Origin of the sequence: Solwaraspora sp. WMMA2101 (assembly GCF_049179175.1) — a bacterium.
In the GTDB taxonomy this organism is placed as follows: Bacteria; Actinomycetota; Actinomycetes; order Mycobacteriales; family Micromonosporaceae; genus Micromonospora_E.
Genome location: NZ_JBMHMA010000006.1, coordinates 4,463,664 through 4,519,333 on the forward strand (window position 1 = coordinate 4,463,664; position 55,670 = coordinate 4,519,333).

The 55,670-nt window shown below is 72.6% G+C and carries 56 protein-coding genes and 2 pseudogenes (2 of these 58 cut by a window edge); 20 read left to right on the forward strand and 38 right to left on the reverse strand.

Annotation, left to right across the window (positions count from 1 at the left end; all coding sequences use genetic code 11):
• Positions 1-1,269, forward strand: partial view of a HelD family protein gene (locus ACN28F_RS21295; protein ID WP_289209682.1) — the 3' portion only. Its footprint begins 894 nt before the window's first position; the window shows 1,269 of its 2,163 coding nt (coding positions 895-2,163); its start codon lies beyond the left edge, outside the window; its stop codon occupies positions 1,267-1,269.
• Positions 1,270-1,272: 3 nt separating this feature from the next.
• On the opposite strand, the gene ACN28F_RS21300 is transcribed toward ACN28F_RS21295, so the two are convergent.
• Both ACN28F_RS21300 and ACN28F_RS21305 read right to left on the reverse strand, forming a co-directional pair.
• Positions 1,273-1,734: a hypothetical protein gene (locus ACN28F_RS21300; RefSeq protein ID WP_289209683.1), complete on the reverse strand. Its 462-nt coding sequence runs from the start codon at positions 1,732-1,734 to the stop codon at positions 1,273-1,275.
• A gap of 9 nt (positions 1,735-1,743) precedes the next feature.
• Entirely contained in the window at positions 1,744-2,655 is a 912-nt protein-coding gene (locus tag ACN28F_RS21305; protein WP_289209684.1) for a ParA family protein, read from the reverse strand.
• A gap of 483 nt (positions 2,656-3,138) precedes the next feature.
• Between ACN28F_RS21305 and ACN28F_RS21310 the strand changes: the two genes are divergently transcribed.
• Complete coding sequence (locus tag ACN28F_RS21310; RefSeq protein ID WP_421361461.1) at positions 3,139-3,732, forward strand: hypothetical protein; 594 nt, start codon at positions 3,139-3,141, stop codon at positions 3,730-3,732.
• Positions 3,733-3,821: 89 nt separating this feature from the next.
• On the opposite strand, the gene ACN28F_RS21315 is transcribed toward ACN28F_RS21310, so the two are convergent.
• Entirely contained in the window at positions 3,822-5,063 is a 1,242-nt protein-coding gene (locus ACN28F_RS21315; protein WP_289209685.1) for a CobW family GTP-binding protein, read from the reverse strand.
• Positions 5,064-5,109: 46 nt separating this feature from the next.
• Here ACN28F_RS21315 and ACN28F_RS21320 point away from each other — a divergent pair, with 46 nt between their 5' ends.
• From ACN28F_RS21320 to ACN28F_RS21350, 7 genes are all read left to right on the forward strand, one after another.
• Positions 5,110-5,565: a winged helix-turn-helix domain-containing protein gene (locus tag ACN28F_RS21320; RefSeq protein ID WP_421359400.1), complete on the forward strand. Its 456-nt coding sequence runs from the start codon at positions 5,110-5,112 to the stop codon at positions 5,563-5,565.
• Entirely contained in the window at positions 5,549-5,785 is a 237-nt protein-coding gene (gene rpmB / locus ACN28F_RS21325) for a 50S ribosomal protein L28 (RefSeq protein ID WP_289209687.1), read from the forward strand. Before ACN28F_RS21320 ends, rpmB begins: the two co-directional genes overlap by 17 nt.
• Positions 5,785-5,952, forward strand: a complete 168-nt coding sequence (gene rpmG / locus ACN28F_RS21330; protein ID WP_282223713.1) for a 50S ribosomal protein L33 — start codon at positions 5,785-5,787, stop codon at positions 5,950-5,952. Before rpmB ends, rpmG begins: the two co-directional genes overlap by 1 nt.
• Before the next feature lie 292 nt (positions 5,953-6,244).
• Positions 6,245-6,529, forward strand: a complete 285-nt coding sequence (locus ACN28F_RS21335) for a HesB/IscA family protein (protein ID WP_289209688.1) — start codon at positions 6,245-6,247, stop codon at positions 6,527-6,529.
• 101 nt (positions 6,530-6,630) lie between these two features.
• The gene (locus tag ACN28F_RS21340; protein WP_289209689.1) at positions 6,631-8,964 is read left to right on the forward strand and encodes a putative bifunctional diguanylate cyclase/phosphodiesterase; all 2,334 of its coding nucleotides are present in this window, start codon (positions 6,631-6,633) and stop codon (positions 8,962-8,964) included.
• 101 nt (positions 8,965-9,065) lie between these two features.
• Positions 9,066-9,875, forward strand: coding sequence for an SAM-dependent methyltransferase (locus tag ACN28F_RS21345; RefSeq protein ID WP_289209690.1), 810 nt, complete (start codon positions 9,066-9,068; stop codon positions 9,873-9,875).
• Positions 9,876-9,883: 8 nt separating this feature from the next.
• A complete protein-coding gene (locus tag ACN28F_RS21350; protein WP_421361463.1) occupies positions 9,884-10,759 on the forward strand; it encodes a helix-turn-helix domain-containing protein in 876 nt (291 codons plus the stop codon).
• 34 nt (positions 10,760-10,793) lie between these two features.
• Here the strand turns inward: ACN28F_RS21350 and ACN28F_RS21355 are convergent, their stop codons facing one another.
• Positions 10,794-12,443 carry a hypothetical protein gene (locus tag ACN28F_RS21355; protein WP_421359403.1) on the reverse strand — a complete coding sequence of 550 codons (1,650 nt, stop codon included), beginning with the start codon at positions 12,441-12,443 and terminating at the stop codon, positions 10,794-10,796.
• Between the two features lie 97 nt (positions 12,444-12,540).
• Entirely contained in the window at positions 12,541-13,293 is a 753-nt protein-coding gene (locus tag ACN28F_RS21360) for a YqjF family protein (RefSeq protein WP_289209693.1), read from the reverse strand.
• 69 nt (positions 13,294-13,362) lie between these two features.
• Between ACN28F_RS21360 and ACN28F_RS21365 the strand changes: the two genes are divergently transcribed.
• Positions 13,363-13,830: a PPOX class F420-dependent oxidoreductase gene (locus ACN28F_RS21365; protein WP_289209694.1), complete on the forward strand. Its 468-nt coding sequence runs from the start codon at positions 13,363-13,365 to the stop codon at positions 13,828-13,830.
• Between the two features lie 30 nt (positions 13,831-13,860).
• Here ACN28F_RS21365 and ACN28F_RS21370 read toward each other — a convergent pair whose 3' ends face one another.
• The 4 genes from ACN28F_RS21370 to ACN28F_RS21385 all read right to left on the reverse strand — a co-directional run bounded on the left by ACN28F_RS21370 (position 13,861) and on the right by ACN28F_RS21385 (position 16,553).
• Positions 13,861-14,067: a hypothetical protein gene (locus tag ACN28F_RS21370; RefSeq protein WP_289209695.1), complete on the reverse strand. Its 207-nt coding sequence runs from the start codon at positions 14,065-14,067 to the stop codon at positions 13,861-13,863.
• 146 nt (positions 14,068-14,213) lie between these two features.
• Positions 14,214-14,927 (reverse strand): YqeB family protein, encoded by a 714-nt coding sequence (locus ACN28F_RS21375; protein WP_289209696.1) that lies wholly within the window; start codon positions 14,925-14,927, stop codon positions 14,214-14,216.
• Positions 14,914-15,657 carry an ABC transporter permease gene (locus ACN28F_RS21380; protein ID WP_421359405.1) on the reverse strand — a complete coding sequence of 248 codons (744 nt, stop codon included), beginning with the start codon at positions 15,655-15,657 and terminating at the stop codon, positions 14,914-14,916. Before ACN28F_RS21380 ends, ACN28F_RS21375 begins: the two co-directional genes overlap by 14 nt.
• Entirely contained in the window at positions 15,654-16,553 is a 900-nt protein-coding gene (locus ACN28F_RS21385) for an ATP-binding cassette domain-containing protein (protein ID WP_421361465.1), read from the reverse strand. The genes ACN28F_RS21380 and ACN28F_RS21385 overlap by 4 nt, the downstream gene beginning before the upstream one ends.
• Positions 16,554-16,706: 153 nt before the next feature.
• Here ACN28F_RS21385 and ACN28F_RS21390 point away from each other — a divergent pair, with 153 nt between their 5' ends.
• Both ACN28F_RS21390 and ACN28F_RS21395 read left to right on the forward strand, forming a co-directional pair.
• Complete coding sequence (locus tag ACN28F_RS21390; protein ID WP_289209698.1) at positions 16,707-17,969, forward strand: sensor histidine kinase; 1,263 nt, start codon at positions 16,707-16,709, stop codon at positions 17,967-17,969.
• Entirely contained in the window at positions 17,948-18,793 is an 846-nt protein-coding gene (locus tag ACN28F_RS21395) for a response regulator (protein WP_421361467.1), read from the forward strand. The genes ACN28F_RS21390 and ACN28F_RS21395 overlap by 22 nt, the downstream gene beginning before the upstream one ends.
• A gap of 43 nt (positions 18,794-18,836) precedes the next feature.
• Here ACN28F_RS21395 and ACN28F_RS21400 read toward each other — a convergent pair whose 3' ends face one another.
• The 5 genes from ACN28F_RS21400 to ACN28F_RS21420 form a co-directional block, all read right to left on the reverse strand.
• Positions 18,837-19,550, reverse strand: a complete 714-nt coding sequence (locus ACN28F_RS21400) for a hypothetical protein (RefSeq protein ID WP_289209700.1) — start codon at positions 19,548-19,550, stop codon at positions 18,837-18,839.
• A complete protein-coding gene (locus ACN28F_RS21405) occupies positions 19,550-21,760 on the reverse strand; it encodes a hypothetical protein (protein WP_421359407.1) in 2,211 nt (736 codons plus the stop codon). The genes ACN28F_RS21400 and ACN28F_RS21405 overlap by 1 nt, the downstream gene beginning before the upstream one ends.
• Positions 21,757-22,635, reverse strand: coding sequence for a hypothetical protein (locus ACN28F_RS21410; RefSeq protein ID WP_289209702.1), 879 nt, complete (start codon positions 22,633-22,635; stop codon positions 21,757-21,759). The genes ACN28F_RS21405 and ACN28F_RS21410 overlap by 4 nt, the downstream gene beginning before the upstream one ends.
• 179 nt (positions 22,636-22,814) lie before the next feature.
• A complete protein-coding gene (locus ACN28F_RS21415; protein WP_289209703.1) occupies positions 22,815-23,555 on the reverse strand; it encodes a Crp/Fnr family transcriptional regulator in 741 nt (246 codons plus the stop codon).
• 110 nt (positions 23,556-23,665) lie between these two features.
• Positions 23,666-24,826 (reverse strand): LCP family protein, encoded by a 1,161-nt coding sequence (locus tag ACN28F_RS21420; RefSeq protein WP_289209704.1) that lies wholly within the window; start codon positions 24,824-24,826, stop codon positions 23,666-23,668.
• Between the two features lie 246 nt (positions 24,827-25,072).
• Between ACN28F_RS21420 and ACN28F_RS21425 the strand changes: the two genes are divergently transcribed.
• Positions 25,073-25,342 carry a GlsB/YeaQ/YmgE family stress response membrane protein gene (locus ACN28F_RS21425; RefSeq protein WP_289209705.1) on the forward strand — a complete coding sequence of 90 codons (270 nt, stop codon included), beginning with the start codon at positions 25,073-25,075 and terminating at the stop codon, positions 25,340-25,342.
• Between the two features lie 60 nt (positions 25,343-25,402).
• On the opposite strand, the gene ACN28F_RS21430 is transcribed toward ACN28F_RS21425, so the two are convergent.
• Positions 25,403-26,560 carry a tetratricopeptide repeat protein gene (locus ACN28F_RS21430; RefSeq protein ID WP_289209706.1) on the reverse strand — a complete coding sequence of 386 codons (1,158 nt, stop codon included), beginning with the start codon at positions 26,558-26,560 and terminating at the stop codon, positions 25,403-25,405.
• A 114-nt stretch (positions 26,561-26,674) separates the two neighbouring features.
• On the opposite strand from ACN28F_RS21430, the gene ACN28F_RS21435 reads away from it, so the two are divergent.
• Positions 26,675-28,303: a PQQ-dependent sugar dehydrogenase gene (locus ACN28F_RS21435; RefSeq protein WP_421359410.1), complete on the forward strand. Its 1,629-nt coding sequence runs from the start codon at positions 26,675-26,677 to the stop codon at positions 28,301-28,303.
• A gap of 25 nt (positions 28,304-28,328) precedes the next feature.
• Here the strand turns inward: ACN28F_RS21435 and ACN28F_RS21440 are convergent, their stop codons facing one another.
• From ACN28F_RS21440 to ACN28F_RS21470, 7 genes are read right to left on the reverse strand one after another with little or no spacing between them, the layout of a single operon-like run.
• Positions 28,329-28,775, reverse strand: coding sequence for a hypothetical protein (locus ACN28F_RS21440; protein WP_289209708.1), 447 nt, complete (start codon positions 28,773-28,775; stop codon positions 28,329-28,331).
• A 41-nt stretch (positions 28,776-28,816) separates the two neighbouring features.
• A complete protein-coding gene (locus tag ACN28F_RS21445; protein ID WP_421359412.1) occupies positions 28,817-29,194 on the reverse strand; it encodes a DUF2470 domain-containing protein in 378 nt (125 codons plus the stop codon).
• Entirely contained in the window at positions 29,191-29,868 is a 678-nt protein-coding gene (locus tag ACN28F_RS21450; RefSeq protein WP_289209710.1) for a heme oxygenase (biliverdin-producing), read from the reverse strand. Before ACN28F_RS21450 ends, ACN28F_RS21445 begins: the two co-directional genes overlap by 4 nt.
• Positions 29,865-30,713 carry a heme ABC transporter ATP-binding protein gene (locus ACN28F_RS21455; protein WP_289209711.1) on the reverse strand — a complete coding sequence of 283 codons (849 nt, stop codon included), beginning with the start codon at positions 30,711-30,713 and terminating at the stop codon, positions 29,865-29,867. The genes ACN28F_RS21450 and ACN28F_RS21455 overlap by 4 nt, the downstream gene beginning before the upstream one ends.
• Positions 30,710-31,759, reverse strand: a complete 1,050-nt coding sequence (locus tag ACN28F_RS21460) for a FecCD family ABC transporter permease (protein ID WP_289209712.1) — start codon at positions 31,757-31,759, stop codon at positions 30,710-30,712. Before ACN28F_RS21460 ends, ACN28F_RS21455 begins: the two co-directional genes overlap by 4 nt.
• Positions 31,760-31,764: 5 nt before the next feature.
• Positions 31,765-32,796, reverse strand: a complete 1,032-nt coding sequence (locus ACN28F_RS21465) for a heme/hemin ABC transporter substrate-binding protein (protein ID WP_289209713.1) — start codon at positions 32,794-32,796, stop codon at positions 31,765-31,767.
• Positions 32,793-33,683 (reverse strand): hypothetical protein, encoded by an 891-nt coding sequence (locus ACN28F_RS21470; protein WP_289209714.1) that lies wholly within the window; start codon positions 33,681-33,683, stop codon positions 32,793-32,795. The genes ACN28F_RS21465 and ACN28F_RS21470 overlap by 4 nt, the downstream gene beginning before the upstream one ends.
• A 217-nt stretch (positions 33,684-33,900) precedes the next feature.
• On the opposite strand from ACN28F_RS21470, the gene ACN28F_RS21475 reads away from it, so the two are divergent.
• From ACN28F_RS21475 to ACN28F_RS21485, 3 genes are all read left to right on the forward strand, one after another.
• A complete protein-coding gene (locus tag ACN28F_RS21475; protein WP_289209715.1) occupies positions 33,901-35,409 on the forward strand; it encodes an HtaA domain-containing protein in 1,509 nt (502 codons plus the stop codon).
• A gap of 214 nt (positions 35,410-35,623) precedes the next feature.
• A complete protein-coding gene (locus ACN28F_RS21480) occupies positions 35,624-36,736 on the forward strand; it encodes a WxL protein peptidoglycan domain-containing protein (RefSeq protein WP_289209716.1) in 1,113 nt (370 codons plus the stop codon).
• Positions 36,733-37,608 carry a hypothetical protein gene (locus ACN28F_RS21485; RefSeq protein WP_421359416.1) on the forward strand — a complete coding sequence of 292 codons (876 nt, stop codon included), beginning with the start codon at positions 36,733-36,735 and terminating at the stop codon, positions 37,606-37,608. Before ACN28F_RS21480 ends, ACN28F_RS21485 begins: the two co-directional genes overlap by 4 nt.
• Before the next feature lie 148 nt (positions 37,609-37,756).
• Here ACN28F_RS21485 and ACN28F_RS21490 read toward each other — a convergent pair whose 3' ends face one another.
• Positions 37,757-39,379, reverse strand: coding sequence for an RICIN domain-containing protein (locus tag ACN28F_RS21490; protein ID WP_421359418.1), 1,623 nt, complete (start codon positions 39,377-39,379; stop codon positions 37,757-37,759).
• A gap of 252 nt (positions 39,380-39,631) precedes the next feature.
• Here ACN28F_RS21490 and ACN28F_RS21495 point away from each other — a divergent pair, with 252 nt between their 5' ends.
• Positions 39,632-40,546 (forward strand): SDR family oxidoreductase, encoded by a 915-nt coding sequence (locus ACN28F_RS21495; protein WP_421359420.1) that lies wholly within the window; start codon positions 39,632-39,634, stop codon positions 40,544-40,546.
• Between the two features lie 12 nt (positions 40,547-40,558).
• Here the strand turns inward: ACN28F_RS21495 and ACN28F_RS21500 are convergent, their stop codons facing one another.
• Both ACN28F_RS21500 and cobF read right to left on the reverse strand, forming a co-directional pair.
• Entirely contained in the window at positions 40,559-41,530 is a 972-nt protein-coding gene (locus ACN28F_RS21500; RefSeq protein WP_289209719.1) for a helix-turn-helix transcriptional regulator, read from the reverse strand.
• Positions 41,512-42,282 (reverse strand): precorrin-6A synthase (deacetylating), encoded by a 771-nt coding sequence (gene cobF / locus ACN28F_RS21505; protein ID WP_289209720.1) that lies wholly within the window; start codon positions 42,280-42,282, stop codon positions 41,512-41,514. The genes ACN28F_RS21500 and cobF overlap by 19 nt, the downstream gene beginning before the upstream one ends.
• A 166-nt stretch (positions 42,283-42,448) precedes the next feature.
• On the opposite strand from cobF, the gene ACN28F_RS21510 reads away from it, so the two are divergent.
• The gene (locus ACN28F_RS21510; RefSeq protein WP_282229254.1) at positions 42,449-42,667 is read left to right on the forward strand and encodes a hypothetical protein; all 219 of its coding nucleotides are present in this window, start codon (positions 42,449-42,451) and stop codon (positions 42,665-42,667) included.
• A 31-nt stretch (positions 42,668-42,698) separates the two neighbouring features.
• Here ACN28F_RS21510 and ACN28F_RS21515 read toward each other — a convergent pair whose 3' ends face one another.
• The 12 genes and pseudogenes from ACN28F_RS21515 to ACN28F_RS21570 form a co-directional block, all read right to left on the reverse strand.
• The gene (locus tag ACN28F_RS21515) at positions 42,699-43,667 is read right to left on the reverse strand and encodes a TIGR03557 family F420-dependent LLM class oxidoreductase (protein WP_289209721.1); all 969 of its coding nucleotides are present in this window, start codon (positions 43,665-43,667) and stop codon (positions 42,699-42,701) included.
• A gap of 79 nt (positions 43,668-43,746) precedes the next feature.
• On the reverse strand, positions 43,747-44,613 hold the full coding sequence (locus ACN28F_RS21520; protein WP_289209722.1) for an ion transporter: 867 nt from the start codon (positions 44,611-44,613) through the stop codon (positions 43,747-43,749).
• Positions 44,614-44,694: 81 nt separating this feature from the next.
• Positions 44,695-45,144, reverse strand: coding sequence for a SitI3 family protein (locus ACN28F_RS21525; RefSeq protein ID WP_421359423.1), 450 nt, complete (start codon positions 45,142-45,144; stop codon positions 44,695-44,697).
• A gap of 16 nt (positions 45,145-45,160) precedes the next feature.
• On the reverse strand, positions 45,161-45,889 hold the full coding sequence (locus tag ACN28F_RS21530) for a hypothetical protein (protein WP_289209724.1): 729 nt from the start codon (positions 45,887-45,889) through the stop codon (positions 45,161-45,163).
• A 129-nt stretch (positions 45,890-46,018) separates the two neighbouring features.
• Entirely contained in the window at positions 46,019-47,287 is a 1,269-nt protein-coding gene (locus tag ACN28F_RS21535; protein ID WP_289209725.1) for a beta-ketoacyl synthase N-terminal-like domain-containing protein, read from the reverse strand.
• Positions 47,284-48,567 (reverse strand): beta-ketoacyl-[acyl-carrier-protein] synthase family protein, encoded by a 1,284-nt coding sequence (locus ACN28F_RS21540; protein ID WP_289209726.1) that lies wholly within the window; start codon positions 48,565-48,567, stop codon positions 47,284-47,286. Before ACN28F_RS21540 ends, ACN28F_RS21535 begins: the two co-directional genes overlap by 4 nt.
• A gap of 125 nt (positions 48,568-48,692) precedes the next feature.
• Positions 48,693-49,064 (reverse strand): annotated as a pseudogene (locus ACN28F_RS21545) (cupin domain-containing protein); the annotation flags it as partial.
• Entirely contained in the window at positions 49,061-49,867 is an 807-nt protein-coding gene (locus ACN28F_RS21550) for an SRPBCC family protein (protein WP_289209727.1), read from the reverse strand. The pseudogene ACN28F_RS21545 and the gene ACN28F_RS21550, both read right to left, overlap by 4 nt.
• A gap of 31 nt (positions 49,868-49,898) precedes the next feature.
• On the reverse strand, positions 49,899-51,272 hold the full coding sequence (locus tag ACN28F_RS21555; protein WP_421359426.1) for an acetyl-CoA carboxylase biotin carboxylase subunit: 1,374 nt from the start codon (positions 51,270-51,272) through the stop codon (positions 49,899-49,901).
• A gap of 50 nt (positions 51,273-51,322) precedes the next feature.
• Positions 51,323-51,859 carry an acetyl-CoA carboxylase biotin carboxyl carrier protein gene (locus tag ACN28F_RS21560; protein WP_421359428.1) on the reverse strand — a complete coding sequence of 179 codons (537 nt, stop codon included), beginning with the start codon at positions 51,857-51,859 and terminating at the stop codon, positions 51,323-51,325.
• Positions 51,860-51,993: 134 nt separating this feature from the next.
• A pseudogene (locus ACN28F_RS21565) lies at positions 51,994-53,706 on the reverse strand (acetyl-CoA carboxylase carboxyltransferase subunit alpha); the annotation flags it as partial.
• Entirely contained in the window at positions 53,703-54,038 is a 336-nt protein-coding gene (locus ACN28F_RS21570; protein WP_289209730.1) for a TcmI family type II polyketide cyclase, read from the reverse strand. The gene ACN28F_RS21570 and the pseudogene ACN28F_RS21565, both read right to left, overlap by 4 nt.
• 314 nt (positions 54,039-54,352) lie before the next feature.
• Here ACN28F_RS21570 and ACN28F_RS21575 point away from each other — a divergent pair, with 314 nt between their 5' ends.
• Positions 54,353-55,180, forward strand: coding sequence for an AfsR/SARP family transcriptional regulator (locus ACN28F_RS21575; RefSeq protein ID WP_421361469.1), 828 nt, complete (start codon positions 54,353-54,355; stop codon positions 55,178-55,180).
• Here the strand turns inward: ACN28F_RS21575 and ACN28F_RS21580 are convergent.
• A protein-coding gene (locus ACN28F_RS21580; RefSeq protein ID WP_289209732.1) for a hypothetical protein crosses the window boundary here: on the reverse strand, positions 55,158-55,670 show its 3' portion. It continues 165 nt past the right edge of the window; only the last 513 of its 678 coding nucleotides appear in the window; its start codon lies off the right edge, out of view; the stop codon is at positions 55,158-55,160. The two genes, ACN28F_RS21575 and ACN28F_RS21580, sit on opposite strands and share 23 nt — an antisense overlap.

Consider the following 55,670-nt stretch of genomic DNA (forward strand, 5'->3'; position numbering starts at 1 on the left):
GGCACCCCCGATCCGGCGGAGCGGCTGCTGCTCGGCAGCCGGTTCGTCACCCTGCCCGGCGAGCAGGTGCAGGCGGCGCTGGACGCCGCAGCAGCCGCCGACCTGCCGTACAGCGGCCGCCGGCAGCTGTTCCGGGACCGGCTCGCCGACCTGGTCCACGACCGGGCCGGGGTCGACCCGCGCGGCGAACCGGCGCTGGCCAACCTGGTCGAACGGCTCTGGCCGCAGCAGACCCCGCCGGTGTTCCTGCGTGGCCTGCTCGCCTCCCGGCCCCGGTTGCGGGCCGCCGACGACGCCGGGTTCACCACCGAGGAGCTGGCCCTGCTGCACCGCCGGGGCGCCGACCGCATCTCCGAGGAGGTCTGGTCCGCCGCCGACCTGCCGCTGCTCGACGAGCTGGACCATCTCATCGACGGCGCACCGCAGCGCCGGTACGGACACGTGGTGGTCGACGAGGCGCAGGACCTGTCGCCGATGCAGCTGCGGGCGGTGGCCCGACGCAGCCGCACCGGGTCGTGCACCGTACTCGGCGATCTGGCCCAGTCCACCGGGGCCTGGGCCCGTGACAGCTGGGACGAGGTGACCCGGCACCTGCCGGCGACCCACCCGGTACGGGTCGCGCCGCTACGGTACGGCTACCGGGTGCCCCGGCAGGCGTACCAGTTCGCCGCCCAGCTGCTGCCGGTCGCCGCGCCGCAGGTGACCCCGCCGGAGGTGGTCCGCGACGGGCCGGCCGAGCCCGGCGTGCACCGGGTCGGGCTGACCGAACGGGCCGGCCGGGTCGTCGCCGTCGCCACGGCGCACGCCGAGAAGGGCGCGTTCGTCGGCATCGTCTGCCCGCCGCGCTGCCGCCGCGAGGTGGAGGCGGCCCTGGCCGACAACGAGGTGACCTGGAGCAGCGCCCAGCAGGGTGACCTCGGGTCGGCGATCAACCTGGTCAGTCCGGCCGAGGCCAAGGGGTTGGAGTTCGACGCCGTGGTGGTCGTCGAGCCGGAGCAGATCGTCGCCGACGACGACCGTGGCCACCGGATGCTGTACGTCGCGTTGACCCGGACCACCGGACATCTGGACGTGGTCTGCGTCGGCGAGCCGATGCCGTTGGCGGCACCGCGCCCGGCCACGTCCGGCGCGACCGACGACCAGCCCGAGTTCACCGACCGGGTCGCCCGTCAGCTCGCCGAGCATCTCGCCGGCCAGCTGCGCGCGGGTGCGCCGGCCGCGCACTGGGCCCAGGTCCTCGACGAGGTACGCCGTCAACTGGACAGCTGAGCCTCAGCCGCCGGCGGCCGGGCGGCTCAGGACCGCCGAGGTGAGCCGGCGCCCCACCGTCGCCTGCACGATGCTCTTGCCGATGGTGGCCTTGGTCGCCCGGCTGGGCAGCGCCACGCCGAGTTCGGCGGCCAACGTCCGCAACTCGGCGACCTTCAGCCCCAGATCGTCGAGGTACCGGCCGGCGGCCACCCGGTCGTCGATCGAAGCCAGATCGGCGCGGATCCGTTCGGTGTCGACGACGGTCGGTGCCTTCGCGGCCGTGCTGCGGGTCCGCCGGGCGGGCGGCGGCTGCGGTACGGACGACGCCGGTGTCGACGCCGACTCCGCCGGTGTCGACGCGCCGGTGACGGACAGCGCAGCGTTGCCGTCGGCGAGCGCGGCGAGCTGATCCGGTGTCAGGCTACGCAGGAAATCGGCGACCCGGATCAGGACGGCGTGGGACAGGTCGGCGGGGCTGGTCACGACGGACTCCTACGGGCGGATCTTGGCGAGGAACTCACTGGTGAGCTGTTGCAGCTCGTACTGGACGTTGATGTTCGCATCCGGCATCAGCACCGCCGGCAGCCCCTGCTCGCCTGCGGCGGCGAACACGGTCTTGCTGTCCCGGATCATCTGCTGGAAGCGCGGGATCTCGATGGTGGCGGGATGACCGATGAAGTTGCGCAGCGCCAACAGTGGGCCGTGACCGGTGTACTGCACCATCGTGAAGACGATGCCGAGGATCTCCGGGCTGATCTGGTCGGCTTTGCCGACGGCGACCCGGTTGTAGTCGGTGACCAGCTCGGAGACCTTCTTGCGCAGATAATCGATGCCGAGGGTGGACAGGTAGTCGGGGCGCGCCGGGATCAGGATGTGATCGCTGGCCACGATTCCGGTCCGGGTCACCATAGTGAAATTCGGCGGACAGTCGACCAGGACCACCTGATATCCGGCGAAGGCCGGGGCGGCCAGCGCGTCGGCGAGCGCCCGGTGCAGCGCGAGGAAGCGCGGACTGCCGTGTTGGAACCGGGAGCCGCCGAGACTGGCCGCGAAGTCCAGATCGGCATCGGTGAGCATCAGATGTGACGGCACCAGGTCGAGACGTCCCGGCCCGGCCTGGCTGATCACCTCGTTGACAGTCGGCGGGGTGTACACGTACCGGTCCAGAGGTGCGGCACCGCCACCGTCGAGCACGTCACCGAACCACTGCAGAATCGTCCGTTCGTCGGCCAGTTCCCGTTCCCACCCGGTCGGTTCGACGAACGAGAACGTCAGGCTCGCCTGCGGGTCCAGGTCGATCATCAGGACCTGGTGCCCCCGGTACGCCAGTTCGGCGCCGATGTTGGCGGTGAGCGTGGTCTTCCCGACGCCACCTTTGTAGTTGATGACGGACACCACGGTCATCGGCCGCTCCGCACACACATGGTCAGCAGCATGCCACGCCACGACCACCTCTTGGCAGGCCTGGAAGGCCCCGGCAGGCCTGCCCGTTCCAACCTGCCTGGGCGTCCTGGCGGACCGGTACTGCGGTAGCGCAGTATTCCCCAGGGGAATAATCATTCCTCTGAGGTATATCGCCCGGACAGATCTCCCTCTGGGGTGCCGTAACGGACGGTGACATGTCAGGCCGGCACCCCGGGCCGATGGACCGGGCCCCGGGCGGGGAATGGCCGGCCGGCCCGCGTGGTTGTACATGGTCGCGACGCACGGAAGGCCAGCCCCGAGCGGGCGAGAAGCCGCCGCCGCGTCCCCGTACCACCCGGACGACCGTTTACCGCACACCCCACACGACCGCCCGCCCCGGCACGCTTGAGGGGCCCGGGTGGCGGGTGTGCCCCCTCGGAAACGGAAGGTGGACCCCCTATGACCACGATCATCACCCGCACCCTGGCCACCAGCCTGCGCACCACCGCTCTGGGCATCGCCGGTCTCACCCTGGCCGGCGGCGCGATCGCCGGCCCCGCCCTGGCCGCCGACCACGCCCCCACCGCCCTGGCCGCACCCGCCGCAGCAGCCGCGAGCGACAGCGGCAGTGTCGACACCGCCAAGCTGATCCCGCACGGTGTGCAGGGCGAACAGTCCCGCATCACCCTGTCGGGCGAGCAGACCGACAACGTCAAGGGCATCATCGCCGCCACGAAGAAGGCCGGCATGGACGAGCGGGCCGCCGTGGTCGCGATCGCGACCGCGCTGCAGGAGTCGAAGTTGGAGAACCTGGGCCACCTGGGTGACCGTAACGACCACGACTCGCAGGGCCTGTTCCAGCAGCGGCCGTCGTCGGGTTGGGGCACGGTGGAGCAGATCACCGACGTCGAGTACTCGACCACCGCGTTCCTCAACGGGCTGAAGGCCGTCGACGGCTGGCAGGACATGCCGTTGACCGAGGCCGCGCAGACCGTGCAGGTGTCGGCGTACCCGGACCACTACGCCCAGTGGGAGACCCAGGCCGCCGAACTCGTCGCCCAGCACTGGAACAGCTGACCGCAACAGGCACCACGGAGCAGCACGGCATCTGCAAGGGCCGGACCCCGTACCCAGGGTCCGGCCCTTGCCCGTGTGCCCAGGGCGGCTCAGCAGCCGGTGAACGGGTCCGGTAGGGCCCGCCAGCCGGCTTCGCCGTCGGCGAGCTCGGCGTCGGTGAGCAGGCAGGCGGCGAGCCGTCGGTGCAGGCCGGCGGGGTCGAGGTCGACGCCGACGAAGACCAGGTGCTGGTGCCGGTCGCCGTAGTAGGGGTCCCACTCCATCGCGGCGGCCAGTCGCCGCTGCGCGCTGGCCTGCTCCCACTCGGCGTCGGGTACGGCGGCCAGCCACGGGCCGAGGGTGCGTAGGCCGAGGCCGCCACCGGCGCTTTCCCAGCCGAGCACGGTCTCCGGCTGGCTGGCCAGCCAGATGTGGCCGCGCGAGCGCAGCGCCTCCGCCGTCAGGTCGTCCAGTGCGGCGTGCAGCCGGCCCGGGTGCAGCGGCCGCCGGGCGCGGAACACCGCCGAGACGATGCCGCAGTCGGCGACCGGCTCGTGCACACCGAGGGTGTAGCCCTCGATGCCACGGGTGAGCACGTCCGGGGTTTCCGGACGGTGCCGGGCGGTGTGCCGCAGTCGGGCGGCGAGCCAGCCGGCGTCGACGACCGGCTGGTCGCCGGCGCGCAGGTGGACCGCCCAGGGGGCCATCCGGTGCAGCAGGACACCGAGCCGGTGGGTTTCGAAGTCGCCGCCGTCGGCCTCACCCCAGAGCACCACCGTGTCGGCGTACTCGATCTGCCGGGCGATGACGTCGGCCAGCGCGCGGTGGTCGTCGGGGGCGGCGTGGATACCGAGGTGGACCAGGTCGTCGGTGCTGATCAGGCCGTCGAGCAGGTGTTCGGCGGCGACCACGGTGACGTACGAGTCGAACCGGACGAGGTCGTCGATGGCCGCGCCGCCGACGCGGCAGTGCCGGCAGGCGGCGGCGACCGCTTCGGGTTCGACGACCTCGGGCAGGACGAGCACGATGTCGCTGCCGGGCCGGTCGGTCGCGAGCCGGGCCAGGGTGGGCAGGACGTCCTCGCGCAGGGTGCAGGAGACGCAGCCGTGGACGAGATCGACGCGGACGTCCTCGACGATCCCGGTGCCGTCCCGGACGACCCGGTGCACGGTGCCGTCGCGTACTCCGCTGAGGTCGTGGCGGACGATCAGCAGGCTCGGGTCGGCGGCGAGCAGGGTCCGGGCGACGGCCATCGTGGCGGCGGGCCAGAAGCCGGTCAGGACGGTGACCGCCGGGCGGATGTCGGCGGGTGGCCGGGCGGTACGGCCGGCCGGAGCGAGCGGTGACGGCATTCACGTTCCCCTCGACGTACTTGAAAATGGTTGTCATTATAGCGGGATGGACGCCGACGTACGACTCCGCCTCATCGCGTTGCTCGAGCGGTTGCTCGACGAGCCGCCCGCCGCCGGTACCCACCCGGCCGGACCGGTCGAGCTGGTCGATCCCGCCGCGCTGCGTATCTACCCGGACTCGCGGACCGTGTTCCTGGGGTTGGCCGAGATCGCGCTCACCCGGCGCGAGTTCGACCTGCTGCTCTGCCTGGCTGGTCGCCCCCGACAGGTCTTCACCCGGGAACAGCTGCTCGATCAGGTGTGGGGGCACCGGTGCAGTGGCCCACGCAGCGTCGACGTGCACGTGCGGCGGCTGCGCGCCAAGCTCGGTGACGACCTGCCCGTGGTGCGCACCATCCACGGGGTCGGCTACCGGTTGGACGGGGCCGTCCCGGTCGCGGTGCTACGCTCTAATGATAACGATTCCCATTATCACAGGAGTGTCCATGTCCCGACGATGTGACGTCACCGGCGCCACCCCTAGCTTCGGCAACGCCGTGTCCCACTCGCACCGGCGCACCCGCCGGCAGTGGCGACCCAACCTGCAACGGCACCGGTACTGGCTGGCCGCCGAGCGCCGCTGGATCACCCTGACCCTCACCGCCGGAGCCATGCGGACCGTCGACCGTCGCGGCATCGAGGCCGTCGTCGCCGACCTGCGGGCGAAGGGAGCGCGGATCTGATGGCCCGACAGACCGCCCTCCGCCCGGTGATCAAGCTGCGCAGCACCGAAGGCACCGGCTACACGTACGTCACCCGGAAGAACCGCCGCAACGATCCGGACCGGCTGGTGCTACGCAAGTACGACCCGGTGCTGCGCCGCCACGTGCTGTTCCGCGAGGAGCGCTGAGCGTTCCCGGCGAGTGCCGGCCGCCGCGCGGCGAGCGTCGAGGAGTCGCGCGGGAAACGCCGGGATCACCCGGGGAAATTTGACGGGCCGGCGGATGTCGGGCACGGTGGGTGGCAGACGGCCGCCGACCGACCCAGTACCTGGAGCTTCCGCCGCCCGCCCTGACCGCCCGCCGCGCCCTGTCCGCCGCGCCGTCAGAAATCCCGCAGATCCCGATCCCGCCGCACGCCGATCGTGTGGTGTCGCGTGCCGGGCACGCCCGCCGGTGACCATAACCAGCCGAGGAGTCGCAATGCTGACCATGACCGACAACGCCGTGTTCGTGATCCGGGAGATCGCCGCGCAGCAGCAGGCGCCGGAGAGCGCCGGACTGCGGATCGCCGCCGACCCGACCGCAGGTTCGCTCACGCTCACCCTCGCCGACCAGCCGGACACCGGTGACCAGGTGGTGGACTCCTCCGGTGCCCGGGTCTTTCTCGACCCCGACGCCGCCGCCATGCTGCAGGACAAGGCTCTCGACGCGGCCGTCGACGACGACGGCGGGGTGCGGTTCGGCATCGCCAGCCAGGCCGGCTGAGTCGACGTCCGGTCCGCCGGGACCGTCCACCTGGTCAGGTCCCTTGTAAACTCGCCGACAGCCTACCGAGCAACATCCGTACGGGACGATAGATTCCGCCGGTGGCAGCAGACCGTCCGGTGCCGGCGCGGCCCCGACGAGCCGGTACGGCGGCCCTCGGCGTCGGCGTCGGGGCCGCCACGGTCGAGGTCGTCTGGCTCGTCGCCGGTGGACCGGCGGCGGCGCTCGCCAGCGACCTCGGCGCCACCGTCGTCGCGGGCTGCGCCACCGTCGCCTGCGCCGAGACCGCCGGTCGGCACCCGCCGGCGCTGCGCCGCTTCTGGCTGCTGCTGGCGGCCACCATGGGGCTGGCCGCCGCCGGCCGTACCATCTGGACGGTCAACCGGCTCGGTGCCGACGGGCTGCCGCACACCCCGCTGATCGGCGCGGTCTTCGTCGCCGGCATCGTCACCGGCACCGCCGCGCTGCTGTCGGCGGTGTCCGCGCCCCGCAGCGGGCTGGGCCGGGCCCGGGTGGTGCTCGACGGGGTGATCGTCGGACTCGCGCTCGTCCCGGTCGCCTGGGTCGTGGTCTACCGGGACATGGCCGGTGCCGACCTGGACGGCACCGCCCGCAGCCTGGGCATGTTCTACCCGATGCTGGACCTGATCCAGCTCGTCGTGCTGATCTCGGTCGCCGCGCCGGCACGCCCACTGTGGCCGCCGCTGACCCTGCTCGGCGCCAGCCTCGCCCTGCGCGCCGGAGCCGACGCGGTGTACGTGTCGCTGATCGCCCAGGGGCAGTACCAGGCCGGGCATCCGATCGACGTCTGCTGGCCGTTGAGCTACCTGCTGGTCGCCTGCGCCAGCCGCTACCCGCCCCCGGCCGACCTTGGCCGCCTCGACGAGACCGCCGAACCCGCGCCGATACCGTGGTGGCGGGTGGCGCTGCCGTACCTGACGGTGGGGGCGGCGATCGTGGCGATCGTCGTCGCCGGGCAACCCGTACCGGTGGTGCAGGGCAGTGCGGTGGCGCTGCTCGCGGCGCTCGCCCTGCGTCAGGCGTTGGCCGCCAACGAGAACCGGCGGCTGGCCGCGCGGCTGCGGCAACTCGCCTACACCGACCAGTTGACCGGCCTGCCGAACCGGCTGCTGTTCACCCGGCGGCTCCGGCAGGCCATCGTCGCCCGACGTGGGCACGGCGACCAGCCGGGAGAGCCGTACCCGGATTCCGTGGCCGACCCCGACCGGGCCGCCGTCGCGGTCCTGCTGCTCGACCTCGACGGGTTCAAACAGGTCAACGACCGGTTCGGCCATGCCAGCGGCGACGCCGTACTGGCCGAGGTCGCGACCCGGATGCGGGCGGTCGTGGCCGGCGCGGGGCTGACCGCCCGGCTCGGCGGCGACGAGTTCGCCGTCCTGCTCGACCCGTCGGCCGGCCCGGAGCCGGACCGCCGTGACGATCCGGCGGCCGATCCCGAACGGCTGGCGCAGCGGCTGCTGGCCGCGCTCGCCGACGGCAGCGGCACGTCGGCGAGCATCGGCATCGCCGCGTATGGGCCGCAGCACACCGGTGACGCCGACCTGCTGCGTGACGCCGACATCGCCATGTACGCGGCGAAGGCGGCCGGCAAGTCGGCGTACCGGTTCTGCACGCCGGCCCTGCGGGAGGCGGCGGTGACCCGCGCCGACCTGATCGCCGACCTGCGCCGCGCGGTCGACGACGGCGACCAGTTCGAGCTGGCGTACCAGCCGATCGTCGAGGTCGGCAGCGGGGTGGTCCGGGCGGCCGAGGCGCTCGTACGGTGGCGGCATCCCCGGCACGGGCTGCTCAGCCCCGCCCGGTTCCTGCCGCTGGCCGAGGAGACCGGGCTGGTGCTGCCGCTGGACCGGTGGGTGCTCGCCGCCGCCTGCCGGGACGCGGCGTCCTGGCAGGACCTGGCGCCGGGCATGTCGGTGGCGGTGAACCTGGCCCCGGCCCATCTGCTCCGTGCCGATCTGGTCGGTACGGTCGACGAGGCGCTGACGGCGGCCGGGCTCGCACCGGCCGGGCTGACCCTGGAGCTGACCGAGACGGCGTTGATCGACAGCGCCGACGAGGTGCTCGCCGGCCTGCGCCGGCTGCGGGAGCTGCGGGTACGGATCTCGATCGACGACTTCGGCACCGGCTACTCGTCGCTGAGTTACCTGCACCGGTTGCCGGCCACCGACCTGAAGATCGACCGCAGTTTCGTCGACCGGCTCGACACCCGGGACGCGACCGCGTACGCGACGGTCGAGATGGTCACCCGGTTGGCGGATGCGTTCGGGCTGGTCGTGGTCGCCGAGGGGGTGGAGACCGAGACGCAGCACCGGGCGGTCGCGGCGATCGGCTGCCCACGCGGGCAGGGCTACCGGTACGGCCGGCCGCAGCCGGTCGCCGACCTGCGGCGGCTGCTCGCCGTACCGCCGAGGTGATCAGAAAACGATGTGGAAATTCTACAAGCGACCTTGGCGGCGATGATCGTCGGGGCTATAGTGCGAACCGTTCGTTCATGCCCGAATCGTGAGGATGCACCGTGGTCGACGACCCCTCGAACGGGCCCGCTCCAGCGCCCAAGCTGGACACCACCGTTCCGCAGACCGCCCGGATCTGGAACTACCTGCTCGGCGGCAAGGACAACTACGCCGTCGACCGGGAGGTCGGCGACCAGATCCGCGACGCCTTCCCGGAGATGGCGCAGAACGCCCGGCTGTCCCGGGACTTCCTGGCCCGCGCGGTGCGCCACCTGGCCGGCCCCGCCGGCGTCCGCCAGTTTCTCGACATCGGCACCGGCCTGCCGACCGCCGACAACACCCACGAGGTCGCCCAGGCGGTGGCACCCGAGGCCCGGATCGTCTACGTCGACAACGACCCGCTGGTGCTGGTGCACGCCCGGGCCCTGCTGACCAGCACCCCGCAGGGCGTCACCGACTACATCGACGCCGACCTGCGCGATCCGGAGTCGATCCTGCGGGAGGCCGGCCGTACCCTCGACTTCAGCCAGCCGGTCGCGCTGATGCTGATGGGGATTCTCGGTCACATCGCCGACGACGACGATGCCGCAGGCATCGTCGGCCGCCTGCTCGACGCGTTGCCGTCCGGCAGCTACCTGGCCCTCTACGACGGTGCCGACACCAGTCCCGGCGTGGTCGAGGCCGCCCGGATCTGGAACGAATCGGCCAACCCGCAGTACCACCTGCGCAGCCCACAGCGGATCAGCCGGTTCTTCGACGGGCTCGACCTGGTCGAGCCGGGGGTGGCACCGGTGAACCGCTGGCGGCCGGAGCCGGACCAGGCGCGGCTACCCGAATCCGACCAGTACTGCGGCGTCGGCCGCAAGCCGTAGCCGCCGCCATCATCGTGGTCGGGCAGCACGGGCAGCCGACCGGCGGACCTACGGTCCGCCGGATGCAGCTCGGTGCCCGGCTGCGCCGGCTGCGGGAGGCGAACGGGGTCAGCCGGGAGGACGCCGGTTGGGCGATCCGGGCCTCCGAGTCCAAGATCAGCCGGATGGAGCTGGGCCGGGTCGGATTCAAGGAACGCGACGTCGACGACCTGCTCACCCTCTACGGCGTCGTCGACCTCGCCGAGCGGACGGCGCTGACCACCCTCGCCCGGGAGACGAACCAGCCGGGCTGGTGGCACCCGTACGCCGACCTGCTGCCCACCTGGTTCCAGTACTACCTGGACCTCGAATCGGCGGCCAGCCTGATCCGTACGTACGAGATCCAGTTCGTGCCGGGGCTGCTGCAGACCGAGGAGTACGCGCGGGCCGTCGTCAGCATCGGGTTCAGCGGCTCCGGTGCCGCCGAGGTGGAGCGGCGGGTCGAGCTGCGGATGGCCCGCAAGCGGGTGCTCGACCGACCGGACGCGCGGATCTGGGCGGTGGTCGACGAGGCGGTGCTGTGCCGGCCGATCGGCGGGACCCGGGTGCTGCGCGGTCAGATCGAAGCGCTCGCCCAGATCAGCGAGCTGCCGGGCGTACGGCTGCAGGTGGTGCCGTTCCGCAGCGGCGGCCACGCCGCCGCCGGCGGTGCCTTCAGCATCCTGCGCTTCCCGGAGCAGGAACTGGCCGACGTGGTCTACCTGGAGCACCTGACCAGCGCGCTCTACCTGGACAAGCGGGAGGACGTCGACCGGTACGCGGCCGCCGTCGGCCGGCTGTTCATCGAGGCCGAACCGCCCGACGCCAGCCGCGACCTGCTGCACCGCGCCCTACGCGACCTGTGACCCAGCTACCCACCGTCGTCCCGCGTCCGCCTGCCTATTCGGTGGTCAAGCCCAGGCTGACCAGTACCGCCCCCTGGTAGAGCACCAGCGGCTCGCCGGTGCCGTCCCGGCGGACCAGCACCAGGGCATCCTCCGGCCCCGGCGGACGGCTGCCCCCGCGATCCGACCGCAGCGAGACGAGCAGGTACGCGCCGTCGGGGGTCGCCAGCACACCACCCACCCGCTGCCCGGAGCCGCCGCCGGTGGCGATCTCGGTGCGGTGGCCCGCGCCGTCGGTGAGCAGCACCCGGTCGACGCGCAGCTCGCCGTCCTCGTCGTGCAGATCGTGCAGCACCGTGCCGTCCGGGAACGCGGTCCGGGGAGTCGCCAGCGATCCGGCGGTGGTGACGGTGCCGGCTGTGTCGATGGTCATGGCGTCACCGCTGGGCCCCAGCCGCAGCGCCGCCAGGGACGCCCCGGTCGAGGGCAGAACCGTGGCCGACGACACCCCCCGCAGGTCGGGGCCCGGCCGTGCGGTCGCGCTCGCCAGATCGACCGACCAGACCCGGTTGGGCAGGTCGGCGTCGCGGCGCACATCCGCGTCGTACGGCAGCTCGACGACCAGCGCCGCCTCGCCGGCCACCGCGACGGCGAGGCTGCCCGCCACCGGGGGCAGATCGGTCGGACCTGGCCGGCCCGCGTCACCGGCCGGGGCGGTCGGCGACGTACCGGCGGGCGACGCACCGGCCGGCTCGGGTGCCTCCGTCACCGGCACCACCGACCCCGATGTCAGGTCCAGCACCGCCAACCGCCGGGCACCGGACCCGGTCTCCTCCACCAGCGCGTACCGGCCGGCCGGCGCGAACGTCACGTCGCCGACCGGGCTGAGCAGGGTGCGGACCACGCCGTCGGGCTGGACCACGCTCACCGCCCGCAACCCGTCCCGCAGGTGCGTCACGGCGAACCCGGCGTCGGTGAAGACCCCGGAGACGAAGGTACGGGCGACCTCGACCGTCGGGCGCCAACTCCCGTCGGCCGTGTCCGCGATGATCAGCCGCGCCGGCCGCTCGTCGGTCAGCGCGGCCAGCAGCCGTCCGTCCGGTGCGGCGGCGAACGGGTAGGTGGGCAGCGAGATCGCCGGGCTGACGGCCCCGGTGGTCAGGTCGACCCCGCCGAACCGGTCGCCCGGTCGCTCCTGCCAGATCACGCCGCCGTGGTCGGCGACGACGCAGGCCGCCTCCACCGCCGGCTGCTCGACCGTGCCGTCCGGGCGAACAATCAGGCAGCGGGGCCCGGTGATCGACAACTGCGGGCCGACCCCGGTCGCGGTCCGGAGGTAGACGTGGTCGGGCAGTGCGACGTCGACGATCCGGCCGTCGGTGAGCACGGCGGCCCGTCGGTCCTCGGCGAGCCCGTCGGCGACGGTCGGGAAGCGGGGGTCGCCGAGTGCGATCTCGGCATGGCGGCGGTCGGGTGCCACCCCGGCGATCTCGTCGCCGAAGCGCTCCACCGCCACCAGCCCGGTCAGGTCGGTACGGCGTTCGTCGGCCACCGCCACGGCGAACACCGCCGGACCGAGCCCACGGACCTGCTCCGGCAGCTGCCCGACGCGGGCCGGCAACTGCGACGCGCCCCCGTCGACACAGCCGGCGGTCGTCACCACCAGCACCGTCGTCGCGACCACTGCCCACCATCGTCGTGCCATCCCCGCATTGTGATCTTCGGGGGCAAGTTCCGCGACCGCAGCGCCGGCCGCACGCCGGGACGGCCGCTCTCAGGTCACGACGGCCGGCCGGCCGGTCTCACGGCACGGCGACCGGGGCGCCGAAGCGGACCGGTACGCCGGGGGAGTAGAGCACACTCACCGGTGGTCCGTCCGGGGCGGGCAGCCCGGCGGCGACGAGCAGGCCGTCGTCCAGGTCCACCAGCTCCGCCCGGTGCAACGGCCACCGAGGGTGGTCGTTCGGCAGGTAGCGGGTCCGGCCGTACACCCGCTCGTGCAGACCCCAGCGGGCGGTGAGGAAATGCTCCAGCGGGGTCGGCTCGGCGATCGGCGCGCCGACCCGGACCGACATCCGGCTGGCCGCGCCGCGCGGCCCCGGCCACCGCCGCCGGCACCGGTAGGTGAGGGTGTCACCGGTGCGGTCCAGCCGCATCCACGACCACCGGTACGGCAGCCGCAGGCTGGCCAACGCCACCAGCACCGGCACCAGCCGGGCCGCGTCCAGCGAGCGGAACACCACCGCCCGCCGACCCGCGTCGTCGACCGAGTAGAGCCGTACGTTGGTCTCGCAGAAGGTCCCCAGGTACGGGATGCCGGGCCCGGCGAACATGCCGACGCCGACCATCCGGAACCCGATCAGCCCGACGTAGGTGACGCCGTCGACGGTGTCCGGCCGGGTGCCGGGCGGTAGCAGCCCGGCGACCACCGACGGGTCCACCGGCCAGTGCAGGAACGCCAGATCGTGCCAGCTCTGCACGAGCACCGGGCGGCGGACCGGCCGGGTGGCGGTCGGGGTGATCGGCTCACACGGCGGTCGGCCAGCAGCGGGCATGGGATCATTGTGCCGGTCCGGTCCAGATGCGCCCGCAGGTCGTGGGCGCCGACCCGAGGGAGCCCACCCGTGGCACGTGCCATCGCGACGAACACCCGGGTCGACCGGGCCGGGCTGGTGGATTTCCTGCGGACCCGGCACCGGGCGGTGCTGACCACGACCCGGGCCGACGGTCGCCCGCAGTCCTCGCCGGTGACCTGCGGCGTCGACACCGACGGGCGGCTGGTCGTCGCCACCTACCCGGACCGGGCCAAGGCGGTGAACATCCGCCGCGACCCCACGGTGTCGGCGGTGGTGCTCTCCGACGACTGGAACGGGCCGTGGGTGCAGGTCGACGGCACCGCCACCGTCGTCGACCTGCCGCAGGCGTTGGACGGGCTCGTCGAGTACTACCGCTGCATCGCCGGCGAACACCCGGACTGGGACGAGTACCGCGAGGCGATGCGGCGGCAGGGCAAGTCGTTGATCCGGCTGACCATCGACAGGTGGGGGCCGGTCGCCACCGGTGGCTTCCCGCCCCACCTCGCCGACGCCTGACCGGTACGGGTCACCCGGGACCGGTTCCGGTCACTCGGACGGTTCCGGCAGGTCGCAGTCGACCTGCGGGTTGACGCCGATGTAGTTCAGCGGGCCGGCGAGCACCGTGACGATGGTGCTGCCGGCGTGCGCGCAGTTGGTGTCGTCGCGTTCGAAGTAGCCACGTTGCACCGCCGCCACCAGACCGATGACCAGCCAGATGAGCACGATCACCCCGGATATCGAACCGCGTCGCATCGTTTCCTCCTCAAGGTCACTTCGCCGTACCGGCCCGTCTCGGGCGGGGGCCCGTCGGGTTCCGCGTCGGCGGATGGGCACCCTTGTACCCAGCGGCGCGTCCCCGGTAACGCCGTCACCTCGCCCGCCGGGTCCGGTAACGACGATCAGCCGGTGGCCACCCGGCAGAACTGCCGCCGCCCGACCTGCGGCACGACCTCGTCGCGGACCACGACCTCCATCGTGGCCAGTTCGGTGCGCAGCAGCTCCGCCTCGGCCCGGTCGTCGCGGTCCAGGGCGCGCTGGCGGGCGGTGAACAGCGCGTCCGCGCCGGCGGGCAGCCCCGGCAGGCCGGGCACCCACAGGCGGTACGCCGACCGGTACGGATCACCGTCGGGCCGCCACGGGTAGCCGTACCGGGTCAACGTGGCATCGAGCCGCGCGGCCGGGACGTCACCCGCCCGGGAACACAGTTCCTCGCCACGGTGGCCGAGCACCACCAACCTGGTGCCGTCCAGGAACACCGCACCGACCTCGCTTCGGCGTACCGTCGCCTGGAACTCGCCGCGCCGCAACGTCAACCGGTCCCGGCCGACCACGACGGACAGATGTTCGTCGGCGTCGGCGGCGGCCAGCACCAGGCCGGCGACGACCCCCAGCAGCACCCCGCCGATCAACGCCGGCACCGGCGGCACCGCGTCGATCAGGCGCAGCGGGCCGGCCAACGGCACCCAGGGCAGGCTCAGCGCCCAGCCGGCAACCGGCTTGACCAGTGCGCCGACCCCGGCGCCGAGCCCGGCGAGCAGGACAGCCACGCCGTACCGCTGCCCGGGACCGGGCCCCACGACGGTGCCGGCACCATCAGGGTCAGGCGATGTCACGGCACTGGATCCGCAGCATCCCGGCGACCAGCGGCAGCAGCACCCAGGCCGCCACCGACGTGGCCAACCGGGCCCACTGCCCGGCGGTCACCTCGGCGGTCAGCAGCGGCTCGGTGGTCAACGTGAGGTCCAGCCACTCGGCGACGCCGCGCAGCCGTACGACGATGCCGCCGAGGACGGTCCACACCGTCGGCAGCAACAGCAGCAGCACGATCGCGACCGGGGTGTTCAGCAGCAGCATGCCGAACGCCACCCCCATCACCACGTTGATCACCTGGAACAGGGCGGCGTAGCCGATCAGCGCCGCCTCGATCCGCCAGCTGCCGGTGCCGCCGGTGCCGCCGGTCGCCGACGCGACCGCCATCCCGGCCGCCGCCGACGCCAGGCTGGTCAGCACCGAGGCGACCGAGGCGACGACCGCCGCGGCCAGCTTCGCCGCCAGCACCCGGTGGCGTACCGGCACCAGCGCGAAGGTGGTCAACGCGGTGCGCTGCGACCATTCGGTCGTCACCAGCAGCACCCCCAGGACCGGCAGCAGGAACGCGACCGGCAGCAGCGCCAGCACGAACAAGGTCGCGAAGGTCTGCTCGGCCGGCTCGGCGAAGATCACCATCACGGTGACGATCGCCGCCGTCGACAGCCCGATCGCCCCGAGCAGCCACGAACCGGCCCGGGTGTCGAGCATCTTGCGCAGCTCGACCAGGATCAGCCGCCACCACAGTGCGTTCATCGGACCGCCTCCCGTACCGAGTCACCTGCGGTCAGGGCCAGGAACATCTGCTCCAGGCCGCCGTTGTCCGCCGGCCGCAGCTCCAGCAGCACGGCACCGATCTGCGCCGCGACCTGACCGACCGCCTCCGGTCCGGCCTGCACCAGCAGCCGGCCGTCGACCTCGTCGACGGCCAGGCCGGCCCGGTGCAGCGCCGCCCGCAACGCCTGCGGGTCCCGGGCCCGGACCAGGGTGCCGGCGTCGCCGGCGAGCAGCTCCGCCTTGTCGCCGTCGGCGACGATCCGGCCACCCCCGATCACCACCAGCCGGTCCGCCACCGCCTCCACCTCCCGCAGCAGATGGGAGGAGAGCAGCACCGTGCCGCCCCGGTCGGCGAAGTCCCGCAGCAGCTCCCGCATCCAGAAGATGCCCTCCGGATCCAGCCCGTTCGCCGGCTCGTCGAGGACCAGCACCCGGGGCTCGCCGAGCAGCGCGTGCGCCAGGCCGAGCCGCTGGCGCATCCCCAGCGAGTAGGCCCGCACCCGGCGACGGGCCGCCGCCTGGTTGAGCCCGACCTGGTCGAGCAGTTCACCGACCCGTCGGCCCGGCACCCCCATGGCCAGCGCCGCGACGGTCAGCGTCTCCCGGCCGCTGCGGCCCGGGTGCATCGCCGCCGCGTCCAGCAGTACGCCGACCACCCGCCCCGGATCGGTCAGCCGCCGGTACGGCACCCCGTCGACGGTGGCGGAGCCGGCCGAGGCGGCGGCCAGGCCGCAGAGCATCCGCAGCGTGGTGGACTTGCCGGCGCCGTTCGGCCCGAGGAATCCGGTCACCGTGCCCGCAGCGCAGGTGAACGACACGTCGTCGACGGCGACCTGCCGCCCGTACCGTTTGGTGAGGTTGCGTATCTCGATCACCGCACCAGCGTCGCGGTCGGGCAGCCGCCGGCGCAGCGGCCGACGGTCGATCCCGGCGCGTCGTCGGACCATTGTCGGATGAACTTTGGTCGGTGCTCCGGTGCCGACTTTGGTCGCTGTCGCGGGTCGGCGCCGGTTCCGTACGCTGGGCGGATGAGTGCGGTGCCGGCTCCGGAGAACCCCTGGCTGCTGCCTGCGGCACTGGTCGCCGAGCCGGCCGGCACCCGGCGGCGCAGCACCCGCGACTGGATCGTCGACGGTGTCGCGTTCGGGCTCGCCGTCGCCTACCTGGTCTGGGCGGCCTGGGACCTGCGGCAGCCGCAGCCCACGATGACCGCCGCCGGGCCGTCGTCGGACTGGCTGTACCGCCTCGACGTGGCGCTCGGGCTGGTCGGCTGCGCGGCGATCTGGGTACGCCGACGCTGGCCGTTGGCGTTGGTGGTGCTGGCCGCGCCGGTCGGGCTGCTGTCGGTGACCGGCGGTATCGCGCTGCTGGTGCTGCTGTTCACCCTGGCGGTGCACCGGCCGTTCCTGATCGCGGCGGCGGCGACCGCCGGGCACCTGGTGCTCGCGCCGGTGTACTACCTGGTCTACCCCGACCCGGATCTGAGCCTGATCGGGGCGGTGAGCTTCACCGGTCTGGTGCTCGGGGCCGTGCTCGCCTGGGGGATGTTCGTGCGGGCCCGCCGGCAGCTGATCCTGTCGCTGCGGGACCGGGCCCACCGCGCCGAGGCCGAGCAGCAGCTCCGGGTCAGCCAGGCCCGGCAGTTGGAACGCACCCGGATCGCCCGGGAGATGCACGACGTCCTGGCGCACCGGATATCCCTGCTCAGCCTGCACGCCGGGGCGTTGGAGTTCCGCCCGGACGCGCCCCGTGAGGAGGTCACCCGGGCCGCCGGGGTGATCCGGGTGACCGCCCATCAGGCGCTGCAGGACCTGCGGGAGGTGATCGGCGTACTGCGCACCGACCCTGCCCCGGACGACCGACCGGCGGAGCCGTCCCAGCCTCCCCAACCTCCCCAGCCGACCCTGGCCGACCTTCCGGCCCTGGTCGACGAGTCCCGGCAGGCCGGCGCCCGGGTACGTCTGGTCGACCGGATCGACGGCGCGCCGGAACTGCCGACCGGGCTCGGCCGTACGGCGTACCGGATCGTGCAGGAGGGCCTGACCAACTCCCGTAAGCATGCCCCCGGTGCGGCGGCCCGGGTCACCATGACCGGTCGGCCCGGTGACGGGCTGACCATCGAGGTCGTCAACCGTAAGCCGCTGGCACCGGCGGCCACCGCCATTCCGGGCACCGGTACCGGGCTGGTCGGCCTCGCCGAACGCGCCGCCCTGGCCGGTGGCCGGCTGGTCCACGGTCCGACCGAAACCGGTGACTTCCGACTCGCCGTCTGGCTGCCGTGGCCGACGTGACACCGGCATCCGACGCGGCGGACCCGCCGGCGGCGGCCGGCCGGACCGGCCCGACCGGACCGGCTGTGATCAGGGTCCTGATCGTCGACGACGATCCGCTGGTCCGGGCCGGCCTGTCGATGATCCTCGGCGGCGCGGCCGAGCTGCGGGTCGTCGGTGAGGCCGGCGACGGTGCCGAGGTGCCGGCGGCGGTCGCCGCCTGCCGACCGGACGTGGTGCTGATGGACATCCGGATGCCGCAGGTCGACGGGCTGGCCGCCACCGAGGCGCTGCGCGCCCGGCCCGACGCGCCCCAGGTGGTGGTGCTGACCACGTTCGACGCCGACGAGTACGTGCTGCGGGCGTTACGGGCCGGGGCCAGCGGCTTCCTGCTCAAGGACACCCCACCGGCGGAGATCGTCGCCGCCGTGCGTCGGGTGCACGCCGGGGAGCCGATGCTCTCCCCGGCGGTCATCCGCCGGCTCATCACCCATGTGGCGGGACAGCCTGCCGACCCGGCCACCGCCGTCGGGCCGTCCGGTGTCCCGGCCACCGCAGTCGGGCCGCACGCGGTCCCGGCCACCGCCGTCGGGCGGCGGCCGGGACCGCAGCGGGAGCAGGCCGGGCGCCGGGACCGCGCCCGCCGACTCCTGGACCAGCTGAGCCCACGGGAACGCGACGTCGCCGTCGCGGTCGGCCAGGGCCGGTCCAACGCGGAGATCGCCGCCGAGCTGTTCATGAGCGTCGCGACGGTCAAGGCGTACGTGTCCCGGCTGCTGGCCCGGCTGGAGCTGAACAACCGGGTGCAGGTCGCGCTGCTGGTGCACGACGCCGACCTGTGCTGACGACGCCGGTGACGTGGATACCGTCCGGCACCCGTGGCACCGGTCAGGCGTCGAGCACCCGGCCGGCGAGGTCGCCCCGGTCGAAGGAGACGAAGACGTCGCCGAGGCGGTCCAGCAGGTAGCGGCGTTCCTCCGGGCTGAGCCCGCCGACGAAGTCGTGCACCGTCTCGGCGATCACCGAACCCTGCTGGTCGGTGCCGCCGGTCAGCTTCGTCGCGACCCGTTCGAAGGTGTCGTCGAGCAGCGGCTCCAAGGTGCCCGGATGGTGCGCCAGCCAGTAGCAGCGGGCGGTCGTCGGATCGGTGAGCACCCGCTCCCGCAGGTACGTCATCTGCTCCTGCTCCAGTTGGTGACGCATGCGCTGCAACCGCAGTTCCCGGCTGAGTTTGTCGACCATCTTGGTGTCCTGCTCGGCCTCGCTGTCCACCTTGAGGCTGATCGTGCAGCTCAGCAGCCGTAGATGCGAGGCGGTCAGGTCCACCTGCGGCATCCGGGTGTTGAGCTCGGCCTCCAGCATGGTCCGCTCGGTGACCTTGCGGTTGGCGGCGATCCGGCGGGCGGCGTCGAGCAGACACCAGCGCAGCGTGGCCGCCGCCCGGTCACTGGGGCGCAGCGGCTGCCAGGCGGCGGTGAAGGTGGCGACGAACTCGGTGCCGGCCAGGGCGGCCGGCAGCCGGTCGGTGAAGACGTCCTGGGCCGGCGGGGGCGCAGGGACGGGCGGCACGGGGGCGCGGAACAGGTCGAGGAATCCGGGCATCACAGCTCCTGGGAAGGGCGGGAGAGCCGGCGGGCCGTGATCGGGTCCGCACGGTGCAGCTGATGAACGAGGTGCCGCCGCAGCACCGCCTGGCGGGCCGGGTCGTCGCTGGTCGGCCAGGCGGCCAGCAGCGCCCGCAACCGGGCCACCCGGCGGCCGGCGGCCGGACCGGCGGTGACGGTACGGCCGAGCACGTGGGTCAGGGTGCCGACGATCTCCGGGTCGGCGGCGGCGTCGTCGAACCAGCGGTGCAGCAGCGTCTCGATGCCGTCCGGCAGTTGCCGGGCGTCCAACGCCCGACCCAGCGCCATGCCGACGTCGTCCTGCACCGCCACCGCCGCGTCGACGACCTCGGTGAGTACCGCGTCCGGCCGCCGTACCCGACGCGGCGCGGTACCGACGGTGTCACCGGCGGCGGTGTCGTCCGTCGCGGCCGGAGCGCCGACGGTGTCGTCCGCGTCGCCGCCGGCCGGGTCTCCGGCGGGGCCGGTGCCCGGCGGGCGGCCCAGGCGCTCCAGCGCGCGGGCGGCGAGCGCTGCCCGTTGCGGCTGATCGCCGGCCAGCCAGTGGGCCAGCCGCAGCAGCACCGGCTGTCGCAGCCGGGACCGCTGCCAGAGGGCGGCGAGCGCGGCGAGCACCGCGTCGTCGACCTCGACCAGCCCGTGCCGGGCCAGATGGCTCAGCCGCACCATGGCCTGCTCGACGTAGAAGTCGGCGAGCTGCCCCCCGCACACCTCGGCCACGGTGATCAGCAGCTGAGGCCGGCCGCCCGAGTGCGCCCAGCGGTAGAGGTGCTGGCGGACCGCCGCACCGATCTCCGGGCTGAGCGCGGCGATGCCGAGGATCTGCACCAGCGTGGCACGCAGCTCGGCCCGGCGGCTCCAGGGCGACGCCACCTGGCCGAGGACCTCCGGGGCACGCCGCCGCAGCGCCGTGTGCAGCACCATTTCGGCGCTGCGGGCGGCCAGTGCCCGGTCCACGCTGGACCGCTGCTGGTCACCTCGCACCGGCAGGTCGGCCACCCACCGCCACAGCTCCGCCTGGAAGGTGTCGGCCCGGTCGGTGATGACGAAGTCGAGCACCGCCTCGGCGTACCGGGCCCGGCGGAACCGGACCACGTGATCGGGGCCGAGGTCGGCGTCGACCGCGGCGACGAGGGCCCGTACGCCGTCGCGGCGCAGCCCGGCAGGCTGTGCGGGGTCGGTGAGTCGGGCGTCGAGCGCCTCGGCGGCGGCCAGCACCCGCCCGGCGCGGGAACCCTCCAACGCGGCGGCGGCCACCAGGAAGGCGCGGTGGTGCGGATCCGGGTGCTGGTGGAACCAGGTGGTCAGCTCGGCCTCCCAGTTGTGGTACGCCGAGAGCAGCGCGGCGACGACCTCCTTGCCGGCCGGCGAGTCGGCGGCCACCGGCCCGACCGTCACGGCCAGCACGTCGGCGGCGAGCTGCGCCAGCCGTACCGCCTCGGCCGGTGCCGCTGCGGCCAGCAGCTCGACCACCTGCGGGTCGTCGACCAGCCAGCGCAGATCCAGGTCGGGGCGCAACCGGCGCAGCCGTAACCCGAGGACCTGACCCGGCGGGGGTACGCCGACCCGCAGTACCGGGCCGTCGCGTACCGCACCGAGCTGGGCCCACGTCGCCTCGGTGACGGTGACCGCGACGCTGGACCCGCGGCGCGCCAGGCTGGCGCAGTAGGCACCCAGGTCGCGGGCGAAGCCGTACTGGATGTGGTGGGCCTGTTCGGGCAGTTCCAGCAGGTACGCGAAGCCCGTCGCGACCGGCAGCTCGGCGACGGTCAGCTGCTCCTGCCGCGCCGGATCGTACGTCGGGCGGATCTCCCGCAGCTGTTGTCCGGTGCCCTGCAGCAGGCGCAGCGCCGCCGTGTACCGGCCGGTGCCGGGCCCGCCGACCAGGATCGCTCCGCCGTAGCGGCGCAGCAGGGTGAGCGCGCCGTCGCCGTCGAGCCGGTCGCCGCCGACGGTGTGGTAGCCGGGGTCGACAAAGCCGTCGAGCCGGTCCCGTACGAAGTCGGGGCTGAGCTCGTGGTAGTCACGGACCCGCTGCACGTACTGGTGGAGTCCGCCGTAGACGGTGTGGGCGACCTGCCCGTCGTTGTGGGTGACGGCGACGCTGGCGGCCGGCTCCGGGCCGAGTTCGTCGGCACCGAGCAGGTCGTCGTCGAGCAGATCGTCGAGTCCGTCGGTCAGTGTCATCCGGTACGCCCACCCCGGGACTGCCACATCCCGCCGTTGACCTGGTTGGCGGCCTGCCCGGAGTTGCGCCGGATCCGTAGCTCACCCCGTTGGTCCGGGGCCCGTCGCGGGTCGGCGCCCGGCTCCCGGCCCGCGTCCGCGCCGGTGGGCTGGGCCGACCCGGCCTGGTCCTGCTCCGGCCCGGCCGGCTGCCCGGCCGGCTGCACCGCGAACCGGGGGGCCGCCAGCAGGCTGCCGGACGGCTCCGGCACGTACAGCCAGGCACGCTGGCTGAATCCCTTGCCCGGCACGCTCGCCGCGACCTCGATGAAATGGTCCGGGTGCCGGCTGGTGTAGCCGTCCCGGACGACGTCGCAGAAGACCCGGTCGGACAGGATCGCCGCGACGTGGGTGACGGACGGTTCGGCGGCGGCCAGCATGATCCGGACGGCGTCGGAGTCCAGCAGCCGGTGGGTGTCGTTGCGGGCGGTGCCGTTTCCCGAGTACTCGGGCCGGTCCGGGTCGACCGGCAGCGGGCCGACGTGCAGGCTGACCCGTAGCCGGATGACCGGCTGACCACGCAGGACCGTGGCGTTGTGGTTCGTCAGCACCTGCTGCAGGACGGCGAGGAACGGATGGACCAGCGCGGGCAGCAGCCTGGTCGGTACGCCGATGGCGAGCCCGTCACCGGTGTTGGCGAAGAACGGCGGCGACTGCCATGCCTCGCCCACGCCGGACTCGTCGAACGCCTGGCGGACGAGCTGCGGAATCAGGTGGCTGATGTGCTGGTGGGTGCTGCCGGGCTCGGTGGTGAAGCCCAACGCGTCGACCGCGAGGACGCCGGTGTACGGGGGCAGTTCCCTGGTGGTGGTGAATGGCGCAGGTATGGCGACCACTGGTGCTCCTGTCGCTTCGAGATCGTCGGCCTCGCATCCTGCCGAGGATCCGGCACTGATCTCTGCCATCCAGTGGGCACAGTCGCTATTTGCCGGCGACTATGCACCCTCGACGGACCGCAGCCGCCTGAACAGGGCGCTACTTGATCGACAGTTGGGGGTGCCGTCGACCTGTTCGGTCAGCGGCGGCGGTCCGGGTCGTCGTCGGGGCGCGGCTGTCGTCGTCCGTTGTCGTCGTACGGCCGGGCGCGGTATCCGATGGTCGCGAGTCGATCGACGTCGAGTAATTCGAAGCGGCGTGGTGCGGTGCGCAGCAGGCCGTCGCGACGCAATTCGCTGATCGCGGTTACCACCGCGTTGCGGGAGGCGCCGATCAACTGCGCCAGGCCGTCCTGGGAGATGCCGAGATCGAGGACGGCCCGGCGGGGTCCGTCCGGGCCCGCCTTCGCGAGTCGCAACAGGGCCCGGACCAGCCGTTGTGGCACCGGCAGGGAGGCGATCTCCACGCGTTGTTCGTCGGACTCGCGTAGTCGCGCGTTGGTGTACCGGCGCAGCGCCACGTGCAGCCCCCGCTCCTCGACCAGAGTGAGGAACTGTTCGTTGGTGAGTTTGCGGGCGGTCATCTGACTGAGCACCGAGACACTGGCCGACCGGGGCGTTCCGTCCAGCGCCGCGATGTCGCCCAGCAGGTCGCCGGTGGAGCGTACGGTCAACATGGTTTCACTGCCGTTGGCTTCGGTGCGGTACACCTTGGCCGCACCGGAGACCAGGACGAAGACGTCGCGGCTCTGGTCGTCCTGCAGGAAAAGCCCCTGTCTGCGCCGGATCTGCACGAGCTGACCGGCCTGCTGCAGCGCCTGCCAGTCGGTGGCGGTGATGTGATCGGTGAAGCTGACCCGTACCGGGTATGCGGCGGCCATGCGCACACCGTACCGATGTGGACGGAACGGAGGAAATCACGGTGACGTATGTCCGCGGGTGTCGTAGGGACAATTTCCCCCACCCGTACGGACGCGGCAGCGGTCCGACGTCAGTCCTGCTGGACGGCGTCGGGATTGGCCAGCAGGTAATCGTCGAGGGTGCCGGCGCGGACGGCGTCGAACATCTCCAGGCTCTCCGGGGTGAGCCGCTCGGCCGCCGTACTGCTGAATCCGGCCGGGTTGAACTCGCCGCCGTTGGTCTTCACCATGATCAGGTCATTGGCGGTGACCCCGCGCAGGGTGAACACGAAATCCGCGATGGGGATCCCGCCGGTGTCGAGGACGAACGCTTTGCCCGCCGCCGTGATCACCCGGTCGATCCTGGCCAGGTCGGTCAGTACGCCGGTGCTGCTGGCCTCCTGCACCATGGCCTTGATCAGCTGTCGCTGGTGGCGTTGCCGGTCGTAGTCGCCGTTGGGTAGGCCGTACCGCTGGCGGGAGTAGTCGAGGGCCTCCCAGCCGGCCATCCGCTTGCAGCCCACCTCGTGCCAGAGCTCCTCGCCGCCGCCCACCTCACGGGCCTCGGCCAGCCACGTCGGCGTGCCGTCGACCAGGCGCATGTGCTGCGACATGACCCGCTGGTCGACGCACATCTCGACGCCACCGAGCGCGTCGATCACGTCGCGGAAGCCGCCGAAGTCGATGATCGCGGCACCGTCGAACTCGATCCCGGTGAGCTCCTTGAGGGTGAGTGCGACGAGCTGGGCCCCGCCGGCCCGGCCGGCACCGTTGCGGGATCCGGCGAAGAACGCGTCGGTGATCTTCGACTCGCCGCCGGGATGGTCGCTCGGTGCGAACGCCGGCACCTCGACCCAGGTGTCCCGGGGCACCGAGATCAGGTACGCCTGGTCGTGGGTTTCCGGGATGTGCAAAATGATGATCGTGTCGGACCGCATCTCGCCGGGGCGGCTGCCCCGCTCGTCGACGCCGAGCAGCAGCATCGTGACCGGTCCGTCGAGTGCCTCGCCCGGCTCCTCGTCCTGTGCCGGCAGCCGTGCCGCGCCGGCCAGCAGGTCCTGCTGCTGGATCTGACCGGTGTAGCGCTCGACGAGGACCCGGCTGGTGACCAGGGCGGCGGCGCTGGTCGCCATCAGCAGGCTGCCGACGACCACGGTCAGCACCGCCCAGATCGGGGTACGCCGTTGCGGTCGCGACGCTTGCGCGGTCGGGGGGCTGCTCGGTGCGCTGGTGGTTGCGCCCGGTGCCGACATGCCAATGCTCCAGTCGAGGGGTGACGGGGCCAGGACACCGATGTCTTACCCCCGACCCTACGTCGTCAAGCTGCGAATTCACTGAGAAGTACCATGTCGTGAAACAGTCCACTGTGTTTGGACGCGGCGGCGGAGGGTCGACCGGCCCTGGTGTCGGTGGCCATCCGGTGGTTGCCTGGTGGTTGTCTGGTTCTGGCATGGTGGAAGGGCCGGCCAACCCGGTCAGGCGGCACAAGGAGGCAGCAGATGGAAATCGGCGGCATCTTCTCGGCACTGATCATCGGTCTCATCGTCGGGGCGCTCGGGCGGCTGGTGGTGCCCGGCAAGCAGGATCTGAAGATCTGGGTGACGCTGCTGATCGGGGTGGTGGCAGCCCTGCTCGGCACGCTCGTCGCGAGTCTGATCGGGGTGGCCGACACCCGGGGGCCCGACTGGATCGAGTTGGCGCTGCAGGTCGGCCTCGCCGCCGCCGGGGTGGCGGTCATCTCCGGTGCCAGCGCCCGCCGCAAGTCCTGACGTCAGCCGTAAGTCCTGACGCCCGCCGTAAGTCCTGACGTCAGCCGACGGTCCGCAGCGTCAGCCGACGCGGCCGGTCAGCCAGGTGCGCTCGATGGCGCCGAGATAGCGTTCGCGGTGTTCCTCCCGGGCCAGGGCCCGCAGCAGGAAGTCCATGTGGTCGCAGATCTCCCGGGCCCGGCGGGTCGACTGGCAGGTCTGGTAGAGCACCGCCGCGTGCAGGTCGGCCTCGGCGTAGTTGCCCCGCAGCACCTCGTCGGTCCAGCGGATCAGCGAGGTCCACATCGGCTTGATCTTCGCCCGGCGTTCACTGGAGTCGAGCCGGTTGATCGCCTCGGCCGAGCGGTCCCGGGCGTGTGGCAGCGCCTGCGCCTGGGCGGCGAGCAGGGCGAGGAAGAACGGCGTCGCGACCAGTTCGTGGTCCAGCCGGTTGGCCTGCTGGTGGGCGTCGCGCGCGGTGGTGAAGTCACCGTTGTCGCGCAGCAGCAGACCGAGGCAGTTCCAGTTCTGGGCGTCGTCGGGGCCGTGTTTGGTGGCGCTGCGTGCGTACGCGAGTGCCCGGTCGGGGTGGGCGTAGCGGTGCAGCAGGGCCAGGGCCCGCTCGGTCGCGTCCGCCGGCAGTTTGTACGCCATCGCGGTGGTGAGCTCCTCCTCGGCGGCGGCGTCCTCGCCGAGGTTGGTCAGTGACCGGCCCAGTCGGTAGCGCACCCGTGGGTTGCGCGGGTCGAGCTCCACCGCCCGGCGCAGGCACTCCACCGCCTTCTCGTAGTAGCCCTCCCAGTAGGCGGCCTCACCGAGGTTGAACAGGTAGGAGACCTCGACCTGGGTGGTCAGCCGGTGGTCGAAGTCGCTCAGCCGTGACTGCATGTCCTCGATGAGCAGGTGGACCTGCTCGGACTGACGTTCGGCACGGGTGACGGCGGTCTCGACCCGGCCGACCAGCGTGTCGGTCTGCCCGGACAGCGTCTCGGCCTGCAGGATCGCCCGGTCGGCCTGGGCGACGATCTCCTGGGCGACGACCCGTTGCCGGTCCAGTTCGAGCCGGGCGCGGGCCCCGGTGCGCCGGATGGTGCGTAGTTCCCGGACTCCGACGAAACCCGCCAGCACGAAGACGACTGTCAACGCGGTGACCAGTAGTGCAAAAGCCGCAATTATCCCACCGGACCAGGCGATGATCAGTTCGGCGATCTGGATCGGGTCGGGGGTGGCCGGCTCCATGTACCCAGCGTAACCACACTGTGCGCGTGATTGACTACTCTAAGTGGCCAAATTGATGCGCCGCCCGGTCGATGGGGGTGTGGCGATCGACCGGTCGGCCATAGGCTGACCGACATGAATATGAGAAAGCCTCGATATCTCGGGTCGGTGGCCCGCCGCGCGGGCACGGTCCTCGTCGCGACGTCGCTGCTGATGCTGACCCCCGCCGCCGGCCACGCCACGCCGTACACCGATCCGCACGTGGCGCCGCTGGCGGCGCCGCACACCGACGCGCACGTCGGTCCGCTCGCCGTACCGCTCGACCAGCTCACCGTGACCACCACGCAGGTCGCCTTCGGACTGCAGCGCCCGACCGCGATGGTCGCACCCGACGACGACAGCGACCGACTCTTCATCACCGAGAAGACCGGCCGGGTGCGGGTCTACCACCCGGACACCGGCCTCGCCGCCGCACCGCTGCTCGACCTCGGCGACCGGGTCGACACCAGCGGAAACGAGCGTGGCCTGCTCGGCATCGCCACCTCACCGGACTTCGCCACCGACCCGGTGATCTACCTGGCGTACACGGCGTTGCCCGACGGGGCGGTCACCCTGGCACGGATCGCCCTCGACGACCCCGGCCAGCAGCCGGTACCGGTGGACGAGGTGGAAGTCGTCCTCGCCCAGCCGCACGCCGAGTTCGCCAACCACAACGGCGGCCAGCTGGCGTTCGGCACCGACGGCTACCTGTACTGGAGCATCGGCGACGGCGGCGGAGCCGACGACGTGCTCGGCACCGGGCAGGACCTCGGCACCCTGCTCGGCAAGATCCTGCGGATCGACGTCTCGGCCCGCTGCGGCGAGCTGGCGTACTGCGTACCGGCGGACAACCCGTTCGTCGGCGACGCCGACGCCCGCGCCGAGATCTGGGCGTACGGGCTGCGCAACCCCTGGCGCTTCTCGGTCGACCCGGCCGACGGCTCGCTGTGGATCGCCGACGTCGGCCAGGGCCGGTACGAGGAGGTCAACCACCTGCGGGGGCAGCCCGGCGCCAATCTCGGCTGGTCCTGCCGGGAGGGCCCGGTCGAGTTCGACCCGCAGCGCTGCGACCCGGCCGCCGACTACGCCGACCCGGTCTTTCACTACCAGACCTCGGTCGGCGGCTGCGCGGTGATCGGTGGGCACGTCTACCGGGGCAGTGCGTCGGCCGACATCGCCGCCGGGACCTACCTGGCCACCGACTACTGCTCGGCGACGGCGTACGCGGTCCGACCGAGGGTCGACGGCGGGTACGACACGGCGGTCATCGGCGAACTGCCGATCCAACCCACCTCGATCGGAGTGGCCGCCGACGGCGAGTTCTACCTGGTCAACGACCTGCCGGGGCAGCTGCACCGGATCTCGTTCGGCGCACCGGAGCCGGAGCCCGGCTGCCAGGTCGGGTACCGGGTGGACAGCGACTGGGGTGCGGGCTTCAGCACCTCGGTCACGGTCGTCAACACCGGCGACGAACCGGTCGACGGCTGGTCCGTCGGCTGGACCTTTGCCGGCGACCAGCGGGTCGCGGTCGCCTGGAACGCGGTGGCGACGCAGGTCGGCCCGGCGGTGACCGCGACGAACGCGGCCTGGAACGGGACGATCCCAGCCGGCGGCAGGGTCGCCTTCGGGTTCCTCGGGGCCAGCGGCACCGGCGGTGGTGCCGGCCCGGCCCCGACCGACTTCACGCTCAACGGCGCGCCCTGCGCGCCGGCACCGGTCGGCTGACGCCCGCCAGGGTGGGCCGGTCGGGTCAGGTCAACGGCCTGGCGACGACCGGCTCACCGGGGGCGAAGGCCTGCGGGTCCAGCACGGCGATCGCACCACCGCCGAAGAATCCGTGGTTGACCAGCACCAGCCGGTGGCAGTCCGGATCGCCGGTGCGGTCGGGCAACTGTCCCGCCAGTGCCCGGACCTTCGTCGCCGACGACTCGTCGAGGGTGAATCCGTCCGGCCCCCAGACTCCGCTGACCTGGAAGAACTCCTGCTCGCTGCGCTGCCGGTCGCCGTTGAGCACGATCATCCGGTCGGAGCCGGTCAGCGCGCTCGACGCCTCGTTGAGCCCCCACGCCGAGTAGGTGGCCGTGCCCGACTCAGGGGCCTCGCCGATTCCGATGCCGGTGCATCCGCCGAGCGCCAGCAGCGCGACGACCGCCAGGGTCAGCGCTGCGGAGAGACCGCTGCGTCGCGTCTGCGCCATGCGGTGATGGTTGCACAGAGTAGGTGATGCGGTGCGGCGTGTCAGGACTCTGCGTGACGGGCCGGTACGCCCAGCTGGGCGCACGCCTCCTGGTACATCCGGACCACCTCCCGGCGGACCTGCGCCCGCTCGGTCAACCGGTACGCGAACGGCACCCGCAGTGGGACCTCGGCCTCGTCGATGGTGGCGGCGAAGTCGATCCCGTCGGCGTCCAGCCCGGTCATCCGGGCCGCGCTGGCGGCCGGCGCGCCGCCGAGCGAACGGCAGATCAGCAGTGAGTCCGCCGCGTGGTCGTCGTTCATGTGGTGGGCGATCTGAGCGACGACGTCCGGGGTGAACGGACCGACGGACCGGTCCTGCGGCCGGTCGGCCGGCTGTTCCTGCGGCTGGTCCTGTGGCCGGTCGTGCGCCGCGGTCACGCCGCCGACTCCATCGACTCCGGCGTCGCCGGCTTCGGGTCGCCGTCGTGGCCCAGCTCGGCGAGGACCGCCGTGTTGTGCCGGTACGCCACGGCGACCTCGCCGACCAGGGCGGCCTCCGCCGTGACGTCCAACGGCAGGGCATCCAGCCGGGCCCGGTACGCGTCCTTGTAGGCGCGGGCGTCGTCGATGCCGGCGAAGTGGTAGAACGCCACCCCGCCCGCCGGGGTCAGGTCGTAGGCCCGCGCCACCTGCCGACCGATGTACAACCCACCGGAGAGGTCGCCGAGATAACGGGTGTAGTGGTGGGCGACGAACGCCGGCGCGAAGGTGAAACAGATTTCCTGCATCCGGGCGACGTAGCGGCGGGTCGCCAGGTTCGGGCTGATCCGGCCGGCCCAGTCCGGGCCGAGCAGGAACGCCAGGTCGGCTTCGAGCGCCGGCAACCGGGTCAGCCGGTCGTCGACGAAGCCACCGGCGACCAGGTCGTCGCGCATCGCCTCCGCCGCCTCCTCCAGCACCTGGTAGATGAAGTAGTGCTGGGCGACCAGGTCGGTGTAGCGCTCGCGGGGCAGCTCCCCGGCGACCAGCGCGGAGACGTACCGCTGTGACTCGGCCGCCTGATGGTCCTGCCAGCTGGCCGCCCGCAGCCGGGCGGAGAAGGTGTCGCTCATCGTGGGGGTTCCTTCCAGTTGTCGACGGTCAGGCCCTGCCGTCTCGGGACGACCAGCGGCAGCCCGGTGCCAGGGTGCGTCAGCACTTCGATGTCGTGCCGGTACACCTCGCTGAGCAGGTCGCCGGTGAGCACCTCGGCCGGTGGTCCGACGGCCCGCAGCCGGCCGGCCGACAGCAGCGCGATCCGGTCCGCGTAAGCGCCGGCCAGGCCGAGGTCGTGCAGCACCACCACGACCGCGTCACCGGCGGCGGCCCGCGCCCGGGCGATCCGCAGCACCAGCTCCTGATGGTGCAGGTCGAGCGCGGCGGTCGGCTCGTCGAGCAGCAGCGCGGTCGCGCGCTGGGCGAGCACCCGGGCCAGCGCGGCGCGGGCCTGCTCCCCGCCGGAGAGCGAGGTGAAGGTACGGCCGGCGAACTGCGCCACGTCGGTGGCCCGCAGACAGTCGTCGACGATCTCGTCGTCGGAGGCCTCGGCGGCCGACCCGGCCCACGGTGCCCGGCCCATCCGGACCACCTCGGCGACGGTGAACGGGAACGACAGGACGCTGCGTTGGGTCAGTACCGCCCGCCGCAACGCCAGCTCGACCGGCGTCCAGGCGTTCAGCGCGGCACCGTCGACGCGGACCGTCCCGGCGGTCGGCGACACGTCACCGCCGACGACGGCAAGCAGGGTCGACTTGCCGGCACCGTTGGGACCGACGAGGGCGACCACTTCGCCAGTGTGGACGACGAGGCCGACTTCGTCGAGGACCGTACGGCCGCCGAGTCGTACCCGCAGCCCGTCGACCTCGATCAGTGGGGTGCCGACCGGGTGCCCGGCGGGCATCCTCGGCGGCCGGGTCACCCCCAACCTCCGGCGCGGCGGCGGGTCCGGCGCAGCAGCCAGAAGAAGGCCGGGCCGCCGACCACGGCGGTGAGCACCCCGAGCGGCAGCTCCTGATACTCGACGACGGTACGGGCGGCCAGGTCGGCGGCGATCACCACGATCGCGCCGCCCAGCGCGCTGGCCGGCAGCAGTACCCGGTGGCCGGGGCCGGCGACCATCCGGACCAGATGCGGCACCACCAGGCCGATGAAGCTGATCACGCCGGTGAAGGCGACGGCGGCCGCACCGAGCAGCGCGGTCACCACGATCAGCCGTACCCGCAGTCGTTCCACGTCGACGCCGAGGTGGCGGGCGGAGCGTTCGCCGAGGGCGAGCAGGTCCAGTTTGCCGGCCGAGGTGAACGCGGCGGCCAGCCCGACGATCAGGCAGGGCAGGGTGACCGCGACGGCGTTCCAGTTGGCCTGGGCCAGGCTGCCGAGGTTCCAGAAGGCGATCGCCTGCACCCCGGCGGCGTCGGTGACGAACATCAGCAGTCCGATGGTCGCCCCGGCGACGGCGTTGACCGCGATCCCGGTCAGCACCAGGGTGACCACCTCGGTGCGGCCGTCGGCCCGCGACAGCGCGTAGACCAGGTAGGTGGTGGCCAGCCCACCGGCGAACGCGGCGGCGGCCAGGGTCCAGCCGCCGAGGGCGGTGACCCCGGTGACGATGGCCAGCGCGGCACCGACGGCGGCTCCGGCGGAGACCCCGATGACGCCGGGTTCAGCCAGCGGGTTGCCGAAGACGCCCTGCATGACCGCGCCGGCGCAGCCGAGGGCGGCGCCGACGATCGCGGCCAGCACGACCCGGGGGAAGCGGACGATCCACAGGGCGTTCTCGCCGTGCGGAGCGGTCGGCAGGGCGCCGACCTCCAGGCCGAGCCGGTGCAGCACCGAGGCGAGCACCTCGGCCGGGGCGATCTGCACCTGGCCGGTGCCGGCGGCGACCACTCCGACCGCCAGCAGCGCGCCGACGAGTGCGGTGAGCAGCAGCGGCCGGCGGGCCGCGAGCACGGGTGCGGTCACCGGGCTCACCGGCATTCGTGGATGGCGCGGGCGAGGGCCTGGATCGCCCTACCGGTACGGGTGCCGAAGTTGAGCAGCACGGTGTCGTCCATGTCGACGACCCGTCGCTGCTGGCCGGCCGGGGTCTGGGCGACGCCGGGCATGGCGACCAGCCCGTCCACGCCACCGACCGATTCGAGACCCTTGGTCATCACCAGGATGACGTCCGGTGCGGCGTTGATCAGGCCTTCGCTGGTCAGCGGCCGGAACCGTTCCAGCCCGATGGCGGTGCCGGCGTCCTCGCCCCCGGCGGCGTCGATCATCGCGTCGGAGCCGGCGCCCTTGCCGCCCATCAGGTACACCCCGGCGGTGCCGCGCAGGTAGAGGAAGGCGACCCGGGGCCGGTCGGCGTCGGGGTCGACGCCGTCGCGGGCAGCGGCGATCTCGCCGTCGACCCGGGCGACGAGCGTCTCACCGGCGTCGGCGACGCCGAGTGCGGCCGCGACCTCACGGATGTGCACCGGTACGGCGGCCAGGCTCTGCTCGTCGCCGATGCGGACCACCGGGATACCGGCGGTGCGCAGCTGGTCGAGCACTTCGGGCGGGCCGATGCTGTCGTCGAGCAGCACCACGCTCGGGTCCAGCGACATGATCGCCTCGGTGGACAGGTCGTGCCCGCCGGGGGTGACCACCGGCAGGTCGGCGGCGGCCGGGAAGTCGGTGGAGGTGTCCCGCCCGACGACCCGGTCACCGAGGCCGAGGCTGAAGACGATCTCGGCGATGGATCCGTACAGGTTGACGGCCAGGATCCGGCTGGCGTCGGTGACGGTGACCCGGTCGCCGGCGGCGTCGGTGACGGTGACCGGCAGCACCGGCGTGGGGGCCGGGTCCAGCGGGGTCACGTCGGCGTCGGCGACGGTCGCGGTGACCGGGCCGCAGCTGACGGCGGTGCCGGTCGGGTCGGCGTCGGCCGTGGCGCAGGCGGCGACGCAGCCGGCGAGCAGGGCGCCGGTGAGCAGGGCGGCCAGCCGGCCCGGTCGGGTTCGGCGGGCGGTCACGACCGGCTCCGGCGGGTCCGGCGGCGGGCCGTCGACAGTCCGAGCAGGGCGAGTACGCCGAGCGCCAGCAGGATCAGCGTGCTGCGCCACCACTGGCCGGCCGGTCCGACGGTGCTGACCCGGGTGACGGCGAGCCCGGCCGGGTCGACGACGGTGGTCGTGCCGTCGTCGGTGGTCGGCGTACCGGTGCCGTCGAGGGTGGTGCCGTCGGTGGCGGCGGGGGCGGTGCTCGCCGTACCGCCGGTGGTGGGGTCGGCTGGTGCGGTGCCGGCGGTCCCGGTGCCGGCCCGGGTCGCCGCCGGGGCGGCCGAGGTACGGGCCGGGTCGCCGCCGGCGGGTGCGGCGCTGGTGCGCGCCGGTGCGGCGGCGGCCGCGAAGCTGACCGGGATCCGTACGTCCTGGCTGCGGTCGCTGCTGCGGGTGTGGTCGGCGCGGGTCACCACCGCGCAGGTGCGTACGGTGCAGTCGACGTCACCGATCTTCGTGGTGAGCGGGATGGTGACCTGGAACGACCCGCCGGCCCCGTACGGCACGGCCAGTCCTTCGCCGTACGACGGGGGGTTGCTGGAGATCCAGTGCGAACTGCCGCCGGTGCCGGAGGTGTCGACCCCACCGCCGCACGGCGTCGGCAGTTGCCCGTCGCCGTTGTCCACGCAGAAGCCGACGTAGATGCCCTTGGCGGTGTCGTAGCCGGTGCCGGTCACGGTGACGGTCTGGCCGGAGCGGCTGATTCCGCTGGACGTGGAGACGGTGAGCCGTTGGCCGCCGGATCCGGTGGCGGTGGTGTCGGCGGCGGCGGGTGCGGCCAGAGGTGGCGCGGCGAGTACGGCGATGGTGGCGATGGTGGCGGTCGCGACGACACGGCCGCTGACCAGCGGCGTAGGCATGGGTGATCCTTCCGACGGTCGCCGGTTGAGGTCTCAATGAAGGTTTGCCTAAGCTAAGTCACCAGCGCAGGTCAGGACAAGGGCCCGACCGGGTCGAAGATCAAGTACTCCCGCTGGTTCCGCTCGTCGTTAGGTATGGCTAACCTAACTTCGATCGCAGGCCGTGTCTACAGCAGAGTCTGAGCACGGTGAGTAACCATCCGGAAAGGACCAGTTGATGATCTCAACCAGAGCAGGTGCTCTGGGGCGACGGTCGGCGACCTGGGCGGCAGCAGCCGTACTCGGTGCCACGACCGCACTCGTCGGCGCCGCACCCGCCGTGGCCGCCCCGGCCGACATCACCGAGGGAAGCCTGAGCTGGGGCTTCAAGGCGTCGTTCCGCAACTACGTCGCACTGGGCAACGGCAACCCGCCGATCGCGGCGAGTGACGGTGCGTCGATCAACGCCGACGGCACCTTCGCCTTCCCCGCCACCGGCGGCAGCTACGACGCCGAGACCGGTGAGACGAACGCCACGTACGGCGGCACCATCGTCTTCTCCTACCCGGCACACATGTTCACCATCACCCTGGCCAACCCGACGGTGGCCGTCGCCGGCGGCACCGCGGTGCTCAAGGCGGACGTCGAACTGGAGAGCACCGCCTTCCCGCCGGTCGACGTCACCCAGGCCACGATCGCCGACCTCACCACCACGGACGCCAACCCGGTCGCCGACTCCGACGGCATCACCGGCACCGCCCTGGCGGCCGTCCTGACCACCGAGGGTGCCAGCGCCTTCGCCGGCTTCTACTCCGCCGGGGAATCGCTCGACCCGGTCTCCTTCACCGCAGCCACCTCCGGCGGCGGTGAGCCGGGCGCGCCGTCGGTGACCGTCACCCCGGACACCAGCGTCGACCCGGCCGGCGCGACGATTTCCGTCACCGGCAGCGGCTTCGACCCCGCAGCCAACGCCGCCGCCGGCATCTACGTGTCGTTCGGCCCGAAGGTCGACGAACACTGGACCAACGCCAGCGTTCTGCAGGTCACCAAGTGGGTTAACGCCACCAACACGCCGACCGACGCCCGGGACACGATGAACCCGGACGGCTCGTTCAGCACCACCCTGCCGATCAGCGCCCGGTACACCGACCGCAACGGCAACGCGGTCGACTGCACCGTCACCCAGTGCTACGTGATCACGTTCGCGGCGCGTGGTTCCGCCGACCGCAGCCAGGACACCTTCACTCCGGTCAGCTTCGCGGCACCGGCCGGTGGCGGCGACGCCAGCCAGCAGATCGCCGCGACCGTCCTGGCCGGCGGACCGCTCACGCTCAGCGTGGCCGGCTCGTCGGTCACCCTGCCGGCGGCGGCCAACGGTGCCGTCACCAGCGGTGCGCTGAACACCGCCACCGTGTCCGACCTGCGCGGCACCAACGCCGGTTGGAGCCTGGTCGGCCAGGTCGGCGACTTCGTGGCCACCGGCGACGCGACCATCGCCGCCGACAACCTCGGCTGGGCACCGAGCGCGTCCCCGGTGGACGATCCGCTGGTCGGAACGACCGGCACCGTCACCCCGGGTGCGGTGGCCGAACCGGGCGCGGGCCTGGGCACCGCCCGGGCGCTGTGCACCTCGGCGGCCGGCACCAGCGCCGGCAGCTTCACCTGCGGCGCGCAGCTCAACCTCGGCGTACCGGCCGCGGCGGTGCCGGGTGACTACACCGCGACCCTGACGCTGACCCTGTCCTGAGGATCAGCACCAGCTGACCTCTGAGCTGAGGATCAGCACCAGCTGACCTCTGAGCTGAGGATCAGCACCAGCTGACCTCTGAGCTGAGGATCAGCACCAGCTGACCTCTGAGCTGAGGATCAGCTCCAGCTGACCTCTGAACCGAGGATCAGCTCCACCGGCCGGTGCGGGCCGTGCGGCCCCGCACCGGCCACCGGCCCGACTGGAGTGCCCGATGTCCGCCCCGCCCATCCGCCGCCCGCCCCGTCGCCACGCCGTCATCGTCCTGCTGGCTGCCGGCCTGCTCACGCTGCCCGGCGCCGCCCCGGCCGTCGCACAGCCGGCCGACCCGGCCCCGGCCGACGCGGTGACCTGGGCGGTGCAACCGTCCGGCCCGGACGGGCCGACCGGACGCAACTACTTCGTCTACGACCTGGCCCCCGGCACCGAGATCACCGACCACGTCGGGATCAGCAACCTCGGCGACCAGGATCAGACCTTCACCGTGTACGGCACCGACGGTTTCCTCACCCCGGACGGCGCCTTCGCGCTGCTGCCCGCCGACGAACCGGCCACCGACGTCGGCACCTGGGTCCACTTCGACCAGCGGGAATTCGTCGTGCCGGCCGGCCAGCGGCGGGACATCGAGTTCCGACTGACCGTGCCGGCCAACGCCACCCCGGGTGACCACGCCGGCGGCATCATCGGCTCGCTGGTCCAGGTCCGTACCGCCGACGACGGCCAGCAGGTCGCCGTCGACCAGCGGGTGGCCGCCCGGATCTACCTGCGGGTCGACGGGCCGGTCCAGCCGTCGATCAGCGTCGAGTCGATGCGCATCGAGTACGACAACCCGGTCAACCCGCTCGGCGACGGCGACGCCGTCGTCACCTACCAGGTCCGCAACACTGGCAACATCCGGGTCGGCGGCACCGGTGCGGTGCTGCTGGCCGGCCCGCTGGGCTGGGACCTGGCCCGCACCGACCCGGTCGACCTGCCCGAACTGCTGCCCGGCAGCACCTTCACGGTGGCCGAACGGATCACCGGCGTACCGCCGGCGCTGCGGCTGACCGCCACCGTCGACCTCGCCCCGACCACCGTGGACGAGGCGCTGCCGCCGGTGACCCGGACAGCGAGCGCCTGGGCACCGCCGTGGCTGCTGCTCGCCGCGATCGCCGTACTCGCCGGTTGGCTCGCCGTCCGGCGCTGGCGCACCCGCCACGCGGCCGCGACCACCGACCGGGCCGCGAAGTCGGCCACCGGCCGGTCCGCCGAGTCTCCTGCCGACCCGGCAGCCGCATCTGGGCAGCCCGCGCCGTCGTCGGCCGCTGCGACCACCACCGCGCCATGACCGGTCGGCGGACCTCGGCGTGCGCCCTGGCCCTGGTCCTGGCCGCCGGTGCCGGCGGCCTGCCGTCCGCACCGGCGACCGCCACCGCGCCCCAGGTCGCCGTCGCACCGACCGACGCCCCCGTCGGCGCGCCGGTCACCGTCACCCTGACCGGCTGGCCGACCGGCACGGTGCAGCTGGAGATCTGCGGCAACCAGGCCCGGCGGGGCGCGCTCGACTGCGCCGCCGGGGCGGCCCGGCAGCTGTACGTCGCCGACCCGCAGCCGCTGGCCGCCCGGCTGACCGTCGCCGCGCCGCCGGTGGCCTGCCCCTGCGTGGTCCGGGCCCGGACCCTCGCCCCGGACGCGGCTGCCTCGGTGGTCGGTACCGCCGCGATCGACGTCACCGACCTGACCGCGCCGGTCGCCCCCGCCGGGCCCGACCGGACCGGGCTGCGGCTGACCGGGCTGAGCGTGGCCCCGGCCGAGCGGGACTGGGCGACCGTGTTCGCGCTGCGCGGCGAGATCGTCATCGACGTCGACCTGCGCAACGACGGCACCGCCGAGGTCGGTGCGGCACAGCTGTCCCTGTTGACCGGCCGACCCGGTCGTCCGACGTCGGTCGTCGAGGCGACCGACGTCGCGCCGCTGCCGGCGGGGCGGGGCACGACCGTACGGATCGTGGTGCCGGTCGACGGCCCGCTGTACGGCCGGTACGCCGTACAGGGGCGGCTGACCACGGCGGACCCGGTCGGCGACGCCGACGCGGTGGTGTTCGAGGTGCAGACCGAGCGGTATCCGTGGGGCTGGGCCGCCCTGGCCGGCCTGCTCGTTGTCGGGCTGCTGGTCCGGCAGACCGTTGGCTGGCGTCGCGACCATCGGTCGGCCAGCTGAGCCTTTCGAGCTGAGCCTCGCAGGCTGCGACGGCCATCCCGCCGTGCAGGCCGGCCGCCGGTCACCCCGCCGTGAACGTCGCCGGCGGCCGGCCACCGTGACGACGGTGGCCGGCCGCCGGCGCAGGTGCCGTACGGCGTCCGGACGGTCAGCAGCGGCTGATCGTCGAGTTGTTCAGCACGATGTTGCGGATCACGATGTTCTGCCCGCAGGGGCTCTCGGTGATCCGCGAATTGGTCAGGGTCAGGTTCTGCAGCGTGATGTCGCGCGACACCGGAAACTCGGTCCGCGAGGCGATCCGCACGTCCGAGCCGTTGACCGTGCCGGAGACCGCGGCGATGTTCACGTTGTAGCAGTTCTCCAACAGGATCGAGTTGCTCCCCGTACCGGAGATGTCGATCCGGTCGATGACCGCGCCGCCGGACTCGGACACGCAGAAGATGCCCCGCCCGCCGCCGCGCGCGACGACCGTACCGACCCGGATGTTCGTCGGGTAGCTGTCGCCGACCCGGCCGTTACGGTTGGCCATCCGGAACCCGGCGTACCCGGTGCCGGTGCCGGCGCCCTGGGCGTCGACCGTGCCGACGGTCGCGTTGATGGTGTCGTTGAGCAGCAGCCCGGAGTAGCCGGTGTTGCGGGCGGTGACGGTGCCGACGGTCAACCCGTCCACGCCGTACGTCTCGACCCCGTGGCTGCTGGTGCCCTGCACGTACACGTTGTCGATCCGCACGTTGCGGGAGCGCTGGCTGCGGTCGCCGTGGTTGTCGATCCGGATACCCAGGCCGGCGGAGACCCGGATGTCGATCTGGCCGAGGGTGATGTTGTTGCCGTTGCGGACGAAGATCCCGTACAGCGGGCTGCCGGTGATGTTCAGGCGGGTGACCTCGACGTCGGTGACGCCCCGGGCGTACACCACGGCCTGGTCACCGGAGCCGGAACCGGTCACGTTGACGGTGCCGCAGACCTCGAGCGTGGTGTACGACGGCAGGGACAGTCGGGAGCCGGCGCTGATCGATCCGGAGCCCCGGACGATCACCTTCTGCTTGCTGGTGCGCCCAGCCGACAGGCTGTTCACCGCCGCCTGCATGGCCGACAACATGCTGCTACCGGTGTAGAGGGTGCTGCCGCCGTTGCGTGCGGTCCAGGTGGATCCGTTGAGGACGGCCTCGGCGTTGAACCCGCCGGAGCCGCAGCCGCCGGCCGGCGGCGGGGTGGTCGGCGGTGGGTTGCCGCTGCCGACCCGGACCATCTGCCACTGCTGGTTCCAGCCGCCGACATCCTGATACTGGGAGATGATCCCGCCGTCGGCGGTGGACCACTCCCACACGTCCAGGGCCTTGCTGGTGTGCCGGTTGACGAAGCGGACGTAGCCGCTGTCGGAGTCGCGGACCCCGAAGTGCTGGCGGGTGGTGCCGTTGTCGGAGTTCTGGATCAGCTGGGTGCCGTCGTTGGCGTTCGGTAGCTCCAGGAACTTTCCGCTGTGCCGGGACCGGATCTTGTAGTAGCCGTTGCCGGCGTCGACGAACTGCCACTGCTGGACCGCCAGGTCGTTACGGGTCCACTGGACGATCGGGGCGCCGTCGGAGGTGGCCCAGTTGTACAGGTCGATCGCCTTGCCGCTGTGTCGGCTGACCAGCACGTACCAGGCGCTGGTGTCGACGGTGGCGGCAGATGCGGGCGTCAGGCCGACCGCGGCGCCCGTGGCGACCATGGCGGTCGTCGCCAGCGCGACGATGCCGGTACGCCAGCGCCGCCATCTGGTGGCTGTCATTGGATCCTCCCGGAGGTACTGGACGGTCGCTGGAGGCGCTCCCACGGCAGCGCGTCAGGAAAGGGTTTTCCCAGCGTTACGGCAATGTATCGAAGGGTTTCAATCCCGTCAACCTAACCACCTCGCCCCGCCCCACGCTCCCGACGATCTTGCGCTTGTCGTTGAACAAACGCGACATATCTTCTCGATAAGTGCAAGATCGACGCGGAAAGGTGACGTCGGTTGTCAGGTTTTGTTGGCACCGTCGGCACCATGGACACACCACTGACTGGTAGGACCGCGCTGGTGGCCGGGGCGACCCGCGGCGCCGGCCGGCAGATCGCGGTGCAACTCGGCGCCGCCGGTGCCACCGTCTACGTCACCGGGCGGACCACCCGCGAACGGCGTTCCGAGATGAACCGCCCGGAGACCATCGAGGAGACCGCCGAGCTGGTCGACGCCGCCGGCGGCGTCGGCATCGCGGTCCCCACCGACCACCTGGAGCCCGACCAGGTCCAGGCACTGGTCGAGCGGATCGACCGCGAACAGGGCAAGCTGGACGTGCTGGTCAACGACATCTGGGGGGCCGACCATCTGACCGACTTCGAATCACCGGTATGGAAGCAGCCACTGGACAGTGGCCTACGGTCGCTGCGGCTGGCCATCGACACCCACCTGATCACCAGCCACTACGCGCTGCCCCTGCTGATCCGCCGACCGGGTGGGCTGGTCGTGGAGATGACCGACGGCACCGCCGACTACAACGGCACCCACTACCGGGAGTCGATCTTCTACGACACCGCCAAGAACGCCGTTCTGCGGCTGGCCTTCGCCCAGGCACAGGAGCTGCGGCCGTACGGAGGAACGGCGGTGGCGCTCAGCCCCGGCTGGATCCGGTCCGAGGCGATGTTGGAGCACTTCGAGGTGACCGAGGCGAACTGGCGCGACGGCACCGCCAAGGATCCGCACTTCGCCATCTCCGAGACACCGGTCCTGGTCGGCCGGGCGGTCGCCGCGTTGGCGGCCGATCCGCAGGTGGCCCGGTTCACCGGACAGTCGCTGTCCAGCGGACAACTGGCCAAGGAGTACGGCTTCACCGACGTCGACGGCAGCCAGCCGGACGCGTACCGCTACATCGTCGAGGTGGTGGAGACGGGCCGGCCGGCGGACACCACCGGCTACCGCTGACCCCACCAGCGGTCAGTCGGCGGCGTAGAGGGCGGTGAGTCGGGCGGCGGCAGCGCGCATCCGGTCCCGCAGCGCTGCCGGCGCGAGCACCTCCACCTCCGGTCCGAGCGCCTGCAACTGGCTGAACGCCACGTCGGGCGACTCGACGGGCAGCCGGGTGTGCACCCAGCCCTGCCCGTCGGGTGGCCCGGCCGCCGCCACCGCCACCTGGGCGGCCGGCTCCTCGACCGCCCAGCGCAGTGCCCGCAGGCCGGCCGGGCTCAGCCGTACGGTGACCTGGGTCGCGAGCACCCGGCGGACGAACTCGGCCGACCGCCGCGCCCACACCTCGCCGAGGTCGAAGCCGTCCGCCCGGGTGAACGTCGCCCCGGTCGCGACGACCGTGGCGATCCGGTCCACCCGGTAGATCCGGTGATCGTCGTCGACGGCGGCCACCAGGTACCACCCGCCGTTCTTGAGCACCAGACCGTACGGCGCGACCGTCCGCGACACCTCTGCGTCGCCCCGGCGGTAGTCCAGCCGTACCACCTGATCCTGCCAGACGGCGCGGGCCAGCACCGCCAGCGCGGGCGGTGGCTGCGCCGACCGGAACCAGCCGGGCGCGTCCAGGTGGAACCGCTGCCGGGCCCGGCCGGCGGCGTCGCGCAGCCCGGCCGGCAGCGCGGCGGTCACCTTCAGCTGGGCCACCCCGAGCGCCTCGGCCAGTCCCATGTCCCCGGCCGGCCCCGGCAACCCGGACAGGAACAGCGATTCGGCTTCGGCCCGGCTCAGCCCGGTCAGCCGGGTCCGGTAGCCGTCGAGCAGCCGGTAGCCGCCGGCCCGGCCCTGGTCGGCGTAGACCGGCACCCCGGCGGCGGACAGCGCCAGCACGTCGCGGTAGATGGTGCGTTCGGAAACCTCCAGCTCGCGGGCCAGCTCGGCGGCGGTCATCGACTCCCGTGCCTGCAGCAGCAGGACCAGCGAGATCAGCCGGGCAGCGCGCATCGGCGGAGCAGATAGGTGTCCATGATCCAGCCCTTGCGGCGGCGCGCCTCGGCGCGCGCGGTGACGATCCGGTCGGCGACTTCGTGCACCGGGCCGGCGACCAGGATCTCGTCGGGGGTGCCCAGGTAGGCGCCCCAGTAGATGTCCACCCGGTCGTCGGCGGTGAACCGGGTGAAGGCGCACTGCGCGTCGAGCATCACCACCAGGTCGTCGACGTCGGCCGGGAAGCCGTCGTCGGCGAGGCGGCGGCCGGTGGTGATCTGGACCGGCCGGCCGATCCGGTTCAGCGCGATCCGGTGCCGGGCGGTCAGCGTCGCGATGCTGCTGATCCCCGGGATGACCTGGTGGTCGAATTCGACGACGCCGCGCTCGCGCAGGTCGTCGAGGATGGCGAGGGTGCTGTCGTACAGCGCGGGGTCACCCCAGACCAGGAATGCGCCGCAGCCACCGTCGGGCAGGTCCTCGACCAGGTGCCGGGCGAAGCGGTCGGCGCGCCGGCGCCGCCAGTCCTGCACCGCCGCCGGGTAGGCCGCCGCGGTCCGGTCCCGCTCCGGGTCCGGGATCTCGACCAGCCGGTACGCCCCGGCGGTGTGCCGGCGCAGGATCTCCTGCCGCAGGGCGGTCAGATCCTGCTTGACCGGGCCCTTGTCGACGAGGAAGAACACGTCCACCCGGCGGATCGCGGCAACCGCCTGCGCGGTCAACTGGTCGGGGTCACCGGCCCCGATACCGATCACAAGAATCTCTCGCACCTGGCGAGTGTGCCCCACCGGCGGCGGGTCGGTCGCCGCGCTCTCGGCGTGGTGGCTACTCAGTGGTGTCCAGGTTTAGCGGTCGGTGGCCGCTTTTGAGCACAGTTTTGCGGCAATTGGTCGGACGGGGGAGGCGCGGGAGCCGGCGAACGGCAAGGATCGCAATATGAAGGTTCTCTTCCTGGGTGGCCCGTGGCACGACCAACGTCGCGAGGTGACCCCCCGCCGCCTCGCCGCTGCCGCGGACACCTTGCCTACGCAGTACACGGTGCCGCTGCAGTCTGGAGCCACGCCCGTCATCTACACCCGTCGCTACGCCCGCAGTCAGGGTGAGCGGCTGCCGGTCTACGTCGCCCCCGACTACTCCGGCCCGGCCCGCGCCTGACCTGCGGCGCGCAGCTGACGTGGAAGCTGGCCTACCGGCCGTTGTCGAGCCCCCGCAGCCGGTCGGCCAGCTCCCGCTCGAAGAAGTCCATGAATCCGTCCGGGTCGGGCCCGGCGTTCTGCAGCACGATGTGGTCGAAACCGGCGTCGACGTACGGTCTGACCGCTTCGAGGTGCACCGCCGGGTCCGGCCCCACGCTGAAGTGCCCGGCGATGTCGCCGGCGTCGACCATCGCCGAGGCCGCCTCGAAGTTGACCGGGTTGGGCAGCTCGCTCATCACCTTCCAGCCGGTCAGCGCCCACCGGCTGGACTCCCAGGCGGCCTTGACCGCCTGGTCGTCGTCGACCGCCCAGGCCATCGGCACCTCGGCGTACCGTGGCCCGGTGCCGCCGGCCTGCTGGAAGTGCTCGACGATCGACCCCTTCGGCTCGGTGGCGAACAGCCCGTCGCCGAGTTCGGCGGCCAGCCTCGCCGAGGCCGCCCCGCTGGCGGCGACCGCGATCACCGGCAACGTCTCCGGCAGGTCGAACACCCGGGCGTCGTCGAGCTGCAGGTGCCTGCCCTGGTACGAGTGGTAGCCGCCGGACCAGAGCAGCCGGATGATCTCCAACGCCTCGCGGAGTCGTTCGTGCCGTCCCTGGACGCTGGGGAACGGTTGACCGGTGACGTGCTCGTTGAGCCGTTCACCGGCGCCGACGCCGAGGGTGAACCGGCCGTCGGACAGCAACGCCATCGTCGCTGCGGCCTGCGCGACGATCGCCGGGTGGTAGCGCAGGCTCGGGCAGGTCACGCCGGTCGCCAGGCCGATCCGGTCGGTACGGGCGGCGATCGCGCCGAGCACACTCCAGGTGAACGGTGAGTGACCCTGGGAGTCCAGCCACGGGTGGAAATGGTCGCTGATCTCGACGAAGTCGAAGCCGACCTGTTCGGCCCGGACCGCCTGGGCGATCAGCTCGGCCGGCCCGAACGCCTCGGTGGCCAGTTTGTACCCGATCCGCATGTCGTCTCCCGGTGGTCGCCCGCGCCACGTCCGATGTCCGTGGCGCCGTCCAGGGTCTCCCTACCCGTGCCCGACGGATCTATTCACGATCGCGGTCGATCCGCAGTTTGCGCTCCAGGCTGAGGATCGCGGCCCGCAGGTCGTCGAGTCGCTGGGCGACCACGACCCGGTCGATCTCGTCCGGTACGCCGTCGCCGTCGGCGTCGTAGTCCGGCCGCAGCCGCTCGGTCATCTGCAACTGCCGGGCCTCCTCCATCGAGTTGATGATCACCGCGACGAGCACGTTGACCAGGAGGTAGGAGGCGATCAGCACGTACGAGACGAAGTAGAGCAGGGTCCAGTCGCCGACCGCCCGGCCGGCGTCGATCGCATCCGGCAGGGTCTCCAGCGACAGCAGTACGAACAGAGTCAGCACCGCCCGACCGATGTTGCCGTAGTCGTCCGGGTAGTCGTCGGCGAAGAGCAGCCAGCCGACCATCCCGTACACGTAGAGGGTCAACACGGACAGTGCCAGGAAGCCCGCGACGCCGGGCAGGCTGCGGCCGATCCCGGTCACGATGGCCCGCAGCGCAGGAAAGAAGCGCACCACCCGGGGGACCCGGGCGATCCGGGCCAGCCGCAGCAGCGTCGATCCGGCCGGCAGGCCGGGCAGTACGGCGACCGCCACCACGATGAAGTCGAAGACGTTCCAGCCGTTGCGGAAGAAGTCCTGTGGTCGCCGGCCGTAGCTGGCGACGCGGATCGCGAGTTCGACGACGAAAACGGTGAGGAAGAGCGCTTCCAGGCCGGTCAGCGCACGGTCGGCGACCGCGTTGACCGACGGGTACGTACTCAGCCCCAGGGCGACCGCGTTGGCGAGGATGACGCCCACGACGACCAGGCCGAACGGGGTGGACTCGACCAGGTCGGTGCAGCGCCGGGCGAAGTCGGGGCGATCGGTCGGCACGTCCGGGGACTCTACCGGCGGCGGTCGCCGGGCTCGACGGGTCGATCCGTGGGCCGGACCGGTGGCTCGACGCGACGCCGGTCAGTCCAGGGGTCGGGCCGGGTGGTCGGCCACGACGGCGGACAGCGTGGGAATCTGTGCCCACCCGGGCCAGTCGCTGTTGAGCACGACCTGCCCGTCGGCGTGGCGCAGGACGGTCGCGGTGTCCAACTGCAGTACGGCGTCCGCAGGGTACGCCCGGAGCAGGGCGAGCACGGCGTCGATGATCTCCCGGGTCTCCCGGTCGGCGGTCTCGACGGTGTCGACCGAGCGGAGCCGCAACAGCGCACCGACCTTCGGCTCGGCGATGCCGGCGTCCTGCCCCGATTCGACCTCCTCGGGGTCGTCGACGATCCAGGCGGTCACCGCGAGGGATTCACCGCGCCCCAGCCCGAAGTCGGTGTGCTCGGCGTCGAACGCCGCCGCCAGCAGGGCGAGCACCTGTTCGCGGGTCACCTCGGCCGCGCTGTAGAGCCAGTATTCGTCCGCCACACGGGTCCTTTCGTCGTCACGGGTACAGGGCGATTACCCGGTTCCGCCTGATGGCCAGCACCTCACACAGCCCGGACACTGGTTTGCGGTGCAGGATCTGTCGGATGTCGTCCAGTTCGACGGGACTGTCGTCGAGGCTGAGTACGATTCGCTCTGCCTGGCCCTTCTTGATCTTGCGGCTGATCATTTTTCGGATTTCGCTGATCTTTTCCGTCGTGGGTGCGTAGCAGTCGAAGTATCGGCCTTCCAGCAGGTAATCCGGCTTCTTTCCGTTCGGTCGCTTCGGTGGGTTCTGTTCGAGGTGGTATCCGTACGCGGCGAGGACTTGTGCGCATTCGTTCTCCCGGCGCAGCCCGGTCTCCGGTTTCCTGGTCGGCCGCGCCGGCGTCGGCACACCCGATGGTGGCCGGGGGGCACCGGCGTGCGAGGGCAGGGTGGCCGTGCTGGTGACGGCCGAGAAGTCGGCGGCCCTGGGCCGCACCGGGATGCCCACCGCGCGGCAGTACTCCTCGATCGCGTACATCGCGGCGATGCTCGCCCGGTGGGCCTCGTCCAGTCGGCTCAATGCGCCGGCGACGTTGGCGACGGTCGTGTCGACCTCGTCGTTGCGGGAACCACGGGTCAGGTGAAGGAATTCATGCTGAGCCCTGGTCATTTTTCTGGACGTCCCGACGATTCGTGAACTGGTCCCGCTGACGTGTTCGAGGAACGCGTCGACAGCGCGGCCGACGCTGTCCAGGGTCATCTCAGACCGCGCCGGCGACGTCGGGTGCCATACCGGCGACCTTACGTCAGATCGTCCGACGCATGGAAGGTCTTCAACCTGTTGATCTTCTGTTCGTCCAGTTGTGCAAATTCCGTCGGTGGTAGTCGATCATTCCCAGTCCGGCTCACGGTGCAGCACCAGCGCACTGTTGAAGCCGTCGAAGCCCCGGGCGGCGACCAGCGCGGTCCGCCCCGGGGACTCCCGCGCCGTACGGACGAAGTCGAGGTCGCAGCCGGCGGCCGGCCGGCGCGGCGCGGCCGTCGGCGGCAGCAGCCGGTGCCGCAGCGCCAGCAGCGCGGTCGCCACGTCCAGCGCGGCGCTGCCCTGGTGCGCCCGGCCGGTCAACGGCTTCGGCGTCGTCACCGGCGGCCCCTGCGGGCCGAAGACCGCCCGCAGCGCCTGCGCCTCGGCCCGGTCGAAACGCGGTACGCCGAGCGCGTCCGGCAGGCAGACGTCCACGTCCACGGGTGCCACCCCGGCGCTCTCCAGCGCCCGCCAGATGGCGCGCGCGTACTGGCCGACGTCACCGCCGCTGTGCCGGTCGGTGTGCCGGGCGTCGTGGCTGGCACCCCAGCCGGCGACCTCGCCGTAGACGACCGGCGCGCCCCGGGCCAGTGCGTGCCCCAGTTCCTCGACGACCAGCACCGCGCCGCCCTCACCCGGCAGGTAACCGGCGGCGTCGACGTCGAACGGCAGGTACGCCGACTCCGGGTCGGTGCCGGTGCTGAGCAGCCCGCCGCGCAGCTGACAGGCCAGGGCGTACGGGCTCAGCGCGCATTCGGTGGCACCGGCGAGCACCACGTCGGCACCGCGCCGGATGGTCCGGGCGGCGTGCGCGAGGCTGTCCAGGCCGCCGGCGGCCTCGGCGACGAGCACCCCGCAGGCGCCCTTGAACTGGTGGGCGATGGAGAGCTGGCCGACGCTGGCCGCGTAGAACCAGGCGATCGACTGGTACGCCCCGACGGTGCGCCCCGGTCGGCTCCACAGCCGCTGCAGTTCCCGCTGCCCGAACAGGTTGCCCCCGGACGAGCTGGCCAGGGCGACCGCGTACCGGTCGGGGTCGGTGGCGGTCTCCGGCAGCCCGGCGTCGGCCAGGGCCAGTCGGGCACCGGCGAAACCGAGGTGGGTCCACCGGTCGGTCTGCACCGCCCGCCGGTTGTCGGTCCACTGCAGGGCGTCGAAGTCGGCCACCTCGCCGGCCAGGGTGACCGGGTACGGCTGCGGGTCGAACAGGCTGATCCGCCCGGTACGCACCTGCCCGGCCAGGGTCGCTTTCCAGTGCGCGTCGGCGCCCAGCCCGGTCGGCGCCACCACCCCGATGCCGGTGACCACCGCCCGTCGCCGGCCGTGGCGCGGCAGTGCCTCGTCGTCGTTCACCGTGGGGTCCTTTCCGGACGGGCGAAGACCATCGCCGACTGGAAACCGCCGAAGCCGCTGCCGACCGACAACGCGACGTCGACCGGCAGCTCACGGGCGGTGTTCGGGACGTAGTCGAGGTCGCACTCCGGGTCCCGGGTCCGCCAGTTGGCGGTCGGCGGGACCACGCCGTGGGCCATCGCCAGGGCGCAGGCCGCCATCTCGATCGACCCGATCGCGCCGAGCGAGTGCCCGACCATCGACTTGATCGAGCTGATCGGCACCCGGTACGCGGCGTCGCCGAGCGCCCGTTTGAACGCGGCGGTCTCGTGCCGGTCGTTCTGCCGGGTGCCGGAGCCGTGCGCGCTGACGTACGACACGTCGTCGGGGCGCAGCCGGGCCTGGTCCATCGCGTCGACGATGGCCAGCGCCATCTCCGCACCGTCGGGCCGCAGCCCGGTCATGTGGTAGCCGTTGCTGCGGGTGGCGTACCCGCCCACCTCGCAGTAGATCCGCGCGCCGCGCCGCCGCGCGTGGTCGAACTCCTCCAGCACCAGCACGGCGGCCCCCTCGGCGAGGACGAAGCCGTGCCGGTCGTTGTCGAACGGCCGGCTGGCGTGCGCCGGGTCGTCGTTGTCCGGGCTGGTCGCCCCGATCGCGTCGAACGAGGCGACGGTGACCGGCGAGATCGGCGAGTCGGCGGCTCCGGCGAGCATCACGTCGGCGTCACCGTCGACGATCAACTGGTGGGCGTAGCCGATCGCGTCGATGCCGGAGGTGCAGCCGGTGGAGACGACCTGGGCCGGGCCGTGCAGCCCGTGCCGGCAGGCCACGTCAGCGGCGAGGCTGCTGGGCACCAGGGCCTGATACAGGTACGGCGTGGTGCGGTCCGGGTCGACCAGCCAGTGGCTGCCCGAGTCGCTGGCCACCACGTACTCCTGTTCCAGGGCCATGGTGCCGCCGACGGCCGAGCCGAGCGCTACCCCGGCCCGCTGCCGGCCGGCGTCGTCCAGGCTCAGCCCGGCGTCGGCGACCGCCTCGTCCGCGCAGGCCAGCGCGAACTGTACGTACCGGTCGGCGCGGCGGATCTCGCGTGGCCCGAGCCCGGCGGCGACCGGGTCGAAGTCGCATTCGGCGGCGATCTGGGAGCGGAACGGTGCCGGGTCGAAGAAGCTGATCCGGCGGGTGGCGGTCCGCCCGGCGGTGATCGTCGCCCAGAAGCTGTCCCGGGTCGCCCCGCCGGGGGCGACCACCCCGATGCCGGTGACGACGGTCCGCCGGGGCGACCCGGGCGCGGTCACTGCTGTCCGCCGTACGGTGTCGCCGACCGCGACCGGGCGCTGCCGTTCGTGCCGTGCCCGGTCGTGTCGGTGCCGTTGGTCTGCGGCCCGTTGGTCTCCGGCCCTGGTCCGAGCACGGCCGGTCCCTCGGTGTCGACGTGGCCGAGTTCCGGTCGGGGTGCCAGCGGGCTGAGGTGGAACACCACCTCGGCCGGACCCCGGCCGACGTTGCGCAGCCGGTGGCGGGTGTTCATCGGGACGAACAGCGCCTCGGCGCGACGGACCGCGACCGGCAGGTCGTCCAGGTCGACGATGATCTCACCGCGCGCGACATAGAGAAATTCCTCGCTGTACGGGTGGTAGTGCTCGTTGATCCGCTCACCGGGGCGCAGCACCGCCATGCCGAGGAATCCCGAGGTGCTGCCGACGGTCCGGGGGCCGAGCAGCACCCGCAGTTCACCGCCCCGGCGGCGGTCGGGGGTGAGGTCGCGGGCGGCGACGAAGCGGGGGTCGTTCACTGCCGGCCTCCAGTGGTGTCGGCGGTACGGGCCAGGGTCTCGATTCGGTCCCGGATGATGTCCAGCTGGATCCGGCTGTTGGTGTTGATCCGTGCGGTCATCGCGGCGTCGTCCAGTGGCGCGTCCGGGCGCATTGCGAAGTCCTGCAGCCAGGTCATCCGGGTGCCTTCGGGGACCTCGGTGTAGTCCCAGCGGATCCGCATGTACTCGAACGGTCCGGTCTCCACCCGTTGCGCCAGCACCCGCCGACGTTGCCGGTCGGCGGTGCGTTCGCTCACCCAGCTCCAGGCGATGCCGTTCTCGTCGGGGTGCATGGTCAGCCGGAACCGGACCGTGTCGCCCCGTCGGTGCAGGATCTGCACCGACGCGTACTCGGTGAACAGGTCGGGCCAGCGGCTGACGTCGTTGGTGACCTCCCAGACCAGGTCCAGCCCGGCGGCGATCACCACGCTGTTCTCGGTGTGGCCGGGCGGAACCGGTGCGACCCCGGTGGTGGCCGGCGTCGCCCCGGCGGTGGTCGGCGCGGTCTCGGCGGTGGTGGAGCCGCCGGTGTCCAGCGCGGCGGCGACCAGGTCGGCGATCTGCGTGATGGTCAGCTCCGCGCTGTCCGACGGGATCCGGACCTGGTACTGGTCGGCCACCACGGCCTGCAGCTCCAGCAGGGCCAGCGAGTCCATGCCGAGCTCGGCCAGCGACGCCGACGGGGCGTCGGCGGCGCTGGCGGCGTCCAGTCCGCAGTTGCGGACCAGGATCGCGGTGATGTCGGCGGTGGTGACCGGCCGGTGCTGATCGGTGATGCTCATCCGTCCCCTCCTCGGTGGTGGAACTGCGCGGTCATCGGCGGGTGCGGTCCGCCGGAGGCGGCCCGACCAGCCGGTCGACCAGGGATGTCGTCAGTCGTCCCTTGCGGAACGCGGCGTCGTCGAGGACCCGGCGCAGGAACGGGATCGTGGTACGGACCCCGGGGCCGTCGATCTGGAACTCGCTGAGCGCGCGTTCCATCCGGTTCAGTGCCTGGTCCCGTTCGGGCGCCCAGACGACGACCTTGGCCAGCAGCGGGTCGTAGTGCGGGCCGACGACGTACCCGGGGTAGCCGTGCGTGTCGACCCGGGTGAACGGCCCGCCCGGTACGACGAACCGGTCCAGCCGCCCGGCGGTCGGCGCGAAGCCGCGCTGCGGATCCTCGGCGTTGACCCGGCATTCGATCGCGACGCCGCGCGGCCGGATGTCCGGCTGGCGCAGCCGCAGCGGGGTGCCGCAGGCGACGTGGATCTGTTCCTGCACCAGGTCCACCCCGGTGATCATCTCGGTGACCGGGTGCTCCACCTGGATCCGGCAGTTGATCTCGATGAAGTGGAACTGGTCGTGCTCGTCGACGAGGAACTCGAACGTGCCGGCGCCGACGTAGCCGACCGCCAGCGCGCCGCGCAACGCGACCGCCGCCATCTCGTCGAGCATCGCCGCAGGCAGCGTCGGCGCCGGCCCCTCCTCGATGAGTTTCTGGTGCCGACGCTGCACCGAGCAGTCCCGGGTGCCCAGGTGTACGCCGTTGCCGTGGCCGTCGCAGAGCACCTGCACCTCGACGTGCCGGGCCTGGGTCAGGAACCGTTCCAGGTAGACCCGGTCGTCGCCGAAGACGGCGCGGGCCGTCTGCCGGGTCCGGTGGTACGCCGCCGCGAGCTCAGGTTCGGCTCCGACCACGGTCATGCCCCGGCCGCCGCCGCCGGCCGCCGCCTTGATGATCACCGGGTAGCCGATCTCGGCGGCGACCGTGGCGGCGTGCGCGGCGCTGACCACCGGCTCCTGGCTGCCCGGCGGCAACGGCAGCCCGGCGGCGCCGAGCACCGTACGGGCCTTGGCCTTGTCGCCGAGGGCGAGCATCACCGACGGCGGCGGGCCGATGAAGACCAGACCGTTCTCGGCGCAGATCTCGGCGAAGTCGGCGTCCTCGGACAGGAAACCGTAGCCGGGATGGACCGCCTGTGCGCCGGTGCGCCGAGCCGCTTCGACGATGGCCGCTGCGTTGAGGTAGCTGGCCCGGCTGGGTGCCGGGCCGATGTGGACGGTCTCGTCGGCGAACCGGACCACCGCCGAGTCGCGGTCGGCGGTGGAGTGCACGGCGACGGTCTTCACCCCGAGTTCCCGGCAGGCCCGGGCGACCCGCAGCGCGATCTCACCCCGGTTGGCGATCAGGACCTTCTCGAACACGGTGCCCGCCTCTCTGCGCCGATCCCTCGGCGGTCTTCTCGGCCCGCTGCTCAGCCGGTTTCCCGGCCAGGGCCGAGCGTGATCAACGGTTGGTCGAACTCGACCGGCTCGCCGTCGCCGACGAGCACCTCGACGACGACGCCCCGGTGGTCGGCGACGATCTCGTTCATCAGCTTCATCGCCTCGACGATCCCGATCACCTGGCCGGGTTCGACCAGGTCACCGACGTCGACGTACGGCCTGCCGCCCGGCTCGGCGGCCCGGTAGAAGGTGCCGACGATCGGTGACGCGACCGCCCGTACCGGCGGGGTCGTCCCGGTGGGTTCCACGCCGGTACGGCCGGACCCGGCATCGCCCGGGTCCGCACCACCCGGTCGCGGGTCGGGCCGGGCCGGCCCGACACCCACCGGCGACGCGGGCCGGTCGTGCCACTCGATTTCGATCACCGTGTCGCCGTGGCGGACCTGCACCCGGCGCAGTGGTCCGGTCAGCTCGCCGACCAGTTCCCGGGTCTGTTCGGCCAGCCGACGCAGCTGGCTGGCCAGATCCGGGCCGGCCGGGGTGCCGTTGGCGGAGGCTGTGGTCATCACGTAATCACCTGGATCGGTCGGTCGGTGGCGGTCGGCCCGCCGTCGGTGGTCGGTTCCCCGCCGCCGCCGTGCGGTTGCCCGTCGTCGCCGGTGGTCGATTCCCCGCCGCCGCCGACGGGCCGGTCGAGGCCGGCGGCGTAGCGGCGGAACCGTCGGGCCCTCCGTCGCAGCAGTTCGGCGGTCGGCAGGGCGCGCAGGTCGGGCAGGGTGGCGGTGAGCGCGGCGCGCAGCCGCTCGGCCGCACCGGCCGGGTCCTGCTGGGCCCCGCCCGGTGGCTCGGCGACGATGTCGTCGGCGACGCCGAGGCGGACCAGGTCGGCGGCGGTGAGCCGCAGGGCGGCGGCGGCGCGGGGCGCGGCGGCCCGGTCGTGGAACAGGATCGCCGCGCAGCCCTCCGGACTGATCACCGAGTAGACGGCGTTCTGCAGCATCAGCACCCGGTCGGCGACGCCCAGAGCCAGCGCCCCACCGCTGCCACCTTCGCCGGTGACGACGGCGACCACCGGGGTGGGCAGCCGCGCCATGGTGCGCAGGCAGGTCGCGATGGCCCCGGCCTGGCCCTGCTCCTCGGCCTCGATGCCGGGGTGCGCCCCCGGGGTGTCGATCAGGGTGACCACCGGCAGCCCCAGCCGGGCGGCCAGGCCCATCACCCGCAGTGCCTTGCGGTAGCCGGCGGGGCTGGCCATGCCGAAGTTGCGGGACAGCATCTCCCGGGCGTCGTGTCCCTTCTGATGCCCGACGACCGCCACCGGCTGGTCGCCGAGGCGGGCCAGCCCGGCGATGATCGCCGGACAGTCCGCGCCGAGCCGGTCGCCGTGCAGCTCGACGAAGCCGTCGAAGGCGCCGGCCAGATAGTCCAGTGTGGTGGGTCGGGCCAGGTCGCGGGCGAGCCGTACGCACCGCCAGGGGTCAGGGTCGGCTCCCCGACGGGCGGCCGGGACGACCGCCGCCGATGGTGTCGCCCGGCTGCCCGGCGCCGACGGGCGGCCGACGGTTGCCGATGTGCGGGCGGCGGTTGCCGGCCCCGGACCTGCTCCGGCGCGGCCACCGGCGGTCGACGCGAGCAGGGCGCGTAGCCGGGGGCGCAGGTCACGCCGTTCGACGACCAGATCGACCTGGCCGCGCCGGAGCAGGAACTCCGCGGTCTGGAAACCGGTGGGCAGTTCCTGGCGGATCGTCTCGCGGATCACCCGGGGGCCGGCGAAGCCCATCCGGGCGCCGGCTTCGGCGATCACCAGGTCGGTGTTGGTGGCGAAGGAGGCGGCGACCCCGCCGTACGTGGGGTCGGTGACGACGCTGACGGTCAGCACGCCGGCGGCGCGCAGGTCGGCGATGGCGCAGCTGATCGTGGCCAGCTGCATCAGCGCCAGGGCACCCTCCTGCATCCGGGCGCCGCCGGAGGCGGTGACCAGCACCAGCGGGTCGCCGGCGGTGAGGGCGTGCTCGGCGGCCCGGGTGATCAGCTCACCGGTGGCGGCGCCGAGGCTGCCGCCGAGGAACCGGAAGTCCATCACGGCCAGGACGACGCGCTGTCCGCCGATCCGGGCGGTGCCGCAGACCACGGCCTCCGCCAGGCCGGTCGCGGTCCGCGCGCGGGCCAACCGACGCGGGTACGGCTGGGTGTCGACGAATCCCAGCGGATCGACCTCGGCCGCCCGGTGCGGCAGTGCGGTGAAGCTGTCCGGGTCGGTCAACTGGGTGATCCGGTCCGGTGCAGCCAGCCGGCGGTGGTGTCCACATTCGGGGCAGACCTCGAAGTTGCGGCGCATCCGCCGGCGGTAGACCAGGGCGTGGCAGGCGCTGCAGCGCAGCCACAGGTCGCGGGCGGTCGCGGGGCCGCTCACGGCCGCCGCCCGGTGGGCGCGTCCCAGTGGTAGAACCGGTGCGCCATCGCGTCGCGCGGGCTGCGCCAGGTCGCCAGGTACGGGCTGATGTAGGCGGCGAGCTGGCGGCTGACCCGGTCGAACTCCGGGTGCTGCCGGGCGGCGGCCACCGCGTCCGGGCCGGTGTGGTCGGTTTCGATCAGGTGCACGTACAGGTCGTGCAGCCGGTACAGCGACCGGTGCCGGACCCCGGCCAGGCCGGGCAGGTCGGTGCGGTCCGACTCGGCGAAGATCTCGGCGACCTGCTGCTCCGCGTTCGGGACCACCTTGGCGATGATCAGTGACCTGTCCATGGTTTCCTCCCAGCGGCGTCCAACCGGTTGCGCCCGTCACCATCCCGCCGGCGGCGTCACCGCCGCGTCGCGGCAGACCGATCGTGGAGGTCTGCCACGGTGACGCTGAGGTCACGGCGCTTCGGTACAGCGCGTGATGGTCGACGATGTCGCTGTTGGGTGCCTGGCCGGTTGGTGTTGGAGAATTGGCAGCTCAGACGGGCTGTGGTCAACCGTTGGGCGAATCGGCTAACCGACTCCGTCATTGACTGAGAGTAACCATGATTGATAATCTTCGTGACGCAGAGGCATGGTGCGGGTACGGCGACCGGTGACTGACGCGTGCAGGGGGTTCGGCCGTGACGTCAGAGGCAGGCAACGCGGAGGCATCGGTCAGACTTCTCCTTCTCGGCGGGTTCCGCCTGGTGCGCCACGGCGAGCCAGTGACCGTCCCTCGTGGACTTCAGCGGATCGTCGCGTTGATCGGGCTGCGCCCCGGTGCCACCCGCGCCCACCTGGCCGGCCTGCTCTGGCCGGACGCGGCCGAGGAACGGGCGCTGTCGTCGCTGCGTACCGCCCTGTGGCGGCTGCGGCAGGAGCCCGCCTGTCCGCTGCGGACGGTCGGGGACACCGTACGGCTCGACCCGCGGGTCCAGGTCGACGTCGACGACCTGGTCCGCACTGCCGCCCGGGTCCGTGACGGCGGCGATCCCCGGCTCGCCGACGCGGTGCTCACCGCCGCCCGGCACGATCTGCTACCCGGCTGGTACGACGACTGGGTTCTGCTGGAGCGGGAACGGTTGCGCCAACTCCGCCTGCACATGCTCGAACACGTCGCCCGGTCCCATCTGGACGCCGGCGAGCACGACGAGGCCCTCCAGGCGGCGTTGGAGGCGATGGGCGCCGAACCCCTGCGGGAGACCCCGCACCGGTTGATCGTCCAGATCCACCTGGCCGAGGGGAACGTCTACGAGGCGCTGCATGCCTTCTACGCGTACCGGGACCTGGTGTTGCGGGAGTTGCAGCTGGAGCCGTCGGCGGCGATGTCGGCGCTGCTGGCCGACATCCTGACCCCGATGCGGGCCGCCCGGGCCCCCGGGCCGGCACGTCGGCGGCCCCGGCCCGGCCACGACGGCGTGATCAGCCCGCGTCCGACCCGCTGACCCGTCGGCCGTCGCGTGCGGCCGCCACCGCCAGGTCACCGCCGAGCGCCACCCGCACCAGCGCGGCGGCGAACCGGGGCAGGTCCCGGTCGGACACCAGGGCGGCCAGCCGGTCCGGCGCCGTCGGCAGGTCCAGCGCCTCGGCTCCGACGTTCACCCGCCGGTCCAGGTACGGGCGCAGACCGGGCCAGACCGCCTGCACCTCGCGCAGGAAGATGTCCGCGCCGGTCGGGCCGATGCCGGGGAACGCGGTGAGCGCCCGGCGCAGCGCCGCCGGGTCGTCACCGACGTCGCCGTGCAGCCGCCGCAGGTCACCGCCCCACCGGCGCTGGCACAGCTCGGCCGAGTCGCCGAGCATCGTGGCGGTACGTTCGTCGTAGCGCCGGTACTGACCCCGGCCCAGCGCGTCCACCCGGTCCTGCCAACTGGCCTTCGCCATCGCCGCCGGGGTGCGGTAGCCGGCGGCGAACAGTTCGCGAGCCGCGTCGAC

What these genes read in the sequence shown, in the direction of transcription:
- ACN28F_RS21305 (WP_289209684.1), bottom strand. Translation starts at nt 2,655, where the DNA reads ATGACCGTGGTGTCCGTCATCAACTACAAAGGTGGCGTCGGGAAGACC.
- ACN28F_RS21315 (WP_289209685.1), bottom strand. Translation starts at nt 5,063, where the DNA reads ATGCCGTCACCGCTCGCTCCGGCCGGCCGTACCGCCCGGCCACCCGCC.
- ACN28F_RS21320 (WP_421359400.1), top strand. Translation starts at nt 5,110, where the DNA reads ATGGACGCCGACGTACGACTCCGCCTCATCGCGTTGCTCGAGCGGTTG.
- rpmB (WP_289209687.1), top strand. Translation starts at nt 5,549, where the DNA reads ATGTCCCGACGATGTGACGTCACCGGCGCCACCCCTAGCTTCGGCAAC.
- rpmG (WP_282223713.1), top strand. Translation starts at nt 5,785, where the DNA reads ATGGCCCGACAGACCGCCCTCCGCCCGGTGATCAAGCTGCGCAGCACC.
- ACN28F_RS21335 (WP_289209688.1), top strand. Translation starts at nt 6,245, where the DNA reads ATGCTGACCATGACCGACAACGCCGTGTTCGTGATCCGGGAGATCGCC.
- ACN28F_RS21355 (WP_421359403.1), bottom strand. Translation starts at nt 12,443, where the DNA reads ATGGCACGACGATGGTGGGCAGTGGTCGCGACGACGGTGCTGGTGGTG.
- ACN28F_RS21360 (WP_289209693.1), bottom strand. Translation starts at nt 13,293, where the DNA reads ATGCCCGCTGCTGGCCGACCGCCGTGTGAGCCGATCACCCCGACCGCC.
- ACN28F_RS21370 (WP_289209695.1), bottom strand. Translation starts at nt 14,067, where the DNA reads ATGCGACGCGGTTCGATATCCGGGGTGATCGTGCTCATCTGGCTGGTC.
- ACN28F_RS21380 (WP_421359405.1), bottom strand. Translation starts at nt 15,657, where the DNA reads ATGAACGCACTGTGGTGGCGGCTGATCCTGGTCGAGCTGCGCAAGATG.
- ACN28F_RS21390 (WP_289209698.1), top strand. Translation starts at nt 16,707, where the DNA reads ATGAGTGCGGTGCCGGCTCCGGAGAACCCCTGGCTGCTGCCTGCGGCA.
- ACN28F_RS21400 (WP_289209700.1), bottom strand. Translation starts at nt 19,550, where the DNA reads ATGCCCGGATTCCTCGACCTGTTCCGCGCCCCCGTGCCGCCCGTCCCT.
- ACN28F_RS21405 (WP_421359407.1), bottom strand. Translation starts at nt 21,760, where the DNA reads ATGACACTGACCGACGGACTCGACGATCTGCTCGACGACGACCTGCTC.
- ACN28F_RS21415 (WP_289209703.1), bottom strand. Translation starts at nt 23,555, where the DNA reads ATGGCCGCCGCATACCCGGTACGGGTCAGCTTCACCGATCACATCACC.
- ACN28F_RS21420 (WP_289209704.1), bottom strand. Translation starts at nt 24,826, where the DNA reads ATGTCGGCACCGGGCGCAACCACCAGCGCACCGAGCAGCCCCCCGACC.
- ACN28F_RS21425 (WP_289209705.1), top strand. Translation starts at nt 25,073, where the DNA reads ATGGAAATCGGCGGCATCTTCTCGGCACTGATCATCGGTCTCATCGTC.
- ACN28F_RS21430 (WP_289209706.1), bottom strand. Translation starts at nt 26,560, where the DNA reads ATGGAGCCGGCCACCCCCGACCCGATCCAGATCGCCGAACTGATCATC.
- ACN28F_RS21435 (WP_421359410.1), top strand. Translation starts at nt 26,675, where the DNA reads ATGAATATGAGAAAGCCTCGATATCTCGGGTCGGTGGCCCGCCGCGCG.
- ACN28F_RS21440 (WP_289209708.1), bottom strand. Translation starts at nt 28,775, where the DNA reads ATGGCGCAGACGCGACGCAGCGGTCTCTCCGCAGCGCTGACCCTGGCG.
- ACN28F_RS21450 (WP_289209710.1), bottom strand. Translation starts at nt 29,868, where the DNA reads ATGAGCGACACCTTCTCCGCCCGGCTGCGGGCGGCCAGCTGGCAGGAC.
- ACN28F_RS21470 (WP_289209714.1), bottom strand. Translation starts at nt 33,683, where the DNA reads ATGCCTACGCCGCTGGTCAGCGGCCGTGTCGTCGCGACCGCCACCATC.
- ACN28F_RS21475 (WP_289209715.1), top strand. Translation starts at nt 33,901, where the DNA reads ATGATCTCAACCAGAGCAGGTGCTCTGGGGCGACGGTCGGCGACCTGG.
- ACN28F_RS21480 (WP_289209716.1), top strand. Translation starts at nt 35,624, where the DNA reads ATGTCCGCCCCGCCCATCCGCCGCCCGCCCCGTCGCCACGCCGTCATC.
- ACN28F_RS21485 (WP_421359416.1), top strand. Translation starts at nt 36,733, where the DNA reads ATGACCGGTCGGCGGACCTCGGCGTGCGCCCTGGCCCTGGTCCTGGCC.
- ACN28F_RS21490 (WP_421359418.1), bottom strand. Translation starts at nt 39,379, where the DNA reads ATGACAGCCACCAGATGGCGGCGCTGGCGTACCGGCATCGTCGCGCTG.
- ACN28F_RS21495 (WP_421359420.1), top strand. Translation starts at nt 39,632, where the DNA reads ATGGACACACCACTGACTGGTAGGACCGCGCTGGTGGCCGGGGCGACC.
- ACN28F_RS21500 (WP_289209719.1), bottom strand. Translation starts at nt 41,530, where the DNA reads ATGCGCGCTGCCCGGCTGATCTCGCTGGTCCTGCTGCTGCAGGCACGG.
- ACN28F_RS21510 (WP_282229254.1), top strand. Translation starts at nt 42,449, where the DNA reads ATGAAGGTTCTCTTCCTGGGTGGCCCGTGGCACGACCAACGTCGCGAG.
- ACN28F_RS21515 (WP_289209721.1), bottom strand. Translation starts at nt 43,667, where the DNA reads ATGCGGATCGGGTACAAACTGGCCACCGAGGCGTTCGGGCCGGCCGAG.
- ACN28F_RS21530 (WP_289209724.1), bottom strand. Translation starts at nt 45,889, where the DNA reads ATGACCCTGGACAGCGTCGGCCGCGCTGTCGACGCGTTCCTCGAACAC.
- ACN28F_RS21550 (WP_289209727.1), bottom strand. Translation starts at nt 49,867, where the DNA reads ATGAGCATCACCGATCAGCACCGGCCGGTCACCACCGCCGACATCACC.
- ACN28F_RS21560 (WP_421359428.1), bottom strand. Translation starts at nt 51,859, where the DNA reads ATGACCACAGCCTCCGCCAACGGCACCCCGGCCGGCCCGGATCTGGCC.
- ACN28F_RS21570 (WP_289209730.1), bottom strand. Translation starts at nt 54,038, where the DNA reads ATGGACAGGTCACTGATCATCGCCAAGGTGGTCCCGAACGCGGAGCAG.